The sequence below is a fragment of the Chitinivorax tropicus genome, assembly GCF_014202905.1.
Lineage (GTDB): Bacteria > Pseudomonadota > Gammaproteobacteria > Burkholderiales > SCOH01 > Chitinivorax > Chitinivorax tropicus.
The window spans coordinates 1-57,671 of record NZ_JACHHY010000022.1 but is presented as its reverse complement, the minus strand read 5'-3'; the positions used below and the strand labels follow the sequence as shown (position 1 = coordinate 57,671).

General features: G+C 54.7%; 52 protein-coding genes and 1 pseudogene (1 of these 53 running past the window's edge). 15 read left to right on the top strand and 38 right to left on the bottom strand.

All coding sequences use genetic code 11. The features are described 5' to 3' along the window. The 6 genes from cysW to cysC form a co-directional block, all read right to left on the bottom strand. Positions 1 to 654, bottom strand: the 5' portion of a protein-coding gene (gene cysW, locus HNQ59_RS15950; RefSeq protein ID WP_184041391.1) for a sulfate ABC transporter permease subunit CysW. Its footprint begins 219 nt before the window's first position; 654 of the gene's 873 nt are visible here — the first part of the coding sequence; its start codon is at positions 652 to 654; its stop codon lies beyond the left edge, outside the window. Then, positions 654 to 1,487, bottom strand: a complete 834-nt coding sequence (gene cysT, locus HNQ59_RS15945) for a sulfate ABC transporter permease subunit CysT (protein WP_184041390.1) — start codon at positions 1,485 to 1,487, stop codon at positions 654 to 656. The genes cysW and cysT overlap by 1 nt, the downstream gene beginning before the upstream one ends. A 48-nt stretch (positions 1,488 to 1,535) precedes the next feature. Next, positions 1,536 to 2,537, bottom strand: a complete 1,002-nt coding sequence (locus HNQ59_RS15940; RefSeq protein WP_184041389.1) for a sulfate ABC transporter substrate-binding protein — start codon at positions 2,535 to 2,537, stop codon at positions 1,536 to 1,538. A gap of 116 nt (positions 2,538 to 2,653) precedes the next feature. Then, positions 2,654 to 3,217: an RBBP9/YdeN family alpha/beta hydrolase gene (locus HNQ59_RS15935; RefSeq protein ID WP_184041388.1), complete on the bottom strand. Its 564-nt coding sequence runs from the start codon at positions 3,215 to 3,217 to the stop codon at positions 2,654 to 2,656. A 37-nt stretch (positions 3,218 to 3,254) separates the two neighbouring features. After that, entirely contained in the window at positions 3,255 to 4,028 is a 774-nt protein-coding gene (locus tag HNQ59_RS15930; protein ID WP_184041387.1) for an EAL domain-containing protein, read from the bottom strand. A 146-nt stretch (positions 4,029 to 4,174) separates the two neighbouring features. Next, the gene (gene cysC, locus HNQ59_RS15925; RefSeq protein WP_343074302.1) at positions 4,175 to 4,774 is read right to left on the bottom strand and encodes an adenylyl-sulfate kinase; all 600 of its coding nucleotides are present in this window, start codon (positions 4,772 to 4,774) and stop codon (positions 4,175 to 4,177) included. Between the two features lie 287 nt (positions 4,775 to 5,061). Here cysC and rapA point away from each other — a divergent pair, with 287 nt between their 5' ends. Further along, positions 5,062 to 7,917, top strand: coding sequence for an RNA polymerase-associated protein RapA (rapA, locus tag HNQ59_RS15920; protein WP_246491039.1), 2,856 nt, complete (start codon positions 5,062 to 5,064; stop codon positions 7,915 to 7,917). A 341-nt stretch (positions 7,918 to 8,258) separates the two neighbouring features. Here the strand turns inward: rapA and lipA are convergent, their stop codons facing one another. From lipA to HNQ59_RS15885, 7 genes are all read right to left on the bottom strand, one after another. Beyond that, entirely contained in the window at positions 8,259 to 9,230 is a 972-nt protein-coding gene (gene lipA / locus HNQ59_RS15915) for a lipoyl synthase (protein WP_184041386.1), read from the bottom strand. Continuing rightward, the gene (lipB, locus tag HNQ59_RS15910) at positions 9,227 to 9,853 is read right to left on the bottom strand and encodes a lipoyl(octanoyl) transferase LipB (RefSeq protein ID WP_184041385.1); all 627 of its coding nucleotides are present in this window, start codon (positions 9,851 to 9,853) and stop codon (positions 9,227 to 9,229) included. Before lipB ends, lipA begins: the two co-directional genes overlap by 4 nt. Next, positions 9,850 to 10,332 carry a GNAT family N-acetyltransferase gene (locus HNQ59_RS15905; protein ID WP_184041384.1) on the bottom strand — a complete coding sequence of 161 codons (483 nt, stop codon included), beginning with the start codon at positions 10,330 to 10,332 and terminating at the stop codon, positions 9,850 to 9,852. The genes lipB and HNQ59_RS15905 overlap by 4 nt, the downstream gene beginning before the upstream one ends. Positions 10,333 to 10,337: 5 nt before the next feature. Beyond that, complete coding sequence (locus HNQ59_RS15900) at positions 10,338 to 10,607, bottom strand: HP0495 family protein (protein WP_184041383.1); 270 nt, start codon at positions 10,605 to 10,607, stop codon at positions 10,338 to 10,340. Beyond that, positions 10,604 to 11,464 (bottom strand): D-amino acid aminotransferase, encoded by an 861-nt coding sequence (locus tag HNQ59_RS15895; protein WP_184041382.1) that lies wholly within the window; start codon positions 11,462 to 11,464, stop codon positions 10,604 to 10,606. Before HNQ59_RS15895 ends, HNQ59_RS15900 begins: the two co-directional genes overlap by 4 nt. Positions 11,465 to 11,489: 25 nt before the next feature. Next, positions 11,490 to 11,999, bottom strand: a complete 510-nt coding sequence (locus HNQ59_RS15890) for an RDD family protein (protein WP_184041381.1) — start codon at positions 11,997 to 11,999, stop codon at positions 11,490 to 11,492. A 277-nt stretch (positions 12,000 to 12,276) separates the two neighbouring features. After that, positions 12,277 to 13,422, bottom strand: a complete 1,146-nt coding sequence (locus HNQ59_RS15885; RefSeq protein WP_184041380.1) for a D-alanyl-D-alanine carboxypeptidase family protein — start codon at positions 13,420 to 13,422, stop codon at positions 12,277 to 12,279. Positions 13,423 to 14,137: 715 nt separating this feature from the next. Between HNQ59_RS15885 and HNQ59_RS19870 the strand changes: the two genes are divergently transcribed. Beyond that, on the top strand, positions 14,138 to 16,081 hold the full coding sequence (locus tag HNQ59_RS19870) for a methyl-accepting chemotaxis protein (RefSeq protein WP_184041379.1): 1,944 nt from the start codon (positions 14,138 to 14,140) through the stop codon (positions 16,079 to 16,081). A gap of 205 nt (positions 16,082 to 16,286) precedes the next feature. On the opposite strand, the gene HNQ59_RS15875 is transcribed toward HNQ59_RS19870, so the two are convergent. Further along, positions 16,287 to 16,754 (bottom strand): glycine zipper domain-containing protein, encoded by a 468-nt coding sequence (locus HNQ59_RS15875; protein WP_246491038.1) that lies wholly within the window; start codon positions 16,752 to 16,754, stop codon positions 16,287 to 16,289. A 237-nt stretch (positions 16,755 to 16,991) separates the two neighbouring features. Here HNQ59_RS15875 and trmB point away from each other — a divergent pair, with 237 nt between their 5' ends. Next, positions 16,992 to 17,681 carry a tRNA (guanine(46)-N(7))-methyltransferase TrmB gene (gene trmB, locus HNQ59_RS15870; protein WP_184041378.1) on the top strand — a complete coding sequence of 230 codons (690 nt, stop codon included), beginning with the start codon at positions 16,992 to 16,994 and terminating at the stop codon, positions 17,679 to 17,681. 57 nt (positions 17,682 to 17,738) lie between these two features. On the opposite strand, the gene HNQ59_RS15865 is transcribed toward trmB, so the two are convergent. The 4 genes from HNQ59_RS15865 to HNQ59_RS15850 all read right to left on the bottom strand — a co-directional run bounded on the left by HNQ59_RS15865 (position 17,739) and on the right by HNQ59_RS15850 (position 20,016). After that, positions 17,739 to 18,008, bottom strand: a complete 270-nt coding sequence (locus HNQ59_RS15865; RefSeq protein ID WP_184041377.1) for a hypothetical protein — start codon at positions 18,006 to 18,008, stop codon at positions 17,739 to 17,741. Further along, positions 18,008 to 18,286 (bottom strand): hypothetical protein, encoded by a 279-nt coding sequence (locus tag HNQ59_RS15860; RefSeq protein WP_184041376.1) that lies wholly within the window; start codon positions 18,284 to 18,286, stop codon positions 18,008 to 18,010. The genes HNQ59_RS15865 and HNQ59_RS15860 overlap by 1 nt, the downstream gene beginning before the upstream one ends. A gap of 144 nt (positions 18,287 to 18,430) precedes the next feature. Continuing rightward, a complete protein-coding gene (locus tag HNQ59_RS15855) occupies positions 18,431 to 19,219 on the bottom strand; it encodes an acyl-CoA thioesterase (protein WP_184041375.1) in 789 nt (262 codons plus the stop codon). After that, positions 19,216 to 20,016 carry a sulfite exporter TauE/SafE family protein gene (locus HNQ59_RS15850; RefSeq protein ID WP_184041374.1) on the bottom strand — a complete coding sequence of 267 codons (801 nt, stop codon included), beginning with the start codon at positions 20,014 to 20,016 and terminating at the stop codon, positions 19,216 to 19,218. The genes HNQ59_RS15855 and HNQ59_RS15850 overlap by 4 nt, the downstream gene beginning before the upstream one ends. A gap of 710 nt (positions 20,017 to 20,726) precedes the next feature. Between HNQ59_RS15850 and HNQ59_RS15845 the strand changes: the two genes are divergently transcribed. From HNQ59_RS15845 to HNQ59_RS15825, 5 genes are all read left to right on the top strand, one after another. After that, positions 20,727 to 21,845: a Re/Si-specific NAD(P)(+) transhydrogenase subunit alpha gene (locus HNQ59_RS15845; protein ID WP_184041373.1), complete on the top strand. Its 1,119-nt coding sequence runs from the start codon at positions 20,727 to 20,729 to the stop codon at positions 21,843 to 21,845. 14 nt (positions 21,846 to 21,859) lie between these two features. Next, the gene (locus HNQ59_RS15840; protein WP_184041372.1) at positions 21,860 to 22,231 is read left to right on the top strand and encodes a proton-translocating transhydrogenase family protein; all 372 of its coding nucleotides are present in this window, start codon (positions 21,860 to 21,862) and stop codon (positions 22,229 to 22,231) included. Between the two features lie 12 nt (positions 22,232 to 22,243). After that, positions 22,244 to 23,623, top strand: coding sequence for an NAD(P)(+) transhydrogenase (Re/Si-specific) subunit beta (locus HNQ59_RS15835; protein ID WP_184041371.1), 1,380 nt, complete (start codon positions 22,244 to 22,246; stop codon positions 23,621 to 23,623). Positions 23,624 to 23,859: 236 nt separating this feature from the next. Further along, positions 23,860 to 24,633, top strand: a complete 774-nt coding sequence (locus HNQ59_RS15830; RefSeq protein WP_184041370.1) for a substrate-binding periplasmic protein — start codon at positions 23,860 to 23,862, stop codon at positions 24,631 to 24,633. A gap of 310 nt (positions 24,634 to 24,943) precedes the next feature. Further along, complete coding sequence (locus HNQ59_RS15825; RefSeq protein ID WP_184041369.1) at positions 24,944 to 25,456, top strand: O-acetyl-ADP-ribose deacetylase; 513 nt, start codon at positions 24,944 to 24,946, stop codon at positions 25,454 to 25,456. A 22-nt stretch (positions 25,457 to 25,478) separates the two neighbouring features. Here HNQ59_RS15825 and HNQ59_RS15820 read toward each other — a convergent pair whose 3' ends face one another. From HNQ59_RS15820 to HNQ59_RS15790, 7 genes are all read right to left on the bottom strand, one after another. After that, complete coding sequence (locus HNQ59_RS15820; RefSeq protein ID WP_184041368.1) at positions 25,479 to 26,531, bottom strand: RNA ligase (ATP); 1,053 nt, start codon at positions 26,529 to 26,531, stop codon at positions 25,479 to 25,481. A 268-nt stretch (positions 26,532 to 26,799) separates the two neighbouring features. Further along, the gene (locus HNQ59_RS15815) at positions 26,800 to 26,952 is read right to left on the bottom strand and encodes a hypothetical protein (RefSeq protein ID WP_184041367.1); all 153 of its coding nucleotides are present in this window, start codon (positions 26,950 to 26,952) and stop codon (positions 26,800 to 26,802) included. A gap of 111 nt (positions 26,953 to 27,063) precedes the next feature. After that, complete coding sequence (locus HNQ59_RS15810; RefSeq protein WP_184041366.1) at positions 27,064 to 28,305, bottom strand: TIGR03862 family flavoprotein; 1,242 nt, start codon at positions 28,303 to 28,305, stop codon at positions 27,064 to 27,066. 472 nt (positions 28,306 to 28,777) lie between these two features. Continuing rightward, entirely contained in the window at positions 28,778 to 29,827 is a 1,050-nt protein-coding gene (locus tag HNQ59_RS15805) for a hypothetical protein (protein WP_184041365.1), read from the bottom strand. Between the two features lie 497 nt (positions 29,828 to 30,324). Next, positions 30,325 to 31,842 (bottom strand): DUF4178 domain-containing protein, encoded by a 1,518-nt coding sequence (locus tag HNQ59_RS15800; RefSeq protein WP_184041364.1) that lies wholly within the window; start codon positions 31,840 to 31,842, stop codon positions 30,325 to 30,327. A 111-nt stretch (positions 31,843 to 31,953) separates the two neighbouring features. Next, on the bottom strand, positions 31,954 to 32,994 hold the full coding sequence (locus HNQ59_RS15795) for an SPFH domain-containing protein (protein ID WP_184041363.1): 1,041 nt from the start codon (positions 32,992 to 32,994) through the stop codon (positions 31,954 to 31,956). 453 nt (positions 32,995 to 33,447) lie between these two features. After that, entirely contained in the window at positions 33,448 to 33,834 is a 387-nt protein-coding gene (locus tag HNQ59_RS15790) for a DUF350 domain-containing protein (protein WP_184041362.1), read from the bottom strand. A 99-nt stretch (positions 33,835 to 33,933) separates the two neighbouring features. On the opposite strand from HNQ59_RS15790, the gene HNQ59_RS15785 reads away from it, so the two are divergent. After that, positions 33,934 to 35,445: a polyamine aminopropyltransferase gene (locus tag HNQ59_RS15785; RefSeq protein WP_184041361.1), complete on the top strand. Its 1,512-nt coding sequence runs from the start codon at positions 33,934 to 33,936 to the stop codon at positions 35,443 to 35,445. A 68-nt stretch (positions 35,446 to 35,513) separates the two neighbouring features. Here HNQ59_RS15785 and HNQ59_RS15780 read toward each other — a convergent pair whose 3' ends face one another. Then, positions 35,514 to 35,777, bottom strand: coding sequence for an accessory factor UbiK family protein (locus tag HNQ59_RS15780; protein WP_184041360.1), 264 nt, complete (start codon positions 35,775 to 35,777; stop codon positions 35,514 to 35,516). Positions 35,778 to 36,076: 299 nt separating this feature from the next. On the opposite strand from HNQ59_RS15780, the gene glnK reads away from it, so the two are divergent. The 3 genes from glnK (at position 36,077) to parE (ending at position 40,076) form a co-directional block, all read left to right on the top strand. Continuing rightward, complete coding sequence (gene glnK / locus HNQ59_RS15775; RefSeq protein WP_184041359.1) at positions 36,077 to 36,415, top strand: P-II family nitrogen regulator; 339 nt, start codon at positions 36,077 to 36,079, stop codon at positions 36,413 to 36,415. A gap of 15 nt (positions 36,416 to 36,430) precedes the next feature. Further along, the gene (gene amt, locus HNQ59_RS15770; protein WP_246491037.1) at positions 36,431 to 37,945 is read left to right on the top strand and encodes an ammonium transporter; all 1,515 of its coding nucleotides are present in this window, start codon (positions 36,431 to 36,433) and stop codon (positions 37,943 to 37,945) included. A gap of 160 nt (positions 37,946 to 38,105) precedes the next feature. Continuing rightward, the gene (parE, locus tag HNQ59_RS15765) at positions 38,106 to 40,076 is read left to right on the top strand and encodes a DNA topoisomerase IV subunit B (protein ID WP_184041358.1); all 1,971 of its coding nucleotides are present in this window, start codon (positions 38,106 to 38,108) and stop codon (positions 40,074 to 40,076) included. Positions 40,077 to 40,167: 91 nt separating this feature from the next. On the opposite strand, the gene HNQ59_RS15760 is transcribed toward parE, so the two are convergent. Continuing rightward, a complete protein-coding gene (locus HNQ59_RS15760) occupies positions 40,168 to 40,620 on the bottom strand; it encodes a DUF4442 domain-containing protein (protein WP_184041357.1) in 453 nt (150 codons plus the stop codon). A gap of 316 nt (positions 40,621 to 40,936) precedes the next feature. On the opposite strand from HNQ59_RS15760, the gene HNQ59_RS15755 reads away from it, so the two are divergent. Then, positions 40,937 to 41,251 carry a hypothetical protein gene (locus HNQ59_RS15755; RefSeq protein ID WP_184041411.1) on the top strand — a complete coding sequence of 105 codons (315 nt, stop codon included), beginning with the start codon at positions 40,937 to 40,939 and terminating at the stop codon, positions 41,249 to 41,251. A gap of 113 nt (positions 41,252 to 41,364) precedes the next feature. Here the strand turns inward: HNQ59_RS15755 and HNQ59_RS15750 are convergent, their stop codons facing one another. The 8 genes from HNQ59_RS15750 to HNQ59_RS15715 form a co-directional block, all read right to left on the bottom strand. Beyond that, positions 41,365 to 42,888, bottom strand: coding sequence for a methyl-accepting chemotaxis protein (locus HNQ59_RS15750; protein ID WP_184041356.1), 1,524 nt, complete (start codon positions 42,886 to 42,888; stop codon positions 41,365 to 41,367). A 193-nt stretch (positions 42,889 to 43,081) separates the two neighbouring features. Next, a complete protein-coding gene (locus tag HNQ59_RS15745; protein ID WP_184041355.1) occupies positions 43,082 to 43,906 on the bottom strand; it encodes an undecaprenyl-diphosphate phosphatase in 825 nt (274 codons plus the stop codon). A gap of 76 nt (positions 43,907 to 43,982) precedes the next feature. After that, positions 43,983 to 44,585 (bottom strand): LysE family transporter, encoded by a 603-nt coding sequence (locus tag HNQ59_RS15740; RefSeq protein ID WP_184041354.1) that lies wholly within the window; start codon positions 44,583 to 44,585, stop codon positions 43,983 to 43,985. A gap of 53 nt (positions 44,586 to 44,638) precedes the next feature. Continuing rightward, positions 44,639 to 46,048: a C13 family peptidase gene (locus HNQ59_RS15735; protein ID WP_184041353.1), complete on the bottom strand. Its 1,410-nt coding sequence runs from the start codon at positions 46,046 to 46,048 to the stop codon at positions 44,639 to 44,641. 108 nt (positions 46,049 to 46,156) lie between these two features. Beyond that, complete coding sequence (locus HNQ59_RS15730) at positions 46,157 to 46,828, bottom strand: hypothetical protein (RefSeq protein ID WP_184041352.1); 672 nt, start codon at positions 46,826 to 46,828, stop codon at positions 46,157 to 46,159. A 50-nt stretch (positions 46,829 to 46,878) separates the two neighbouring features. After that, the gene (locus tag HNQ59_RS15725; RefSeq protein WP_184041351.1) at positions 46,879 to 49,095 is read right to left on the bottom strand and encodes a hypothetical protein; all 2,217 of its coding nucleotides are present in this window, start codon (positions 49,093 to 49,095) and stop codon (positions 46,879 to 46,881) included. 12 nt (positions 49,096 to 49,107) lie between these two features. Continuing rightward, the gene (locus HNQ59_RS15720; protein WP_184041350.1) at positions 49,108 to 49,290 is read right to left on the bottom strand and encodes a hypothetical protein; all 183 of its coding nucleotides are present in this window, start codon (positions 49,288 to 49,290) and stop codon (positions 49,108 to 49,110) included. Between the two features lie 364 nt (positions 49,291 to 49,654). Then, entirely contained in the window at positions 49,655 to 49,855 is a 201-nt protein-coding gene (locus HNQ59_RS15715; protein ID WP_184041349.1) for a hypothetical protein, read from the bottom strand. Between the two features lie 388 nt (positions 49,856 to 50,243). Between HNQ59_RS15715 and HNQ59_RS15710 the strand changes: the two genes are divergently transcribed. Together HNQ59_RS15710 and HNQ59_RS15705 are read left to right on the top strand one after the other, a co-directional pair. Next, the gene (locus tag HNQ59_RS15710; protein WP_184041348.1) at positions 50,244 to 51,719 is read left to right on the top strand and encodes a KAP family P-loop NTPase fold protein; all 1,476 of its coding nucleotides are present in this window, start codon (positions 50,244 to 50,246) and stop codon (positions 51,717 to 51,719) included. After that, a complete protein-coding gene (locus HNQ59_RS15705; RefSeq protein ID WP_184041347.1) occupies positions 51,716 to 54,376 on the top strand; it encodes an NACHT domain-containing protein in 2,661 nt (886 codons plus the stop codon). Before HNQ59_RS15710 ends, HNQ59_RS15705 begins: the two co-directional genes overlap by 4 nt. A 179-nt stretch (positions 54,377 to 54,555) precedes the next feature. On the opposite strand, the gene HNQ59_RS15700 is transcribed toward HNQ59_RS15705, so the two are convergent. The 3 genes and pseudogenes from HNQ59_RS15700 to HNQ59_RS15690 all read right to left on the bottom strand — a co-directional run. After that, entirely contained in the window at positions 54,556 to 55,467 is a 912-nt protein-coding gene (locus HNQ59_RS15700) for a DMT family transporter (protein WP_184041346.1), read from the bottom strand. A 320-nt stretch (positions 55,468 to 55,787) separates the two neighbouring features. Next, positions 55,788 to 57,008: a 5-aminolevulinate synthase gene (gene hemA, locus HNQ59_RS15695; protein WP_184041345.1), complete on the bottom strand. Its 1,221-nt coding sequence runs from the start codon at positions 57,006 to 57,008 to the stop codon at positions 55,788 to 55,790. Positions 57,009 to 57,504: 496 nt separating this feature from the next. Then, a pseudogene (locus HNQ59_RS15690) lies at positions 57,505 to 57,671 on the bottom strand (IS630 family transposase); the annotation flags it as partial.

Below are 57,671 nucleotides of genomic sequence, written 5' to 3'. Positions count from 1 at the left end.
GAACTCGCCCATGGCTCGTGCATTGCACAAGATCACACCGTACAACAGGCCCCATTTGATGTTCGGCAACGTAACCCGCCAAAAGGTCTGGAAACCCGAAGCACCCAAGACCATTGCGGCTTGTTCCTCCTCTGAGCCCTGTGCCTGCATCAGCGGAATCAGCTCACGCGCGACGAAAGGGAAGGTGACGAACACGGTTGCCAACACGATGCCAGGCACGGCGAAAATGATCTTCAGATCGTGCTGCTGCAACCAAGGGCCCAACCAGCCTTGCGCGCCGAACAGCAGCACATAGATCAGGCCTGCCACCACCGGTGAGACTGAAAAGGGCAGGTCGATCAGGGTGGTCAGCAGGCTTTTGCCTTTGAATTCAAACTTGGCGATGGCCCAGGCCGCTGCAATGCCGAACACCAGATTCAGCGGTACTGCGATCAAGGCGGTCACCAAGGTCAGCTTCACTGCGGATAAGGCATCTGGGTCTTGTAACGCGGCGATATAGGCACCCCAGCCTTTACGCAGGGCTTCGACAAACACGGCTGCCAGCGGCATCACCAGAAAGATGGCCAGGAACACCATGGCCAGCCCGATCAGCAGCCACTGCACCCAGCGGGCTTCGGTGGTCACCACGGAACGATGTGCGGTATTCGTCTGCATCAGCGGCGTCCTCCGGTGCGGCGGGTGCTCCACCATTGCATGAGATTGATCAACAGCAATAACGCAAAACTGAGCACCAGCATCACCACTGCCACGGCAGTTGCGCCGGTGTAGTCATATTGCTCAAGCTTGGAGATGATGATCAGCGGCGTGATTTCAGACACCATGGGAATATTGCCTGCAATAAAGATCACCGAACCGTATTCACCGATGGCCCGGGCAAATGCCAGGGTGAAACCCGTCAACAGTGCTGGCCAGATGGTCGGCATGATGACGCGGCGAAATACCTGCCAGCGGCTGGCACCGAGGCTGCTGGCGGCTTCTTCCAGCTCTGTCTCCAGATCCTGCAATACAGGTTGCACGGTTCTGACCACAAATGGCAGGCCGATGAAGGTCAGCGCAACCACGATGCCGAGGGGAGTGAATGCCACCTTAAGACCCAGGGGCTCCAGATATTGCCCCACCCAGCCGTTCGGTGCATAGATCGTGGTCAGCGCAATCCCTGCAACAGCTGTGGGTAGGGCAAAGGGCAGATCGACCAGAGCATCCACCAGTCTTTTGCCTGGGAAGCGATACCTGACCAAGACCCATGCCACCAGCAAGCCGAATGTCAGATTGATGGCAGCCCCGATCAGCGATGCGCCGAAAGTCAATCGGTAGGCTGCCAGTACACGAGGTGCGGTGACCGTCTCCCAGAATTGCGGCCAGGTCAGGGTGGCGGTTTTGAGGATCAATGCTGACAACGGAATCAGCACGATCAGACATAGCCAGAAGATGGCGTAGCCCAGCCCGATGCCAAACCCTGGCAGCACACTATGTTGCTTGAATTGCATGGTGGTTCCAGACAGAAATGGAGTAGGGCGCTACACCGCCCCACTTGGTTACTTTTTCAGATAGATCTGGTCGAACACACCACCATCGTCAAAGTGTTGCTTCTGTGCCTTCTTCCAGCCGCCGAATGTATCGTCTACGGTAAAGAGGCTGATCTTGGGGAACTGTGCTGCATACTTCTTGAGTACATCAGGGTTGCGTGGGCGCAGGTAGTTCTGGGCGGCGATTTCCTGCGCCTCCGGGCTCCACAGATAGGTCAGATATGCCTCTGCTGCCTTGCGCGTGCCTTTCTTCTCGACCACTTTGTCCACCACCGCGACAGGTGGTTCGACCAGGATGGAAACCGTTGGATAGACTACTTCGAAATTCCCCCGGCCAAATTCACGGGCAATCATCTCGGCTTCGTTTTCAAAAGTGACCAGTACATCACCAATCTGCCGCTGCATGAATGTAGTGGTGGCCGCCCGACCACCCGAATCCAACACCGGTACGTTCTTGAACAGCCCGCCGACAAAATCACGTGCCTTTTGCTCGGTGCCACCTGGCTGCTTCAGCGCATAGCCCCAGGCCGACAGATAGGTGTAGCGGCCATTGCCGGATAGCTTCGGATTGGGGATCACCACTTGGGTTCCTGCCTTGGCCAGATCACTCCAATCCTTGATCTGCTTCGGATTGCCTTTGCGGACAATGAATACAGAGGCCGAGGTGAAAGGCACGCTATTATTGGGCAGACGGCTGGCCCAATTGTCTGGCAGCAGTTTGCCCTTTTCCGCGAGGATGTCGATATCGGTCGCCATGTTCATGGTGATGACGTCGGCAGCCAGCCCATCGATCACCGCTCGCGCCTGCTTGGTCGAGCCGCCATGCGACATCTGGATCTGCAGCTCTTCGCCTTGCTTGGCCTTATGGCTTTTCAGAAAGGCAGGGTTCAGATCTTTGTAGAAGTCGCGCATCACATCATAAGAAACATTCAGCAGGGGCTCGCCCGCGTTGGCCATGGCCGCCACCCCCAAAGACAATGTACACAACAGTCGTGACGCCAAGCGCAACATCTTCAATCTCCCAGTCTGTTTCATCAATGAAGGCAGAGTCTAACAAAGCGCCTTATATTCAATAAATAATGGTTTACGCATTGTTTATATCAAATATGAATATGAAAGTGGGCCGCTCATCCTGCTGCTATCCTTGCCTGTGCCTCATGCACCAGCTCATTCAATAGCACCAAGCCATCTTCCCATTCCCCCAGGCCTGAGTCGCCATTGATGTGACCCGCCCCCGGTAAAGTGATCAGCTTTGCCCCCCAGTCACTTGCAAAGGCTTGGCTGCGAGATAAGGTGCAATATGGGTCATCATCACTCGCCACCACAAGTGATGTGAATGGCAGGGGCACCCGGGGAATGGGCGCAAAATTCCGGATCACCGGCGGTGCATTGTCACGCTCGACATCGGCTGGCGCGACCAGCAGCGCACCCACGATTTGGCCTGCACCCTGTGCGGCGGCCAGATGCACCGCAGTGATACAGCCCAGGCTATGTGCCGCCAACACAACCGGCCCATCAATGGCAGCCAGCTGGGCCGCCAGCGTGGCAACCCAATCCGCCTGGATCGGTACAGACCAGCTCTGTTGCCGCACTCTTGCAACCTGCGGCAGGCGTTGCTCCCAGCGGGTTTGCCAGTGCAACGGCCCTGAATCATATAGCCCCGGTACGATCAAAATGGTTGCCGCTACCATCTTCCATCCTCTTTCGCTGAATTACATGCTTGAAGTATCAATATGTTGCAACCGCCTTCACGGCTTGTCCGGTTGCGAAATCCACCCGGGCTTCATGAGCGGCGGCCAATTGCTGGTGGCTGTCCACATGCCACACCAAAGTGGCCATGCCTGATAAAGAGGCCTGCTTGCGCCAAGCACCCAGCTCATGGGGAACCGTGCCCGCAAATGTCAGTGTTACCAGCTCGGGGCGGTTGGCTGGTGCAAAATATGCCAGCCTGCTCAAGGCCGGTAGATCTGAACTGGCCGCAACCTGATAGCCCCGCTGCCGATAATTTGCAATGGACTTGGCGAGCAAGGTGGCATCGCTTTGTGTGCCGCTTGGTAGATGGATCACGATATGGGAGGCAGATACTTCGAATTGTTGCAACACCTGCTCAAAAAAACGCCCATGATCATCTTTGACAATGCCCAGCAAGCGAGGATGTACATCCAGAAACAATGCGCCGTCCAGGCGTTGTAGTAAGGCATTGGCCACATGCAGGGTTCGCACCAGTCGATCCAGATTGACCAAGCCGCTGTTATCAAATGCCAGTGCAAACAGTCTGGATGGATCGACCCATTGCCCATCTGGCAGTGTGGATTGCAATATGGCCCGCCAGCCAACAATTTCATGGTCAATCAAGGACACCACAGGATAAAACACACTCGTCAGCCGGTATTTGAAAAACCGTCCTACCACTCGCCCTTCTTCCAACCGGAAGGGTGGGAATTGCAGGAAGTGCTGGGTATAGAGCTGTTCGAGGTGGCGGATGATCTGTTCAGGGGGCATGTATTTACCTCAGCAGATGCGGCCAAGCATCATCATGATATGGGAGGAAATACATTACCAGTCACTGAAAATAACTAAAAATTATTTATAATGATTTTTATATTCCAAAAATTAATATGCAGCCTGCCCACCAGTCACTGACTTGATCAGCCCACATCAGGAAGCAGCAGGAAGTCGATGAGTACCTGCACGGCTTGCATGATTGGTAAATCACCACAATCCACTGTGAGATCAGGTGCCGCTGGCGGTTCATAAGGGCTGTCAATACCGGTGAAATGTGCAATCTCTCCCCCACGTGCCCGGGCATAGAGGCCTTTGACATCGCGTTGCTCGCAGACGCTGAGCGGCGTATTGATGTAGATCTCGTGAAATCGGCAGGGATGGATCAATGCTTTGGCCAACTGCCGATCGCGTGCGAAGGGTGAGATCGTCGCAACCACCACCACCAATCCGGCGTTCGCCATCAAGCGCGCCACCTCGGCAATCCGCCGGATGTTTTCCGTGCGATCTGCCGCAGAAAACCCCAGGTCACGATTCAGCCGGGCGCGGATCAGGTCCCCATCCAGCACGGTGGAGGAAATCCGTCGTTCCGCCAGGGTGCGTGTCAACGCATTTGCCACCGATGTTTTACCCGCGCCGGACAGCCCCGTCAGCCACAATACCCGCCCCTGCGCATCCGGGCGTGCCTGACTCAGCCATGGATCATTCAATGGATGATTGTTTTCCTGTGTTTGATGATTCTCCACTCATTTCCCCTTGGTGGCTGGTCCGACACCTGGCACATCGTACCGGCGCTGATTGGCAAGTGGCTATCGACTAACGTCCTCCTGCACAATGTATTGTTACCCTGCCCAAACAATGCCGTGTAAAATACGCCACTATTTTTCCCATCGTGTTCCAGTCATCAATCTGGCTTTCCACTTGGTATCGTCTGATCATGCAAGCAGCTGAACAGACTTGATTTTTGGCCATGTGGGCCCATTTTGATGAATAGAGCGCTCAGATTGAGTACCATCGCAAGATTCTTTTCCTCATGCCCAACATGCAAACCTTCGTCCCCGGTCAACGCTGGATCAGCGACACCGAAACCGAGCTGGGTCTCGGTGTTGTCATTGAATGTGATTTCCGTCTGGTCAGAATCGGCTTTCCTGCCTCAGACGAAACGCGCGTCTATGCCCGTAACAATGCCCCGCTGACCCGCGTCCGTTTCAATGCGGGCGACACCGTCAGCACCCGCTTTGGCTGGAAGATCAGCATCCAGGATGTCTCTGAGGTGGCGGGGTTGCTGACCTATGTCGGCACCCGGGCCGGTAAGCCAGTGGAGCTGCCCGAAGGTGATCTGGATCATTATCTGCAATTCAGCCAGCCGCAGCAGCGATTGTTCAACGGACAGCTGGATCGCGAGAAGTGGTTTCACCTACGCTATGAAACACTGAAGCACCTGCACGAGCTGGAGCAATCACCGTTGACGGGGCTGCGTGGCCCACGCACCAGCCTGATCCCTCACCAACTGTATATCGCCCGTGAAGTGGCCAATCGTGCCGCGCCGCGTGTGCTGCTGGCGGACGAAGTCGGCCTGGGCAAGACCATTGAAGCAGGGCTGATCCTCTCGCAACAATTGCTGACCGAGCGGGTAAGCCGCGTGCTGATTGCCGTGCCAGAAGCCCTGCAGCACCAATGGCTGGTGGAAATGCTACGCCGTTTCAACCTGCATGTATCGTTGTTTGATGAAGAGCGTTGCATCGAGTTCGACGAAACCGATGACAACCCCTTTGCGGCGGAAAACCTGGTGCTGGTTTCCATCAACCTGCTGGCGAAAAAGCCCAAGCGTCTGGAGCAAGCCTTGGCAGCGGGCTGGGATATGTTGATCGTCGATGAGGCGCATCACCTGATATGGGAAGAGCATCATGTCAGCAAAGAATATGCAGCCATCGAGAAACTGGCCCATGAAACACCATCGGTATTGTTGCTGACCGCCACGCCGGAGCAGCTGGGGCAAGCCAGCCACTTTGCCCGTTTGCGGCTGCTGGACCCAGACCGTTTTTATGACTTCTCCGCCTTTCTGGAGGAAGAAGCCAATTTTGTACCACTGGCCGAGGCCGCTCAAGCCATCCTCGATCATGAGCTGTTGCCCGCAGAGTGGCACAGTCAGTTGGCTGACTTTGTCGATGAAGACCAGCTGCCGCTGATCGATAAATTGGCTGACCCGATGTTGCCTGATGAAGAGCGCGCCCAGGCCCGGGACACCGTATTGCGCAACCTCATCGACCGTCATGGTACGGGTCGGTTGCTGTTCCGCAACACCCGTGCCACCGTGACTGGCTTTCCGGGCCGTGCAGTGCATACCTACCCGATGACGCTGCCGATCAAATACGAGCTGGGTTTTGTCGAGCTGGAAGAAATCAACCCGTTGCTCTACCCGGAAATGCTGGCTGATGAGGATTGGCTGAAATTCGACCCCCGAGTGAATTGGCTGGTCAAGCTACTCAAGGACACATTACGTGGGCAGAAGGTGTTGATCATCTGTCATCGCGCACTGACGGCAATTGACCTGGAAGAAAAGCTGCGACTGGAAGGCTTGCGTACCTCGGTCTTCCATGAAGGCATGAGCCTGACCAATCGTGACCGTGCGTCGGCCTATTTTGCCGACCCGGTTGAGGGTGCACAGGCCTTGATCTGCTCGGAAATCGGCTCTGAGGGCCGTAATTTCCAATTCGCACATCATCTGGTGCTGTTCGACATCCCCCTATCGCCCGATCTGTTGGAGCAACGGATTGGCCGTCTGGATCGGATCGGTCAGACCGAAACCATCAATCTGCACGTCCCCTATTTTGAGCACACAGCACAGCACGCACTGCTACGGTGGATGCACGAAGGGATCGACGCGCTGCGCACCACCTGCCCGGCTGGCCATACCCTATACGAAGTGGTAGAGGAGAAGCTGCTGGCAGCTCTGTTCGAACCTACTCGCACGGATGCCATCGACAAATTGATCGAGCAAAGCCAGAAGCTGAATCAGCACCTAACCTCAGAGCTGGAACAAGGGCGTGATCGCCTGCTGGAGCTGAATTCCTGCCGCCAGCCCGATGCCGATCAACTGTGTGAGCGGATTCAGGAAGAGGAAGACATGAGCCATCTCGATGCGTTCATGGAGACCTTCTTCGGCGCGATCGGGGTGGATGTGGAAGAACACTCACGACATGTATTGAAGCTGGAACCCGGCGAAAACATGTTGATCCCCCACCTGCCGACACTGGAAGACGAAGGCACACTGGTGACCTTTGATCGGGACACCGCGTTGTCACGCGAAGATGTCCAATTCTTGACCTGGGAACACCCCATGGTCAGGGCCGCACTGGATTGGATGCGGGAGAGCCAGCACGGCAATGCCGTCGTCAGCGTGATCCAGTCGCCCAAGATCAAAGCCGGTACGGTCTTGGTCGAAACCCTGCATACCGTGCAATGTGCCGCACCCAAGCACCTGCGGGCAGGCCGTTTCCTGCCGCCAATGCTGCTGCGCCATGTCACCGACTCGACAGGGCGTGAGATGGAGCTGGATATCCGACTGCGTGGCTGCGAACGTGTTGGCGTTGAACGTAAGGTGATCAACGAAATCCTGCGCCTGCAACAAGCACAGATCCGTCAGATTCTGGAAATGGGCGAACGCAAAGCAGAAGCAGAGCTGCCAAAGCTGATCAAGCAGGCCACAGCCTTGCTGAATCATGCCCAGGAGGGTGAAATCGCCCGGATGAAAGCGCTCAGAGCAGTCAACCCAAGCGTACCTCAGATCGAAATCGATTATCTACAACAAGAGAAGCAACAGCTACAGACCGCCATTGATAACGCACAATTGCGGCTGGAAGCCATCCGCGTCATCATCGCAGCCTGATGGATGGCCTCAGACCCAAGCTGGCGGCCTGCGTAAGCAGGTCGCCCCAGAGGGTAGGGCGCACAATCCATCATTTCCAGCATCTGCACAGGCTGACAAATCACCCAATCAGGGCATGATGGCGTGCCGAACGACCTGTTTGTCGGTCAGCAGGCATACATTTCGCGGCAAACGCCTGAATGGAAAAAATCCATATATATCAAAGGATTGCAGGCTTTGCCGTCAGATTTGCCTGCTCTTCAAGTGCGACCATCGCCGGGCAATTCCTTGATCCTGGAATTGCCCTTTGCATTCACCGCTCCACCCCGTTTGGCGGTGTAGGGTGTACAAATTGACGTTGTTCAGTCGCCTTTAGCGTTGGAAGTGTCACCCACGCCAGCTTGATGTGCCTGCTGGTCAGCATGGTAGCTACTGCGGACCATCGCACCGACTGCCGCATGTTTGAAGCCCATGGCATAGGCTTGCTCTTCGAACCATTTGAACCGATCAGGGTGCATATACCGTAAAACCGGCAGGTGACCGTTTGATGGTTGCAGATACTGTCCCAAGGTGAGCATATCGATGTCGTGCGCACGCATGTCCCGCATCACCTGCAGAATTTCGTCGTCCTCTTCTCCTAAACCAACCATGATGCCGGATTTGGTTGGGATACCAGGGTAGCGGGCCTTGAATTCCTGCAACAGTTTCAGCGAGTGCGCGTAGTCTGAGCCGGGGCGGGCTGCTTTATATAGGCGCGGCACGGTTTCCAGGTTGTGGTTCATGACGTCTGGCAGGCCGTTGCCGAAAATGTCGAGGGCAGTGTCAAGACGCCCACGGAAGTCGGGCACAAGCACTTCGATGGTTGTCTTCGGGCTGAGTTCTCGTGTTTTGCTGATGCAATCGACAAAGTGTTGTGCGCCACCATCACGTAGGTCGTCACGATCAACTGAGGTGATCACGACGTAATTGAGCTTCAGCGCGGCAATGGTCTGGGCCAAGTGCAGCGGTTCGTCTTGGTCCAATGGCTGTGGGCGACCGTGGCCCACGTCACAGAATGGGCAACGCCGGGTACAGATGTCGCCCATGATCATGAATGTTGCGGTGCCCTTGCCGAAGCATTCACCGATGTTCGGGCAGCTGGCCTCTTCACACACCGTGTGGAGTTTTTGATCACGCAGGATCTGTTTGATTTCATGAAAGCGCGTGCTGGATGGTGACCGGACGCGAATCCAGTCCGGCTTGGGCAGTCGCTGCTCAAGTGGGACGATTTTGATGGGGATGCGCGCTGTTTTGTCGGCGCCCTTCAGTTTTACTTTTTCAGTCTGGTCGGTCATCGCGGTTCCTGTGCGTTCAGCACGATATTACGTTCGAGATGGCGCGCCAACTGTTGGGCCACCTCATCAATGGGGAGTGAAATCCCCAAGTCTTTCAATTGGGAGATCGGCATGTTGGCATAGCCGCATGGATTAATCCAGTTGAAGGGAGTCAGATCCATGTCTACATTCAGCGCCAGGCCGTGGTAGCAACAACCGTTTTTGATCCGTAATCCCAAAGAGGCAATTTTTGCCCCCGCCACATAGACGCCCGGCGCATCTTCGCGGCCATAGGCGCTGATACCTTGGTCGGCGAGCAGGTCGATGATCGATTGCTCCATCCGCCTTACCAGCTCGCGTACGCCATAGCCCAGCCTGCGGACATCCAACAGTAGATAACCGACCAGCTGGCCTGGCCCGTGATAGGTGATTTGCCCGCCTCGTTCGGTGCGGATCACGGGAATGTCTGTGGTTTGAAGCAAGTGTTCAGGTTTGCCCGCCAAGCCCAGTGTGTAGGTTGGCGGATGCTGTAACAGCCATAGCTCGTCTTCCGTATCGGGTTGACGGCTCAGGGTCAGGGTTTCCATGGCGGCCACTGTCGGCTCATATGGAGCCAACCCCAGGTGCTTGACTAGCCAGGTCATTGATTCGACTCTTTTTCAAATTTGCTGAGATCAAGGCTCAACAAAGGTAATTTACGATCCACGCCCAATACGGGGCGATCCACCCAACCCAGCAGTGTTGCACCCAGATGCTCATAAAAGCCACGTGCATAGGGGTCTGATTCAATCAGAACGTGCGTCAGCCCACGCGCTTGCACGCTTTGAGCTGCCGCGCGAATCAGCAACCGTCCCCAACCTTTGCCCATATAGGCCGGCAGAATCCAGCAATCGACCAAGTTGGCTTGTCCATGGGCAAAACAGATGCCAACCAAGCCGATGACCTGATCACCCAGTTGCAACGCGTGGTAGCAGTCTTGCGTGATCTGCGCGGCGCTGATGGTCAGCTGGGGGCGCCAGACATGCAGCCATTGCTGTGGGTAGCCCCAATGTGCTTTCGCAGCCTGTGCCACTTCGCTGAACGTTGTTGCGTCAGCGGGGGTGGCTGGCCTGATGAACGGCAAAGTACTCAGAACACCACCTTGACAGCCGGGTGGCCGGTAAAGGCCAGATAAAGGGTATCGAGCTGCTGTTTTGATACGGCGTTAATGGTAACGGTCACAGACAGATAGTTGCCATTCTTGCTAACCCTCATCTCAAGATCTGATGCGGTGAAATCAGGGGCATGCTGCAAAGTGATATCGTGGATGATCTGAGCAAAATCTTCGGTGCGCACACCCATGACCTTGATTGGAAACCGACAGGGAAACTCAATCAGGGTTTCCTGTTGCTGACTCATGTGTCGCCTCCTTGCCTTAAAACAGAGTCTTTGTAGGTCTGATAATACGCATCCATTTGCGCATTCATCGGCCCTGGCCGACCAGTGCCGACCGGGAAACCATCCAATGTGGTGATGGCCAATACTTCCTTGGTGGATGAGGTCATCCATAATTCGTCCGCAGTGCGGATTTCTGCCTCGCTGACAGGGCGGATCTCATGTGGTACGCCATGTTGCTTGGCCAGCTCCAACACCAGGTCATAGGTGATGCCAGATAGCATCAGATGTGACTTGGGCGGTGCCAGAAGCAAGCCATCCTTGACGACGAAAATATTGCTGGCAGCGCCCTCAGTCAGCATGCCATCCCGCAGCAATACGGATTCCGCACAGCCCGCAGCAAGGGCTTCGTTACGCAACAAGACATTGGCCAGTAAGGCAATGGCTTTGATATCGCAGCGCAGCCAGCGGATATCTGCTTTGGTGATGGCGCTGACGCCTTTTGCCTTGGTCTCGGCGCTTGGCGTCGTCAGTGGCATGGGATAGATGAAGACGCTGGGCTGAGCACTGGTGGGGAATGGGAAGTCCCGATTGGGCCCTGCACCGCGCGTCACTTGTAAATACACGGACTGGTCATCGAACGAATGTCGGGAGATGGCCTCCAGCACCAATTCCCGCCATGTCTCACGCGGGTGCGGGTTGGTCAGCCTCACAGAGGCCAAGCTTGCTTCCAGGCGGCCCAGGTGCTCATCCAGACGGAAAGGGTGGCGCGAATAGACTGGAATGACCTCGTAGATACCATCCCCAAACAAAAAACCGCGATCCAACACTGCGATTTGTGCAGTCTCGACAGACTGCCATTGCCCATTGAGATAAATCATAGGGGGTTGCCCTTGTGAGCGGTTGTCAGATCGTGATGACCTTGGTGTCGGCAATGCGGTCATGCAGTGTCTGACGTGATTTGCTGAAAATGAATACCGAATCGACCAAGCTGACCAGGCTACCCGCAAACGGGATCAACCCTAATAACTGGATCGGCAATATGCGCAGCAGAATGATGCGCGATAACGGAATCCGCTCGCCATTGGTGCGCACGATGCGGGTTCCGACGAATTTTTTACCTAGGCTTTGCCCGTCGCGATGCAAAAAATAACCGTTGATGCCGATGTAGACCACAAAGCCCAGTGCGCCGAACATCAGCATGGTGGCAAAAGGCAGGCTCTCGGCATCAGCGGGTGTCACGCCAACCATGGCAAATATGGCACCCCAGACCACGATCATCATGATCACACCGTCAATCAGTGCGCCAGCGAATCGTTTGCTGAGTGAGGCGAGCTGCTGTTCCACCGCAGGCGTACCGTGCTGGACTTGCGCCGTGGGCGCGGCATAGGGATTGAACGGCTCTGGAGCAGGCATGGTGGATACCTTTGCAGGAGTAGGATATAGACCGCTATTTTAGCGGTAAAAATTGGTATTTACTTATATGCTGTGCAGACAAATACATTCAGCTGTTGGCATGGAACACTGCGAAAGCAGCCCCCTTGCGGGTTCTGACCACTACCGACCATCATGCCAACCAGCGTCACGGCAAATGCCGCCGTACCAGCATCACCGAAGGAATGTCCTGTCGCATCTGCCCATGAAAAACAAATGCCCCGTGCCTGCGTCGCACGGGGCAGTGTGGCAGATTGGGTTACTTGAACATCAGCCGAAGGCTGTCCCAAGTCCGACCGACAAATCCTGCTTGTGGTACGTTGCTCAATGCCACAACAGGATATTCCCCGATGGTTTTGCCATCGAGTGTCAGCGAGATCTTGCCGACACGTTGCCCAGCTGATAACGGCGCAACCAGCGGTTGCTGGGTGGTGATGGTCGCTTTGATACGGCTTGCCGCGCCCTTGGGCAGTGACATATACAGGTCACCTCGGAAGCCCACGCCGACCTTTTCTGTTTCACCCTTCCACACTTGAATCTGTTGTAGAGGCTGATTGGCGGCATACAGCTTGGGTGTTTCGTAGAATTGCAGCCCCCAATTCAACAGTTTGGCTGACTCGGTGGCCCGGACATTTTCGTTGGCCGCACCCAGCACCACCGAAATCACCCGACGACCATCCCGTTTGGCGGACGCAATCAGGCAAAAGCCCGCGCTGTCGGTGTGCCCTGTCTTCATGCCATCGACGTTTGGATCACGCCACAACAACAGATTGCGGTTCGGCTGCTTGATCTTGTTGTAGGTGTATTCCTTCTGGGAATAGATCGGATAGAACTCTGGGAAGTCATGAATGATGGCTCGGGCCAGGATACCCAGATCACGTGCCGTGGTGTAATGCTCTGGATGGGGCAGGCCGGTCGAATTCATGAAATGGGTATTGGCCATGCCAAGCCGTTGCGCTTCTTTGTTCATCAGCTGCGCAAATACGTCCTCACTGCCAGCAATGGCTTCAGAAAGCGCAATGCAGGCATCATTCCCGGATTGGATGATCATGCCGTGGATCAATTCATTCACGGTCACGGGGATTTTCGGGTCGATGAACATCACCGACCCCTCTTTCTTGTATGCCGCATTGGAAACCGGCACGACTTGATCGAGCTTGAGCGAGCCTTGCTTGATCGCTTTGAAGGTCAGATAGGCGGTCATCAGCTTGGTCAGGCTCGCAGGCTCGATCCGCTTGGTCTCATCTAGGGATGCCAAGGTCTGCCCACTATAATAATCAGTCAGCAGGTAGGCTTTGGCGGCGATTTCGGGAACCGGCGGAATCAACAAGGTATTCGCACTGGCAATATTGGCAGCGCCCGCCAGGCAGGCAAATGCCAGGACTACTTTCTGGAATGCGTTCATGGACAACGTTTGAATGTAAGTGCCGAAGCAGAAAAAAAGAATTATAGCGGAAGCAACCGATAACCTGTTGCACGCTTCATTCCACGTAAAACCATCAAGCCAACATTGTGTTGACCTGACGGGAAGCCGTCAAACCAGGCCTTGCCAATGGGCAACCAAACCATCCCAATCATTCGAAATGCCGATCCAATCAATGAAGTGCTTGCTGCATGGCCGTGTAGCCGGACTGGGTGCGGGGGCCGCACTGCATTCCAGTTCCTATGCATGGCGCTCAGCTGGCTGACCACTGCCGGTTCATTTGAAATCGTTTCCGTGGTCATGTATGTGCAAAGCCCCCTGCGACAATGACGTGAACCCGCATTCAGTAAGGAAGCCACCGCTCTGGGCCTTCAGGTATGACTGGACTTTGCTGGCAGAGTTTCATGGCTTGGTTTGATCTGCTTGGGTTCACCATGCTATACCAAATTGCCAAAGGAGAAAGTTCACTGCATTGAGTGCACCTGGCCCAGGCGCGATGGATTGAAGAGTGTGGTGGGTTTCCATGCCTTTGTGCGGGATGGTGAAAGATGCGCATTGCACTGGCGGCCACTCATTGCTCACCGGCTCCATAGGTCGTCCAGCGGCGATGGCTCGCCATACAGTTGATTGCCGTTGCTTGGAATCGAACAGCTTGAAGTTGAAATGGCAGCACGCCAGATCATGCAAGGAGACCAATGTGCGCTTTCTGCAAACGTGGTTGAGCAAACAACCATTATCCCGAACCTTTACACTGGTTGGCTCATTCATTCTGTTCTCGACATCGTATATCACTGTTTCGCTGTATCACGCAGCGCAAACCAATATCGACTTTTCGCTGACTGAGCGGGTCGGCACCGCCTACATTGTGACCTTGCCAAAGCTGATATTGGATCTGGCCAACGCCCAGTTGCCTGAGCATTCCTCTGCAAAGGCAGAGGCCACGCAGGGTATCAACCAACTTCAGCAGCTGGATCGACAGCTGGGTGGTGGATTGAAGACCACCACCCAGTTCAATGCCTTGCAAGCCAGCTGGCCAGGCAAGGCAGCTGAGGGCGAGCCGGTCAATCAGGCAGTGGCACTGATGGGGACGGCTTGCGATCAGTCCAATCTCACCCTAGACCCGGATATCGATTCCTACTACCTGATGGACAATGTGTGCAGCAGGCTGCCTGCCTTGATCGCGCAATCTGCAGAGCAAGTCAAACTGGCTGGTATGGCCATTGCTGCGAAAAACCTGACGCCCGCTGTGCGCATCCGCCTGATCGAGCTTAAACCCTTGATTGCAAATTCGTTGGACACACTCAGCACCAACCTGGGAAAGGTGCTGGTCTATAACAAAGCACTGAGCAGCCGCTTCGCCGGGCGATTGGAGAAGATCAGCGCTCAGCAGAGCGCGCAGAATGAAGCCATCCAGGCTGGCGTGCTCGGCGAGCTGGTCAATGCGGACCCGAAACAACTACAGAGTGGCTTGGTCGTGCTGCAAGAGCAGACCTTGCAGCTGGCCACCTTGACCCACCAGGCGCTGGATTCGCTGCTGGAGGAGCGTATCAATCGGCTGAAGTGGGAACGTAATTTCAATGTGGGTGTTGGCATGCTGGCCAGCCTCTTCACCTTGATTCTGTTCTACACCCTATATCGGGCTTTGCTCGGCCAGCTGGGCGGCGAGCCAGCCTATGCGGTTGCCATCGTCAGTGACATTACTGCGGGTAAGCTGCACACCCCGATCCATGTGCAACCTCACGACCAGACCAGTCTTTTGGCCAGCATGCAGTGCATGCAACATCGGCTGGTGGAGGTGGTCAACCAAACGTTGTCGGCCAGCGACCATTTATCTGACTCTGCAGATCAGCTGCTTACTGCAACCCAGCAGATTGCCACTACATCGCAAAACCAGCGTGAATCTGCCGCCACCGTCTCACAGGCAACGCAGCAGCTGGCAACGCGCAGCGCGGAAAGTGCGGCGTTCTCGGGCCAGGTGCGCACCCTCAGCCAAGAGGTGGTGGAGGCGTCCCTGACCGGAGATCAAGTGATCAATAGCACGGTGACCACCATGCAGGCCGTGGCTGGTCAGGTCAATCAGGTCAACCAGGCCATCATGGCCTTGAGTGGGCAGGCGCAGCAGATCAATGGCATGGTCAGCATCATTCGCGAAGTGGCAGATCAGACCAATCTGTTGGCGCTCAATGCCGCCATTGAGGCCGCCCGCGCTGGTGAAGCGGGTAGGGGGTTTGCAGTGGTTGCAGATGAAGTGCGTAAATTGGCCGAACGGACCACCCTGGCCACCACCGATATCAAACGGATGGTCGGTGAAATCCAGCAGGGAACCAAACAGGTTTCCGATTGCATGGGACATGGCGTTGAGGAGGTGAACCAGGGTGTGGCCCAGGCAGCCAAGGCTGGAGAGGCGATTGCGGCCATTCGGGCGATTTCGTCCCGGTCTGCGCAAATGATCTCGAACGTGGTGGATACTTTACACGAGCAACATACCGCCAGCGCGACGGTTGCTCAACATATCAACACCATTGCCAGCATGGCGGACGACAATACCACCGTCGTACAGCACACCGTTGTCTCTGCTGATGCGCTGCGAGACTTGGCAGAGCGCTTGAAGCGCACCGTGCATTTTTTCAAGATCGTGTGATCGTCACAAGAAAAAGGCCGGCATGAGCCGGCCCAAAATGGGAGGAAGCAACCGGCGCAAATCCACAACCAGCTTAAGGCTGCCAAACTGTGGACGGAGACAAAAACGCGCCGGGCCCATTCGGCAAATCACATCACTGCGGACTTGTGATGCAATCTACCCAGGCGGACAAACCTGTTTTCAGGAATCCACATGATTGGGTATATCAGTCATCCCAATCATGTCGATGATGTTTCCAGTGACCTCTGCCATGACCATGGCCATGCCTGCAGCCTGGTTGGCTGTAATAGACGCGATCGTCATAGGGGCGGCCACGATCATCGACCAGCCAGACGTTTCGGGTAGGCTCCTGCACGACCACCACACGCTCACGAGGCTGTGGGTAATAGTGGTGGACAGGTCGATCGACATAGATCACTTCACGTTCACGGATCACCTCACGGCGGCGGGTCTCCTGTGAGCCGATTGCCGCACCAGTGGCCCCGCCGATTGCGGCGCCAACGATTGCACCTTGACGGCCATCCACCCGGTCACCGATCGCCGCGCCTATGGCTCCGCCCAAGGTGGCGCCCAGCACCGCCCTGCCATCAAATTGGTCTGCATGCGCACTGGGCGTGCCCAGCGCCATGACCATTCCCAACCCGATCAAGCTGAATTTGATGAACTGCATCATGTCCTCCTCGGCGAAACCAGCCACAAACCTTGCCGTGGCGTTGCTATCTGGGCGGAGTATGGCGCTTGCATACTGAACCCAGGCTGAATCATATCGATGTCATCTGACAGGCCACTGCTTGTGCGGCTATGATCGGCAGAAAGCAGTTGGGCGGTGCCCCTTGGTTGGGCCGGATGAGTGCTATGAAACCCTGCCGACAGAGCCTAAAATGTGAGCGGATTTTCGAGCTCAAAGACGATGCAACAACTTTCCCGCCCTGTTACCAGCAATCAGACTGGCCCGCATGAGAAATTGACTGATCAGGTGCTACGCCACGCGCAGCACCGTTTCCTGAAACCCATCACCGACTTCAATCGGCAGGCCTTCCGCGACAGCCTGGCCGGGTGGGATCATCAGGCCCCGCTCATATTGGATGCGGGCTGCGGAGTAGGTTGGTCAACCATTCAGTTGGCGCGGGCATTTCCAGATCATTGGGTGATCGGGGTTGATCAATCGGCAGATCGGATTGCCCGCCAAAAGACCGAAATGGGGGAGGTGCTGCCAGATAACTTCACCTGTGTCCGTGCGGATCTGGTCGATTTCTGGCGCTTATGGGAGGAAGCGGCCCTGCCCTTGGCCCGCCATTACCTGCTGTATCAGAACCCATGGCCCAAGGCCGAGCACCTGGGCCGCCGCTGGCATGGCCACCCGGTGTGGCCGACCTTGTTGAGCCTGGGCGGCACGCTGGAATGCCGAAGTAACTGGAAGATATATATAGAGGAGCTGTCGCAGGCCACCAATCTGCTGACGGGTTTGCAAGGCCATATCGAGCAATGGTGGCCCGAAAGCTTTCTGACCCCTTTTGAGCGTAAATACCATGTGTCAGGGCAGAGCTTGTGGCGATTCGTTGTCCCATTGGGTGCCCGACAGGACAGATATCGCTGGTGATTTCGCACCATGCAGGCGGATGGGCTGGACTGGAAGTGGCCAGACCAGGCAGACTCGTCAACCTGCCTCTTTGACCAGCTCGAAGCATTCACCGGCGATGGCAAGATCCATGAACATGTCCACCCCTTCCTGGTCGTCGCAATCCACCACCAACAGGTCATCTCCCTGAATCGCGGAGATCGGGAGCTGCACGGCAAACCCGCTATTGAGAACGATCTGTAGCTGTAACCCATCGGCCAGCCTGCCGGATTTGACCTGTCCTCTTACGATGACTGATCGACCGTCCCCTTGAGCCTCAGCAAAGCGACATTCAAAAAGACCCGCCATCACTCAGCCTCGTCGCTCAACTGCTTATTCAACAGGTTGGCGACCAGCTCATGAAGGGGGATCTGTTTGGTGGCGGCCAGTGTCTGCAATTGCTTGACCAGCTCGACAGGCAACTTGACGGCAAAGGGGACCAGGCCCGCTGCTTGATCAAGACGGCGTTGCTCACGGCGATCCACCATGGTGGTCACGCCATTGCCAAATCGATCAGGTACCACCGATTTTGCCAATCGATCATTGATTTTCAGACCACGATGCTTTTCAAGTTCGACACGTTTCATGTTTTTACCAATTCTGAGCAGATTATTAAATTGCGCGCGATTGTACGCGCTTATGGTATCGATCCAAACTATCTGCAAGGCGGATCAGACTTGTATACCACGACATGGTTCCACAGTGCGATACGGTGAGGAACGTAGCGGGTTTTACAGGAAAATCGATACAGTCTGGCGACTCAAGGCCACCGGCAGCCCAGCTGGCGACCATAGCTGTGCTTGAGTGTGGGCATAGCCTTCTCCGATGAAGTCTGTGTGATCATGGAACTGCCACCAGCCCTCCGCCGGTGTCTGGATGGGCCAGTCACACAGGAATTCAACCGTCCAATTCAATGTGCTGAATGGCGCCGGCTTGGGGAACAATGGCAGCGCTGCAACCGGCCATGCGTCAAGCAGCATCAATATATGGGCGGGCCCGAAGCTGTCGCCGGACTCTCGCAGGCGCTGCCAGCCACCGATGTGGCCACTGCCCTTGCCGGAAAAAGGCGCTTCATCCAATGCCCAGCGGAACTGCAGATGTTTGACAAATTCCGGCATCACCCCTGGAATGAATGGCATGTCGGTCAGGCTCTGCGATGACGGCATCTGCGGCGGTTGTGCTGCCGCCTTCTGCAATACAGAATCACGCGCCGCGCCAAAGCCCACCAGCAAAGTGGTAACGACCTCGCCGTTCTGTTCAAGCCAAGCCTGGGCCTGTGTCACATACTTCCCTGAACGATACAGCTCTGTCCTGACGGTGACGGGCCCTGGCACTGCAGGGCCAATGAAAGATGCTGTCAGTGTGCGCGGCTGGCGATCCGCTGGCACGATTTTCAATAGCACTTCCAATAGCAGCGAGGCTGCAATTCCGCCATACACAGTACGGCCTTGCATCCAATCGTCCGGCAGGCAATAGCTGTCGTTATGGCGAATATGCTGGAGAAACTGATCGACGCTCATGGTATGACCTGTTCAAATTGGAATTGACGCACCATATCCCACGCGAACTTGGCAATCAACACCCAGCACAGCACCAGAAAAAGTTTACGTACCAATTGGGTGCCACCTTTCATGGCCACATGGGTGCCGACCTGCGCCCCAGCTATATTGGCGATGGCCATCGGAATGCCGACGGCGAACAACACATTGCCTGAGGGAATGAAATAGGCCAATGCGGCCAGATTGGTAGCGCAATTGACTACCTTGGTCGTTGCAGCGGCACGTAGGAAATCGAAACCGAAGAAACGGACGAATGCAAAGGTCAGGAAACTACCCGTGCCAGGGCCAAAAAAACCATCATAGAATCCAATCACTATACCTGTTGCCACCGCCAACCAACGCTCCATGGTTTTTGAATGCTTGGGCGCATGAACATTCCCAAGATCTTTTTTCTTCATGGTATACAGCGCAATCAGAACCAGCATCACCAGCACCAGCGGCTTGACATATTGCACGGGCAGCCAAGCCACAAGCCTTGCGCCAATGAAAGAAGCCACCAACGCTGCAATGGCCGCAGGCAGTGCCACTGGCCAATGGATGCGTACAGTTCTGGCGTAACGGAACGCCGCCGATGCCGTACCAAAAATCGATGACAGCTTGTTGGTGCCAAACAGTGTGGCAGGCATGTGATGTGGCAATGCGCTGAACAGCGCTGGCGTCTGGATCAACCCGCCGCCGCCCACTGCGGCATCCACCAGGCCGGCAATGAATGCCATGGCCACCAGGAATACCAGCGAAAGCAGATTCAACTCATCCATTGATACCACACCCGTCCAAAGGGAAAAGGCAGGACTTTAGCGCATACCTACCGGATTGCGCCATGTCAGTTTACGATGGCCGCGCTGCGGTTGTTGGTGAAGATCGCTCGTCCTCATCAACGATGGGTCAGTTTGGTGGGCGGGTTGGCCCCTGTCCGGGAACTTCATGAAAACATGCGGAATTACGCGAATCCCGCAATGGATGCTGCGCCGCAGCAATCTCGGGAAACCCCGCATTGACTGGTGGTCAGCCGAATGTGTCAAACTCGCTTGACAAGCTGTTCGCTTCTATCACACACTCCGATCAGGCGTTTCATACGAGCGTTTGATCGGTTGCCAATCAACCATTTGGCAACGCGCTATTCCATCAAGATACAAACCGCACATTCCGGTGTGTAAGCGGCACTGTCCAGCGTCAATCGCACGGCCTTGCCGACTACACCACAAGGGGTGTCGGCTGGCAGATCCCAGTCGCTGACGACGGCCCGCGCTACCACGCAATCCAGCCCCCGTCAGCAATCAGCAGTACCGCATACATCATGCGGCAACACGACAGGTTTACTTTTTAGCTTTCAGGATTCGTGATTTCGCTTGTGCCTTCGAGGTGGCGTACCGAATCAGCAACGCAGCGGGCAATCCGATGGTCTGACTGGCTCCCAGCCAGGCTGTCAGCTGCCCACGAGTCGAGTGACAACAGGTAGACAACAATCATGCAAATAGGAATCCCTGCGGAGACCCTGCCCGGCGAGACACGGGTGGCGGCGACTCCGGAAACCGTCAAGAAGCTGATCGGGCTTGGGCAGACCGTGGTCGTGCAAGCCGGGGCGGGCAAGTTGTCCGCGATTACCGACGAGGCCTACAGCACTGTGGGCGCCAGGATCGTCAATGGTGACGAGGCCTTCGCCAGCGACATCATTTTCAAGGTGCGTGCGCCACAAATCGACGAAATCCCACTGATCAAACCCGGGGCGGCGGTCATCAGCCTGTTCGGGGTGCATCACAACACCACTCTGCCAGACCTGGCCTCGCGGCAGCTCAATTGTTTCGCCATGGAGCTGTTGCCTCGTATCACCCGTGCCCAGTCGATGGATGTGCTGTCCTCTCAGGCCAATATTGCCGGTTACAAGGCGGTGTTGCTGGCCACCCAGTACTACCCCAAATTCATGCCGATGTTGATGACCGCCGCTGGGACGGTCAAACCTGCGCGGGTGTTGATTCTGGGTGTGGGTGTTGCCGGTCTGCAGGCCATTGCCACTGCGAAACGGCTGGGGGCGGTGGTCGAAGCATTTGATGTGCGGCCATCGACCAAAGAGCAAGTGGAATCGCTCGGTGCGAAATTTGTGGAAGTACCGATGAGCGATGAGGAGAAAAAAGCCAATGATGGCGTGTACGCCAAGGAGATGTCCGAGGATTACAAACGTCGGCAAGGCGAGCTGGTGGCCAAGCACGCGGCGGCGGCGGACATCGTCATCACGACCGCATTGATTCCCGGCAAGCCTGCTCCTGAGCTGATCAAGCCAGAGGTCGTCAGCAGTATGAAACCCGGCTCGGTGATTGTGGATCTGGCTGCTGAGGCTGGCGGCAACTGCAAGCTGACGCGTGCTGGTGAGGTGTTCCAGACCGAGAACGGCGTCACGCTGGTCGGCACCACCAATCTGGCGGGCCATGTTGCGCAGGATGCATCATCACTCTACGCCCGCAATCTGCTGACCTTTCTGGGCGAGATGCTCAAGAAAGATGCGACAGCGTTGGATATCAACATGGACAACGAAATCATCGCCAAAACTCGCATCACCGGTGATGGTCAGGTGTTGTTCAAAGCGAATTGAGGGAGGGGACACACATGGATGCACAACAAACCACCACTCAGGCTGCAGAAGTCATCACCCAGGCTGCGCAACAGGCCGCCCATGCCGCCCACACCATGGACCCGTTCACTGCAAGCTTCACCATTTTCGTATTGGCCATCTTTGTCGGCTACCACGTGGTGTGGAACGTCACCCCGGCACTGCACACCCCGTTGATGGCGGTCACCAACGCGGTATCGGGCATCATCGTCGTGGGGGCCATGCTACAGGTGGTGTATATCGGCGGCGAGGCAATCACCCTGACATCGGTGCTGGGTGCAATCGCTGTCTTCCTGGCCAGCATCAATATCTTTGGTGGCTTCATGGTGACCCAGCGCATGCTGGAAATGTTCAAGAAGAAGAAATAAGGGAGCCGCAACATGCAATTTCTGACGCCTTATGCGGACTGGGTCTACCTGGTCGCGGCCATTTTATTCATTCTGGCACTGAAAGGGTTGTCGAGCCCTGTGGGTGCTCGTATGGGGAATACCTACGGCATGATCGGCATGGCCTTGTCCATCTTGATCACTTTTGCCGTGGCCCCTAACCCAAACTTTGCGTTGATTGTGTCAGCCATCATCGCGGGTGCCGTCATCGGGGGCTATCGCGCCAAGACGGTGCAGATGACACAGATGCCGGAAACCGTCGCGCTGATGCACTCTTTGGTGGGTTTGGCTGCGGTGTTGATCGCCATCGCGGCTGTGTTCAATACCAACCAGCACCATGATGGCGTACATCGCTTTGAGTTGTTCATTGGCTGTTTCATTGGCGCAATCACCTTCACAGCCTCGGTGGTGGCCTATCTGAAGCTGTCTGGCAAGGCTGGCTCCAAGCCGCTCAAGGGGGGGTGGGTCAAACCAGTTCAGCTATTGTTGGCATTGGCCATGGCCGGTTTGGGTGGGGCTTATTTCATCACGGAAAATCTACAGGCCTTTCTGGCTATGACTGCCATTGCCCTGGTGCTGGGTTACTTCCTGATTGCACCGATCGGCGGCGGTGATATGCCGGTGGTGGTGTCCATGCTGAACTCCTACTCAGGCTGGGCGGCGGCGGGTATCGGTTTCACGTTGAACAATTCGGTATTGATCATTGCTGGCTCGCTGGTCGGCTCATCGGGTGCCATCCTGTCATACATCATGTGCAAGGCGATGAACCGCTCGTTGATGAATGTCATCTTCGGTGGCATGGGCACTGGCGACAACGCTGCCAGTGGCGGCGACAGCGGAGTCCAGAAGAGTTATAAATCAGGCTCGGCTGAAGACGCATCTTTCCTGATGGGCAATGCCGACAGCGTCATCATCGTACCTGGCTACGGCTTGGCTGTATCTCGTGCGCAGCATGCGCTACAAGAATTTGCCACGCTGCTGGCCGAAAAAGGCGTGAACGTGCGCTACGCCATTCATCCTGTCGCAGGCCGCATGCCAGGCCATATGAACGTGTTGCTGGCCGAGGCGGAAGTACCCTACGACAAAGTGTTGGAGATGGAAGAGATCAACACAGACTTCTCCAATACTGACGTGGTGTTGGTGATTGGCGCCAACGATGTGGTGAACCCAGCAGCACAAAAAGATCCGGCCAGCCCCATCTACGGCATGCCGATTCTGGATGCGCACAAAGCGCGTACCATCATCGTGGTGAAGCGCTCGATGAATGCAGGCTATGCCGGGCTGGACAATGATCTGTTCTATATGGACAAAACCATGATGGTATTCGGTGATGCCAAGAAAGTAGTGGAAGACATGGTGAAAGGGCTGCACTGATCTGGCCTTAGCGCTTCGCCTGCTCCCTTCCAGCGGCCCGCTGCCAAGCGGAGCGGGCCGCTCAATGGTCAAGTATGCACCGCCACGCGATTCCAGTATTACAATGAAAAGCATCCACCTTTGGCACCCAAGCCATCATGCCGTGGGAGCGCCATCACCAAAGCTGCACCACAAGTCGGTCGAGGTCTGGAACGCAACAACCATGTTTTGTGTCCACCCTATCAGGAGCCCACAACATGCTGTCACATCGCCTTATCGGGCTTTGCCTGTCATTGTTAGTCCATGTGAACGCAGCGGCTGAATCGTTTGATGTCGTTCGTGTCGCCAATGGCGAGTGGCCCCCTATTTTGTCGCAGCACCTACCTGGCCATGGCCCGGCTACCAAAATCATCACCGAAGCCTACACCGAGATGGGTGTCAAGGTTGAGTATGGATTCTTTCCATGGCGCCGCTCTTACGAGCTGGCTAAAACAGGGAAATGGGATGTCACTCCATTCTGGACGCGCACACCTGAGCGGGAAAAAGACTTTCTGATCTCAGACAACGTATTTTCTCTGCCGAGTGTCTTCCTGCATCGATTGGGGAACGACTTCCAATGGCAGCAGATCAGTGATCTGGCGCCTTACAAGATTGGCATCACGCGGGGTTATACCTATGGGGCTGAAATGGATCAGGCCATCCGTAGCGGCAAGCTGCATGTCGTGGAAAGCGATAATGACGAGCGGAATATCCGTATGCTCGGCAAAGGTATCATCGACATCTTCCCTATTGCCCTGCCTGTCGGACAGACACTGATGCAAACCGAGCTGAACAGCGAAGAGCGTGCCCTGCTGACGATCCACCCCAAGCCATACAAAGTTGAGCACTATGCACTGATGTTTGGGCGTCAAAATGCTAAGAGTCCTATGCTCCTGAAGCAATTCAACGAAGGGCTGCGGAAACTCAGCGCATCCGGCAGGTTGGGCGAATTGCAACAAGAAATCAACGGGAAGACCAAGGTACATCCCTGATGGAATCCTGAGTGCGGAGTTGCCCTCAATCCACTTCGCGGTTAAACTCCGGGCTGACTACAAAGTCACTACAAAAAAATAGCTCTCTGGGATCGGAAGAAGCCGCGCTTGACGCGGCTTCTTCTTTTTATTCAATTACATGTTCAGATTTGGCATTGTGTTGTGGGCTGGGCGTAGCCCATCCTCGGCAGTCTATGCAAATTCACCGCATCCTGCTGGCTGGATGCATTTAAAAACGGGGCGGGGAAGGTATGCAGATCATTCGGCTCGAGTGACAATGGGTGATCACCACCACTTCACAGACTACATCATGCCTACACGATTACACCTTCATCAAGGTGATATCACCTTGCTCGATGTCGATGCTATCGTCAACGCTGCCAACAGTAGCCTGTTAGGTGGCGGCGGGGTTGATGGAGCCATTCATCGTGCAGCTGGGCCAGCGCTGGTGCAGGCCTGTCGATTGCTGAACGGCTGCAAGACCGGTCAGGCCAAAATCACATCAGGCTTCAATCTTACGGCCCGCTTCGTCATCCACACCGTTGGGCCGGTGTGGCGGGGGGGCCAAAATGATGAGGCTGCCTTGTTGGCTTCTTGTTACAGAGAGAGCCTGCGGCTTGCCATGGAATACGAGCTGAAAACCATTGCCTTCCCTGCGATCAGTTGTGGCGTCTATGGCTACCCAGTCGAGGCGGCCTGCCAGATTGCCGTGGCAACGGTAAGGGACGCTGTATCACGCACTACCAGCTTGGAGTCGGTCTGGTTTGTGGCGTTTGGCCAAAGCATGGCTGATGCTTTGGCACAGGCACTTGATCAGCCATAGGTGTCATATCGACTGGCACCCTTCAACGCTCCTGGTGTTTCAACAAATAGCTGTTGGCAACGGCCTTGAATGAAAACCGCCCATCCAGCCGCTTGAACACCACCCCTTCACGCGCTACCCGCGGGTTCATGGATGGCCCTTCAGCAAAATCCAACACCGACTCGACACACCCTCTGAAACGTCGTAGATCCATGATGCCGATGACCGGCACCATTTCGATCTGTGCACCGGATTGTCGTAATGCGTCAAGCACCATTCCGCGCTGTTCGCGGCCCAGATAGGTTCCCCGATCGATATCAAACACATCGAAAACATAGAAGCGCTGCCCGCACAGATGTTCTGGATTGCCTTGTATACCCTCTCCGACGATCTCACCCTGTAAGGCGATATTGCGGCCCAAAGTGGTCAAGGCGTCGGTCAGCCTCAATGCCTTGGCTACTTGCCACGGTGCGCAGGCTTGGCTCTCGGCCAGCTGCCAGTCACGACCACAAACCCCCAGCTCACCATTGCGATGAAACACGGTCATGTTTGTGCCGTTGAGCTTCACTGATACCTCGAACAATTCATCTGCTTGGGTATGCAACGCTGGGAGCAGATTTTGTACGCGCTCCAGCTCAGTCTTGCGCATCCAGCTCGGAAACGGCCCTACCACCTCGCCAGAAAATGAGGCTGGAGCAGCTGCCTCCCATTTCTCTACACCGAGCAACGTGGAGAAATCCATTTCACGTACCACTTCGACTGACTTACCTGCAATGCGGCTCACTATCTCTGGAAAGCGCCCGATCGGCAGAATCAGCCCTTGGAAGATGTGGCCACACAAATTCATGGTGTGCAGGCGAACACCCTGTTTGTCCCGCCAGGTCATCTGATGCTTAGCCAGGAATGCAAATCGATCATCTGCAACAGGCAGGAAAGCGTCGATCTCAAAATAGACGCCGCTCTCACCTGGCCTGAATTCGCCCTTTTTGACAACAACTTGCCACCCTCCAACCGTTGCGCACTCAATCGTATCCGCGCCAGGGATCGGTCGAATGGCCTCGATTCTTCTGATGGTGACAAGCTTTCTTGCGTTCACTATTTGACTCCCTTATGGATGGTTGTTACCGATTCTTTGCATAAGCCAACTGGATAGCCCATGGCCAACATGGGCTACATTTATCCGACCTATGACGGCATGAAAATAAATATCAGAACATCAATTGCAGAAATTTCAGGTAAAAGATGCCCTGCCAGACATTTAAAATGTCAGCAAATATCAATCCAATTTATGAATTCAGATTTTTGAAAAATAAAAACCCGGGTTGTATGCCCGGGTTTTGGATCGACTGTTGCGTCTGATCAGTTCACCAACGCAATTCAGCGTCAATGATCAACCCGGCTCCATTGGATATGCGCTCACCAACCTGGTCGCGCCCATTGGCCTCTGGCAGGCCATACAGGGGCAAGGCTTGGTGTGCCTGAGCGCCAATCTGAGTGGATAGGTGAGCGAAACTCATGGTGGGGTTCCTGAGAAAATCAGCAATAAATGATGGTGATAATCATGCATCGCCCATAAATAGGCTGTCAACCACTTTAGATGTCAATATGAAAGGGTATTTGTCATATTTTCATTTTCTGTTCAGCTCAATCCAATTGACGGCACCCAGACCCGCAGCACGGCCTGTCGCGAAGCATCCCGTCAATAAATAACCACCGGTCGGTGCTTCCCAATCCAACATTTCACCCGCACAAAATACGCCGGGCAGGCAGCGTAACATCAGCTGCGTGTCCAGCGCCTCAAATGCCACGCCACCGGCGCTGCTGATGGCTTCGTCGATTGGGCGTGCGGCAATCAGGCGAATGGGCAGCGCTTTGATGGCTGTGGCAAGCTGCTCTGGGTCTTGAAAAGCGTCTTTGCTCAGGCACTCCCGCAACAGTCCGACTTTGACGCCCTTCAGGCCCAGCCTGCTCTGCAGATGACTTGACCAGGAGCGCGCACCACGAGGGTGGTGGACGGCTTGCTGGATGCGTGCCATATCCCACCCTGGCATCAGATCGATCTCGATGGTCGCCCCATCGGCTGACAAGATGGTGTCCCGTATTCGACTCGACAATGCATAAATCAGGCTGCCCTCCAGGCCGGTCTGGGTTACTACGCATTCCCCAGGTTTGAAGTGCTGATCACCTGCCAAGCGGATTGCCACGGTCTTGAGCGGCTCGCCAGCAAATTTCGTCTGGAAATGCTCGCCCCAGCCTACGTCAAAGCCGCAGTTGGCTGGCTTTAGCTGTCTGACAGGGACTCCCCGCTGGGCCAGCCAGGGTACCCACGCACCATTTGAGCCCAGTTTCGCCCAGCTGGCACCACCTAGGGCCAACACGGTCACTTCCGCCTCAATATGCAGCTTTTCATCGGGTGTGGTAAAGATCAGACGACCCTCCGCATCCCATCCTTGCCAGCGGTGTCGAACATGCAGCTGCACCCCTTGCTCACGCAATCGGGCCAACCACGCTCGCAGCAATGGTGCTGCCTTCATATCGGTTGGAAAAACACGGCCGGAACTTCCAACGAAAGTTTGGATTCCCAATGCGTGAATCCAGTCTTGTAGCGCATCCGGGCCGAATGCCTGAAGTAAGGGCGTCATCTCCGATACTCGACCTGTGTAGCGCTGTAGAAATGGTGCCATTGGCTCGGAATGGGTGATGTTCATCCCGCCAATACCAGCCAACAGGAATTTCCGGCCAACAGACGGCATGGCATCAAAGACATGAACCGATATACCCGATTCTGCCAGTACCTCTGCCGCCATCAGTCCGGCTGGGCCACCGCCGACCACGACGGCACGTTTTGTAACGATTGAAAAGGAAGACATGAAAGGTGTTTGAGGCTCAAAAAGACAGAAAATCAACCCGTCATCCAGCCAAGTTCTGTTGACATGGGTTCATCACTCGGCGTTTGACATACGCCCAGGGAAAACATGCCCTTGGGTGATCTATGCGTCTGATTCGCAACGACAGCGTAGAACCTAAAGCAGATCAATGGGTGCAAAAGACCGAGCCAGTAGCACTGGATGTTCAGATCAGGATGACTGCAACAATAGGGAATTGTAGCGGATGCCGCCCAGTCACTCGATACCTTCAACTCAACCCATCCGAACACCGGAGGATGAAGTGGTCGACATGATCACATGGCTGTGTCGGTGTATGGATTGATCATCAACCAGCCCTGAATTCGCGACCTGCAGGCGCCATGGGGATGGTCAGGCAGTGGCGGCCTAGGCTGCAGGGCGTCTTTGACGGCTTGAGAAAACAAGGAAGAACTGGTTGCCCAGGCTTGGTTGATGATTAGATCACGGCCACCAACTCAGGTTTGTTGGTGCTGGTGGCCCAGCGATGTGGTTGAGGTGACCAGTCGGTGTCTTCGTCTTTGGTCATGATCAATGCGACAAACCTGCCTAGGTCGATACCCAGGATATCGGCGGCGGCGATCTGTCCAGCGTTATCTCGGTGGGCGGCGGCGACAAAGCGCCTGAATCCATGCCAATCTCTGGCAAGTTGCTCGACAACCGTTTGAGCCAGGTCATAGGCCAGCAGACTGAGCTCGCTGGCCATGAATGCATCGCCCGACCAGAATTGTTGAATGGTCTGGTCGTTCCAGATCTGTCGGTGCTGTTCCCTAAGATCCGCCTTTGGGGCTGATACCCCGGCAAGCCGTCGTTCGCTGCTGACGGCGATGCCTTCGTTCAGCCAGACGGGTAGTGGTAGGTAAGACAGCACACTATGAGCCATTTCATGCACGATGATCGGTTCGATCATCGCCAGATCGGCTTTGGTGGTCACAAAGTGTCCACAGCCATGATAGATATACATTCCGCTGCTGAGTGCGAACTTGCCTTTGTCCGGGTAGTACTGACAGACGTAACGGTAATACTGGTCAGCGTCATCGAACACGACCATCAATACCTTGCCTGGTGAGTCAGGTCTGGCGATGCTTTCCAGCAGGCCGAACAACCGTCGCCGTGTCTGCTCGATGTAGTCCAGTGTGGCTTTGGCAACATTGGGGGCCAGTGACGAGAGCAGCATGGCTTTGCCGCTTTCCTGCAGGTGAAATTGGGGGCCGAGCGCTTGTTTCAGATGCAGTAACCAACCTTGCTGGCAGGTCATCCAGGTGAGCTCCTGGGCGCGCTCACCTTTGATTGTGCCGAGCCATTTGGTGATGGCCTGCCAATCAGCAAACGGGTAGCCCTGCCGGGTGCTGAGTACCGACGACCATGCCAGGGCAGGTTGATCTACGGATGTGATCTGTTCAGGTGCTGTGCGATTGTCCAGCACGCAGGGTGTCGTGGTTGACTGGGATTGAAAGCGCTGTGCGAGCGATCGGATAAAGCGAATCATGCCATGTTGTCCAACAAAACCAAACACCGGTCAGCTGGCGCTGGTGCGATCAGCTAATTGATGTGGTCTTTCCAGGCGGATTACACACCAGCCTGGTGATTGATCACATTTGGAATACCCATTGGTGCATGTATCTCATGCCATGCAATCAATATGTCACTGAACAATCAGCTTGGCTGCATGACAGAATATCATGAATGATGAATATTTCCGTTTCCCCGGCATGTTGGGTTTGGTGATTAGCCTGATGACTCACACTGTTTTGATGGCGATCCAACATGCATCCATTGGAATAAATGGACGATGTGAGTGTAACACGGCTTGGATCAACAAATGGCATATGAGTTACGTATTTTCGAGTTAATATTGCCATTGTCATTGCTTGGTGAGTGGGGCAGCCCTCCGAGTATTGTGATGAGAGGCTTGTTGGGCTTGAATCCATGACAACATAGCCATGTGGTCAACATGGGCCGCCATCATGGTCGATGCAACAGGACTCAGTCACCTCCACCACCGCCACCATCCCCGTCGCCACCACTGCCATAGTCGCCGTCACCATCGTCTTTATTTTTTAGAATCGGCCACCAGAGCGCCAACAGCCCAGACAGGATGATCATGACCCCTGCAAAGCCACTGCCAAACAAGATCGGGATGTTGAGAATCAGCAGCATCCAGGTGAGCGCCTTGGCTGTACCTTTCAAGGGTGAGACTTCGTCATCGTCGTCGCGGTCAATGGCCTTGCTGGGGATTTGTTTGTGGGGCTTCCCCAACCAGCTTGCGATCTGTTCGGCGCTGACCGATTCGGAACGTGACCAGCTGATCTCGTTGCTGGATCGCTCCTGTGTCAGTTTCTGGCCGTTCTGCCGGTAATCGGTGATCCAGGTTTTGTCGCCAACGGATACCCGCCAGTTGAATGCCCCGGCAGCGTATATCACCTCACTACCGTATTCGACATACTTGATGTAACTGATCTGACCTAGCCGTGCGGCGCTGGCAGAAAATTGGTCTGGCCAAGTGTCCAGCACCTCGACTTTGTCCCAGCCATCATCGGTTTCGACCAGCCACATGAAGCCCTTCAATGGGTGGAAGAACAGGTATTCTGTCCACTCCGTGGGGTCTCGGGTCTCGCGACAGCGCATGAAACCAATGGCGTTCCAGCGAATGCCATCGATCGTTGCGATCGAGCCAAGTGCAATGGAGGGGGTGATTTGCGCCAACTCACTGTGCTTTTGCAGCACAATGGCTTTATCGCCCGTGCAATCGACATCGGCATGGCAGGCTGGGCAGGTGACCTGCATGGCCGCCCCGGCACGGTATTTGAGCGGGCTGCCGCAGCTGGGGCACTCCAGCGTCATCATCTTGCCGCTCAGCTTGCCCGCTCTCTGAGTAATCTGGTCTTCAGTCCGTAATAGTTGGCATTGCAGACTGTCTAATGTGACAACGTTGCCCAGATAAGCGGCGGGGGTGCTGTCATCTGAGAAATCCAGTGTGACAAAACGGTCTTTGGTGCGGAAATCGGCAACACGCGCTTGCCAGCCCTCTCCGACGCGGAAAGGCAGCTCGCCCTGCCCGCCAGTGCATTGTGCGGTACGTACGTCGCAGGCGGTAAAGCTGGCTTTATCGAGCGTGATGGTGTTACCCGGTTTGATCTGGTCAAAGGCGGGCATTTTCGCCGGCGCTGCCAGCGGCAGGGTCATGACATATTTGCCAGAGGCATCTGACAACCAGCCAGGGCTGCCATCATCGAACAATACATACCATTCGTTCCAGAAGCCTGCGTCATACCGCAATTGGATGCGACCCACCACGCCAAATGCCTTGCCCTGGTAAATGCCGGTGGTATTGATCTGGATCGGTGAAAAGTCCTCGATCACCGCTGACATCTTACCCATGTCCTTGACGGATTCCGCGTCGCGCATCAAGGTGGATTGGCAATATTCACATACCGCCATGACAGACATGGCGGAACGGAACTGGACTTCGGCGCCACACGCGGGGCAGGCAACTTTATACATGCGTTTGGGTATTCTGCGGTGTCTTGGACACCCGCTGATCAATCAATGAGGCCGACCAGCCACCGAGCTGGCCGGCAATGCAGGCTGATGCTGTCATTGGACGCGAACGACTTATCCAATCAGTTTCTTGAGGATTTCGGCTTTTGCATTGTCGAAATCTGCCTGTGAGATCAGTCCCTTATCCAGCAATCCTTTCAGCTTTTCCAGCCGTGCTTCAGGGGCATCTTCCGTGGGTGCTGCCGGGGCAACGGCTGCGGACGCCACTGGCGCAACAGGGGCTGCTGGTGCGGCGGTGGCTTGCCCCATAGTCTGCGCCATCACCTGGCCGATCTGTACCCCTGCCCCCAAGCCAGCACCGATACCAGCCAGACCTCCTTCGTTTTGGGCGGCCAGTGGAATGGCATTGGCCGTCTGGTATTGGGTGTAGGTCTGCATATTACCGATCATGCCCATCGAGATGCGGGTGTCGATGGCTTTTTGCAGCTCTTCCGGCAGGGAAATGTTCTCGACCGCAAAGTTATCGAGCGCCAAGCCATATTTGGCAAAGGCGTCGGCCAGAGCCTCTTTCATCTTGTCGGCCATCAACAGCTGGTTGGCCGCCATATCGAGGAATGGTACGCCCCCCCCGCCCAGGGTTGAGGTCATGGTGGCTACGACCAGGTTGCGTAACTGCACTTCGAGATCGTCCCGCGTATAGATTTCACGGGTGCCGCTGACCTCTGTGTAAAAGAGCTTGGGGTCAACCAGCTTGTAGGAATACATGCCGAAAGCACGTAGGCGCACCATGCCGAAATCCTGATCACGGATTGTGATCGGCTGTGGCGTGCCCCATTTGCGACCCAGCTGGATGCGGGTGCTGAAGAAGTACAGGTCGCTCTTGAATGGTGATTCGAACAGCTTGTCCCAGTTTTTCAGGTAGGTGAGTACCGGCAGCGTCTGGGTGGTGAGTTTGTACTGACCGGGGCCGAATACATCCGCGACCTTGCCCTCGTTGACGAACACAGCCATCTGCGAGTCACGTACGGTCAGGCTGGCGCCGTTCTGGATTTCCATATCCTGCATTGGGAAGCGATAGGCCAGGACGCCATCGTCTTCTTCTGTCCAATGCAGGATGTCTATGAACTGTTTCTTGATAAATGAGCCAATACCCATGATTACTCCTTCAAACTAGGCGTACCACAACGAGGGGTGTGGTATCCAATTGGTTGCTTAGCTTTTGTCGATCCATTGGCAAATCAACCCGCCAGCAAAGCAAAAAACGGATTGGCCCTGTAGGGTCGAGTGCTGCTGACGTATCCATAAGATCTCGCCAGTAGAACTTGAGGGCATCGGCTGGTCAATACATCGCCAATACCCGGCAGTACATGATGTCAGCGTACCAGCGCCCGGCCATCAAGCTGCAAATGGCAAGGGGGCTGCCGTTTGCGCAACCAATGGCAAGACCGCTCAACCCATTTCATGAATGAGTCTTTCATCGCTGACGTATTCATTCCAAAAGACAATATTACTGTACAGGTTGATCATTCGATCAAATCGGCCAAAGCAGTTATAGATATTGATATCACAGCTTGCCAATGCAACTTGCGTTGCGCCTTCCTGCTTGGCTCAGGACATGCAGCCGGCGTTGATCAACCCGACAGACAGCGAGATCGAGCCCATCAAGGCACCCATGCCAACATTATCCTGCTGCAGTGATTCATTCATATGCGGCAGCATGCGGCTGGTCAGCACATAGGCAACCAATTGTACGATCATACCTGTTGCCGCCCAGGTCAGAAATGCTAACCAACTGGGGTTGTGCATGATGCTGGAAGCAAGTGTCATGGAAAAACCGACCAGCGCACCGCCAAAGCTCAAGGCTGGTGCCAAGTGACCATCACGGATCAGGGACAGCTCATTGAATGGAGTGAATTTGATGTAAATACCGGCAAACAGAGCCAATAGGGCGAAAGCAGATAGGACATGAATCAAGTAATTGTATGCAAGTTCCATCGTGAGCCTTAGTCAGTATTGGTAACAGCGCAGGTTTAGATTGTATTCTAGAGTGCTTCTTCGTATTCGTGAACGATCACCTGCGTCGCCTTGCCAATTATGCTCAATCGCGTTCTTGTTTTGTCCGTTTTCATCGTCGCATCATGCGGATTGGCCTATGAGTTGATCGCGGCTTCACTCAGTAGCTATCTACTGGGGGATTCCGTACTGCAGTTCTCCTCCATCATCGGATGTTACCTGTTTGCGATGGGTGTCGGGTCACATCTTTCGCAATATGTGAAAGATGAAGACACGCTGGCGCGATTCATCGAGATCGAATTGCTGGTGGGGTTGGTCGGGGGCTTGTCCGCAGCAGTGCTGTTCATGATATTTGCTTGGCTGTCTGCGCCGTTTCGTACCGTGTTGTATGCAATGGTGTTTGTGATCGGCATGTTGGTGGGCATGGAGATCCCGCTGGTCATGCGGGTATTGAATGCACGTCAAGCGGGTTTCAAAGAGCTGGTCAGTCGGGTGCTGACATTTGACTATCTTGGCGCATTGGCCGTATCACTGCTGTTCCCGCTGGTGTTGGCGCCCAAGCTTGGGTTGTCGCGAACCGGCCTTGTATTCGGCATGTTGAATGCTGGTGTGGCGCTTTACACGGCTTATATTTTCCGGAGCGAATTGAAAAGCTTCCACGCACAGACCTTCCGTGCAGGCATGGTGCTCGGCATCTTGATATTGGGTTTTGTTGCATCAGATCAGTTGACCCGGTGGTCGGAGAAGGTCATGTTCGGTGATGAGGTGATCCACGCGGAAACCTCGCCCTATCAGCGATTGGTGGTGACCAAGTGGAAAGACGATTTACGTTTGTATATCAACGGTAATCTGCAATTCTCCTCTCGCGATGAGCACCGCTACCACGAAGCATTGGTTCATCCGGTGCTGGAATCATTGCCCGCTGCCAAGAAGGTACTGATCCTGGGCGGGGGGGATGGGTTGGCAGCAAGAGAGGTACTGCGCTACCCAAACATCGAACACATCACCTTGGTGGATCTCGATCCGGCCATGACCAAGCTATTTGCTCAAGCAGGGCCGTTGGTGGCGTTGAATAGAGGCTCGTTGACCGACAAGCGGTTGGCCGTCATCAATGCAGATGCTGGACAGTGGCTGGAAACCAATACCGACCAGTTTGACGCCATCATTGTGGATTTTCCCGACCCCTCCAACTTTGGCTTGGGTAAGCTCTATTCGGTACCGATCTATCGCTTGATGTCGCGCCACCTGGCTGAGCGGGGCCTGATGGTGATCCAGTCCACCTCGCCTTTCTACGCAGCGCGTTCCTATTGGTGCATTGATGCCACCTTGCGTGAGGCGGGTTTCAAGACCTGGCCCTATCACGCCTATGTACCCAGCTTCGGGGAGTGGGGTTTCATCATTGCCGCCAAACATGAAGGATTTGTGCCACCAAGCCGCTATCGGCTACCGATGCGGTTTCTGGATGGTGACAGCACCAAGCTGATGTTCAGCTTTCCACCTGATATGCAACGTATTGAGGTAGAGCCCAATCGGCTCAACAACCAATCATTGGTGCACTATTTTGAGAAGGATTGGGCGCAAGTGATCCGCTGAGTATCGCGGCTATGTAAAAAACGGCGACTGGATGTCGCCGTTTTTGTTGGTTGGGCTACCCGCGCCGCTCAATCAGGCTTGGCGGGCTCTGCCTGAGCCTTGGCAGCTTTTTCCAGCTCCGCCAGGCGGATTTCAAGCTGAGTCAACTTTTCGCGCGTGCGCTTCAGGACATCCTGCTGGATGTCGAATTCCTCGCGGGTGACCAGATCCAGCTTGGAAAAGGCCGTACCCAGCATGGCCTTCATGTTTTTTTCCATGTCTTTGGCTGGGCTGTTTGCCAGGGTTTCGCCGATCTTGGCGCTGATATCTTCAAAAATTTTCTGACGAAGCATGGTTGGGCTCCGGTTGGTTCGCATTGGTGGCAAGTCTAACAAAAAGTGGCCTCACGCGGGCGGTTGATCATCGCTTGGCTTAGTGCCGCACTAAATTGGTGCATGCGATTTGGCATACGCGCACCTGTGGTGCGAGTTGAAGGCCGGCTGTGATTGCTGGATTAGTTAGTCATTGATTATAAAATACTAAATGTGTTGGCACACTATGTGCTATGAATGCTGTGAGTGGCATCTTGCCACCAGGATATTCATAACCCCCGGGCGGTATCCCTGCCCGATCAGTCTGTTTAGGAGCTGACATGAAACTGGTCACAGCAGTCATCAAGCCATTCAAGCTGGATGAGGTGCGCGAGGCACTCTCCGCGATTGGTGTGCAAGGGATCACCGTTACAGAAGTAAAAGGTTTTGGTCGCCAGAAAGGCCATACCGAGCTATATCGGGGTGCTGAGTATGTCGTGGATTTCCTGCCCAAGGTCAAGATAGAGGCGGCGGTTCGCGATGACATTCTCGATCAGGTGATTGAGGCCATCGAAAAATCAGCCAATACCGGCAAGATCGGTGACGGCAAGATCTTTGTATTCGAGCTGGAGCAGGTCATCCGCATCCGGACGGGTGAAACAGGTGCGGACGCACTGTAATCATTGGAGAACACAATGAAAAAACTGCTTGCGACCTTGGCGCTGCTTGGCACCATGCTGGCCGCCCCAGTTTGGGCAGAAGACGCAAAGTCGGCTGACCCCAGCTCTGCTGTGGTGGTTGCCGATACGGCACCAGTACCTGCACCTGTGGTATTGATGAAGGAAACGAATACGGTAACACCTGCTGCTGTGAGTATCGCTACGCCCGCCCCGGTGCTGGTGCCCAATCGGGGCGACAATGCTTGGATGTTCATGGCCACTGCGCTGGTCATTTTGATGTCCATTCCTGGCTTGGCACTGTTTTATGGTGGTTTGGTGCGTGCCAAGAACATGCTGTCGGTGTTGATGCAAGTTTTCTCGGTCTTTTCGCTGATCTCGCTATTGTGGGTTGTCTATGGCTATAGCGTGGCCTTTACCAAATACAACGCATTTCTGGGTGGGCTGAATAAACTATTCCTCAAAGGCGTGACCCCGGACTCCGTGGCGGCGACCTTTTCGAAAGGGGTGGTTGTCTCAGAGCTGATCTATGTGGTGTTTCAGGGTGCGTTTGCGGCCATCACCTGCGGCCTGATCGTCGGCGCGTTTGCTGAGCGGGTAAAGTTTTCAGCGGTGCTGGCATTTTGCGTGATCTGGTTCACCTTCTCCTATCTGCCGATGGCCCATATGGTGTGGTACTGGTCTGGCCCGGATGCGTATACCTCGCAAGCTGCAGCAGAGGCGGCAACGGCAACGGCTGGTTTCCTGTTTCAAAAGGGCGCACTGGACTTCGCCGGTGGTACCGTTGTGCATATCAATGCCGCTGTGGCGGGTCTGATCGGGGCCTATATGGTAGGTAAGCGGGTAGGTTATGGACGTGAAGCCATGACCCCGCACAGCTTGACCATGACCATGATCGGAGCAAGCCTGCTGTGGTTCGGTTGGTTTGGCTTCAATGCAGGCTCCGCTCTGGAGGCAAATGGCGTGGCGGCCTTGGCCTTCGTCAATACCTGGGCGGCAACTGCCGCCGCCGCTGTGGCTTGGTTGTTAGCGGAGTGGTTGCTGAAAGGCAAGCCTTCCATGCTGGGTGCGGCATCTGGTGCGGTGGCGGGTTTGGTGGCCATCACCCCGGCGTGCGGTTTTGTCGGGGTGGGCGGTGCAATTGTCATGGGCCTGCTGGCAGGGGTGATCTGCCTGTGGGGTGTGCATGGCCTGAAACGCCTGCTGGGCGCGGACGATGCACTGGATGTATTCGGCGTGCATGGTGTCGGGGGGATTCTGGGTGCCCTGCTGACAGGTGTTTTTGCTGATCCGGCATTGGGCGGTGCGGGTGTTTGGGATTATGTTGCCAATAAGGTGGCAGATGGTTATTCCATCGTGACACAAGTGCAGATTCAAGCAATTGGAGTGGGGGCGACGCTGATCTGGTCTACTGTGGTATCTGTCATTGCCTATAAGCTGGTGGATATCCTGATCGGGCTGCGTGTACCGGAAGAAGAAGAGAGAGAAGGGCTGGATGTCACCTCGCACGGCGAGAAGGCCTATAACATATGATCAATCAAGCAATTAAATAAAAACATGCTTGAACTGGGGGCGCGATGAGCGCCCTTTTTTTATGCTGTCTTTTCGCAGATATACAGTGGTTTGATGCTTTTGATCGGCGCGTCAGCGTGCTATGCTGCGCCGCGAAAACATCCTTCCCAGACTATCCGCCATGGCAGTTCAGCAATACGACGAATCCTCTGTCAAAGTACTCAAGGGCCTGGAGCCGGTCAAGCATCGGCCCGGTATGTATACCCGCACGGAAAACCCGCTGCACATCATTCAAGAAGTCATCGACAATGCCGCTGATGAAGCCCTGGCTGGCTTTTGCAAAGCCATTGCCGTGCGTGTGCATAGTGATGGCTCGATCTCGGTGCAGGACGATGGCCGAGGGATTCCAGTCGGCCTGCATCCTGAAATGGGGGTGCCCACGGTCGAGGTGGTGTTCACCCAGCTGCATGCGGGCGGTAAATTCAACAAGAAAGATGGCGGTGCCTACAGCTTCTCGGGCGGTTTACATGGCGTAGGGGTCAGTGTCACCAATGCCTTGTCCACCAAGCTGGAGGTGATTGTCCGACGCGAGGGCGCCGAGCACCGTCTGGTCTTTGGCGACGGCTTTGTCAAAGAGCCCTTGGCGCAGTTGCGCGAGGTTGGCAAGAAGAATACCGGCACGTTTGTCAGGGCGTGGCCAGATGCCAAGTATTTCGACTCCCCCACCATTCCGATGGGTGAGCTGGAACATATTCTGCGCTCCAAGGCGGTGCTGTTGCCGGGTATCACCGTCAGTCTCACCATCGAAAAGCGGGATGGGACGGAAGACGCCAAACAGTGGTGCTATCCGGATGGCTTGGCGGGTTATCTGTCCGAGATGCTGGCTGAGCAGGAGCTGGCCGTGCCCTTGTTCAAGGGTGAGAAATACGTGTCGGAGGAGTCGGAATCGTTCGCACAGGGGGAGGGCGCCGCATGGGTGATCACCTGGACAGAAGAAGGTGGCACGGCACGCGAATCCTATGTCAACTTGATCCCGACCCCGTCAGGCGGTACACATGAAACCGGGCTGCGTGATGGGGTATTCAACGCAATCAAGAATTTCGTCGATATGCACAGCTTACTACCCAAAGGGGTCAAGCTGTTGCCGGAAGACGTATTCGCACGGGCCTCATTTGTGCTGTCAGCCAAAGTGCTCGATCCTCAATTCCAGGGCCAGACCAAAGAGCGCTTGAGCAGTCGCGACGCAGTGCGCCTGGTGTCTGCCATGTTGAAAGACCCGTTCGAGCTTTGGCTGAACGAACATATCGAGTACGGTAAAAAGCTCGCTGAGTTGGCCATCCGGCAGGCACAAAGCCGTATGAAGGCCGCTCAGAAGGTCGTCAAGAAAAAGTCGTCTGGCGTGGCTGTGTTACCGGGCAAGCTGACGGATTGCACTTCTGACGACGCATCGCGCACCGAGCTGTTCCTGGTCGAGGGGGACTCCGCTGGCGGTTCGGCCAAGCAAGGGCGCGATAAGGACTTCCAGGCGATCCTGCCTTTGCGCGGCAAGGTGCTGAATACCTGGGAGGTCGATCGTAATGAGTTGTTCGCCAACAACGAGGTCCATGATATCGCGGTAGCCATTGGCGTCGATCCCCACACGCTGGATGAGCAGGTTGATCTGTCCGGTTTGCGCTATGGCAAGATTCTGATCATGTCGGATGCAGACGTGGACGGCTCGCACATCCAGGTGCTGCTGCTGACCTTGTTCTACCGCCATTTCCCGCAGCTGATCAAACATGGCCATGTATATATTGCCCAGCCGCCGCTGTACCGGATCGACGTGCCAGGCCAAGGCAAGAACAAACCACCGCGCAAGTATTACGCATTGGATGCCGGCGAACAGGAAGTGATTCTCGATAAGCTGCGCCTGGAAAAGGTGCGTGAAGGCAGCTGGCAGATCTCCCGTTTCAAGGGCCTGGGCGAGATGAATGCCGAGCAGCTGTTTGAAACCACCATGAGCCCCGACACCCGTCGTACACTCAAGGTCAGTATTGAAGAAATCGCAGCTGACACTCGCCGCATCATGAACATGCTGATGGGCAAGGGTGAGGCGTCCAGCCGCCGTCAATGGCTCGAAAAGCACGGCAATGCCGCTGAAGGGGATATCTGATCAAGCCCCCGCTGGCAACCAGCTTGCCAAGGTTGCCAGCGCTATCACATGGCGGCATGCTCGCTATTCTGCACATGAGCCGCAGCAGTCTTCAAGCTTTGGGTGGCTTGCGCTTGATATAGAGCTGCTTGGAGACGCGCGCAACCAGATTGCCCTGTTCATCATGAATCAGCACCAGTAATTCGGGCAGATATTTGTCGCCGCTGGCCGTTGCCTGTTGAATCGCCTCGATCACCTCGTCGGTCACCAAAAACAGCGCGGTCACCTTGCCTTTGCCGGGCGAGACAAAGTCGATGTGTGCTGATTTGTCCCACACGTAGTAATCCCGCCCCAGAATCTGCATCAACATCAGCATGTAGAACGGATCGGCCATGGCGAACAGCGAGCCGCCAAAGTGCGTGCCTACATAATTGCGGTTGTACCAACGCATGCGCAGGCTGACCTCAACCCGCCGATAGTCCGGCGCAATATGCTCCACCTTGATACCAGCCCCCAGATAGGGAGGCCACAGGTTGATCAACCATTTCATCTTGCGTGGTGACATGACGGCATCTCAATTCAAACGATCGTTTGCTTGAATGGTTGCGTAAAGCCAAATAGGTGTCAAGCCATGCACTGTGCCGATAGCTGCCCCTACCGCGATATGCTTGTAAGCCGGCATCGGCATGGGTAGTCGGGCATGCTGATGAAGCTTGAATGTATAGTTGATTTTGAATTGATTGAAACGTTACCGATATTTTATCCATTTTTAATTCAGTTTTCGTTCATCTCGCTGGCGTTAATGTGTGAGCCATGCCGGGAGCAAAACAAAACCCGGATGAAACAGTAAATACTGAACCTAAACTGAATGGAGTTTTAAAATGAATAAACTGATCGCTACTCTGATTGCTTCTGCTGTTGCTGCTGTTTCCTTCAGTGCTGTTGCAGCAACCCCTGCCACCGAAACAAAGGCGCCTGAGGCCAAGCCTGCTGTTGAAGCCAAGGCAGACGCCAAGCAAGCTGAAGCCAAGCATGAGGCGAAGCCGGAAGCCAAACCCGCTGTTGAGAAGAAGGCTGAGAAGCATACCGAGAAGCATGCTACCAAGCATGTAAAGAAGGCAGAGAAGAAAGAAGCCACTGAAAAAGTGAATGAAACAAAGCCTGAAGTGAAGAAAGTCGAAGAAAAGAAATCTTAATTCTGGTGAATTGAGATGAATGTTAAAAGGGCAGAATAATCTGCCCTTTTATTTTATTTAAATTGTATAAAAATTAATTCAATAATCAGATTTGAATTGGTGGTTAATTGGCTTCAAATGCGGAATCGCGCCACCAGCGCTTGCAGGCCTTCCGCCAGCTTGGCCTGTTCGTGGCTTGCTGCCGCAGTCTCTACTGCAGCGGTTGAGCTGTCGTGAATGGTGTTTTGCATATTGGTCACCCTGCCCTCCACCTCGTGCACCAATGTCTTCTGCTCGTTGGTCATGGAATAAATCGAATCGTTCACTTCCCTGACCTCTGCAATGGCATCCACGATCGTTTCCATGGCTCCTTCCGCACGCTTGGTCTGTTCCGATCCGGCATCAGCCAATTCACGAGAGCTGCTCATGACCTGGACTGCGTTGCGCGACCCATCCAACAACCGCTTGATGACTTCCTGTATCTCGCCGGTTGATACGGCAGTTCGATTGGCCAGCTTGCGTACCTCATCGGCCACCACTGCAAAACCGCGTCCTTGCTCGCCCGCTCTGGCTGCCTCGATGGCTGCATTGAGCGCCAGCAGGTTGGTCTGGCCTGCTATTTCTTCAATCACCTGCAATACCGTCTTGATACGTTGCGCTTCGGTATCCAATTGCATGATCACGTTGGCTGCGCTGACCACATCCTGCGACAGCTGGTTGATCACGTAACCGGTTTCTCGAATGATGTTCTTGCCTTGTTCAGCTTGGGACACCGTGGAGGTAACCATCTGCTGGGCGGTACCGGTGCTGTCAGCAACCAGCTCAAGCTGATGCAGTACGTTCCGGATATGCTGCAGCATGTTTTCTGCTTCTGACACCTGACGGGACGCATTTGCCGAAGCCTGCTCACTGGTGCGGCTGGTTTGGTCGGCGGCTGCGGCTAGCCGGAGTGCGCTATCCGATACATCATTGACGACCATGCGGATGCGTTCGACAAAGACGTTGAACCAATGCGACAACTCACCAAACTCATCTTTGCGTGATTCATCCAGGCGCCGCGTCAGATCGGCGTCCCCGCTGGCAATGTTCTTCAGTGCATCGCGGGCTTGTTTGAGTGGTCGTAGCACTACCCGATTCACAGCCCAGGACAATGCAACGATCAGTAGCACATCCAGCACGATGATCTGCACGATCGTTGCAATCATGTTTTGCTGAAGAATCGTGTCCATCTCGCTGGTGGAAATCAGCACCTTGACCTTACCGACCTTCTGGTTTTTCCCTTCTTCAGAGAAGGTCAGATCAACCTCGGCTGTCCTGCCTTCGAATTGAGGGGCCGTGGTGGTCTGTTGCACTTTGTCGTCTGCGCCTTTGAACACACCTGCCACGATACCTTGATCAGCCGAGACCAGCAGGCCGACAATGGCTTTGGAATGCATCTCGGCAGCGATGGTCTTCCCGATCTGTGCCTTGTCGAAATTCCACAACATAGAGGGCAGGCTACCCTGCAGGCGCAAGCTGACGCCTGATACCTCAGCTTCCAATCGGCTTTCCAGCTGTGTTTTGGTCTTCCACGAACCATAGATGCCCGAAATGGCGAGCAGGACGGTGGCGACAATGATCAGAACGACCGTCAGACGAGTCCCGACGTTCCAAGACATGCGACTCTCCCCAGAAACGGAATGAACAGGTAAGGCGCAAAAGCAGGTGCCTTTGCGGTTTATTCAGGTTCCAGCTTAGTTGACAGGCGTGAGATTTGCCAGAAACGGAAGGACGGAGAAGCGGTGGGGTGGCCCTGCCTGGCGAGTGGGAGATCACGCCGGACAGGGCTGATTGGATGAAAGAGGATGCGCGTCAGTTCGCCCAGCTGACAATTCCGAAGTAATGCGTCAACAGGATCACTACGCCAAAGGCAATGCGATACCAAGCAAACACCTCGAAGGTATGATTCGAGATGAAACGCAGCAGGGCGCGCACGGCAAAGAATGCCGACAGGAAAGAGGCGACCGATCCGACGACAAAGACGGGCAGGTCTGACAGCGCAAACAGATTCCAGTGTTTGTAGACATCATAGACCGTGGCGGCAAACATCGTTGGAATCGCCAGAAAGAACGAGAACTCCGCTGCTGTGCGGCGTGAGAGACCAAACAACATGCCCCCGATGATGGTGGCCCCTGAACGCGAGGTGCCAGGAATCATGGCGAAGCACTGGGCCACGCCCACCTTGAACGCATCCAAGGCGCTCATGTCATCGATGGATTGCACCCGCGCATGCCTTGGCGCTCGCCGCTCAGCCCACAGGATGATGAATCCGCCGACAATGAAAGCGGTTGCCACGCAGATTGCGTTGAACAGATACATTTTGATGGCTTTGACAAACAGGAAACCCAACACGGCAGCGGGCAGAAAGGCGACCAGCACATTCACCACGAATCGTTGGGATTGTGGGTCGTGAGTCAGCCCTTTGGAGACATTGATCAATTTGACGCGGTATTCCCAACACACAGCCAAGATGGCGGCGAGCTGGATGACGACCTCGAAGACTTTTCCTTTTTCATCGTTGAAGTTCAGTAATGATCCAGCCAAGATCAGGTGGCCAGTGCTGGAGATGGGCAGAAATTCGGTCAAGCCTTCGACCACCCCGAGAATCAGGGCCTTGAGTAGTATGAGAAGATCCATGGGTAATGTTTAGCGCACTAAGAGAAGAAAATCGGGGGGTGAACGGAAGTAGAGCGTCTGACCGCCTTGAGCAGTGTTAATTCCCAACAGCCAGACGGATACCGAAAGCGACAAAAACTGTGCCCACCATCCGATTCAACAGTTTGGTGAATTTGGGCGCAGAAGACAGATGTTGGCCAATTTTGGCAGCACTACAGATCAGAATGGTCTGATAGAGGCAATTCATCGACAAAAATGCACCACCCAGGATCAGGAACGCCATTGCGCCTGCGTCGGCGGTGACAAACTGCGGGAAAAAAGCCATAAAGAAGACGATGGCTTTGGGATTGGATAAAGTGACCATCAGCCCTCGCTTGAATGCGTCGCCATCCGTCGGCGGCAGGGCGATGACTCCACCTTCCCTGGCACGCCATGCTTCGATGCCCAGCCAGACCAGATAGGCACCACCTGCGTATTTCACCACCTGGAACGCCATCGGGTAGTTGTTCAACAGGGCAGATACGCCCAGCGCAGCCAAGGCCATGAGGGTTGCATCACCTGCACTGGTGCCAGCCAGTGCCATGAATCCGCTACGACGGGAGCGGATGGACCAGCCGAGAATGTTCAATGTGCCAGGGCCAGGCGAAATGATCAGCAAAATAGAGGCCACGATAAAGGCCCACATGTCTACGATTCCCATGTTCTCTCCCTGGTAAAACGCCCATTTTAGCCTGATCCATCAGGTGGTCGTCATTATTTGTTTGGCATGACGCCGCTATCGGCTTGACGTCCCGCCAGCGCCCCCATCCAATGTTCGCTAAAAGCGCGCCCGATCGAAATCTGTGGGTTGGATGGATCATACCCCTCTTGTTTTTCACGTTGCAGAATCGCCGCCTGAGCCATTTGAAAGGCGTGTTGCCAGTCATCTGTCTTGCGCAGTGCTTCGTTGAACATGGCCTGCCCAAAATAGGTGAATTGCTCACGGTCTTCACAACCGAATGAGGGATGCTGGGCGTCGGCGGCGGTGACAATCAAGGTGGTGTCATTGGCCAGTGGTGGAATGAAGCCACCTGAATAGCACGCAGACACGGCGATTGCCCGCCAACGGATGCCTGCCCGATCCAATGCCTCTTTCAGCCAGTCGGGCGTGACGGGGGGCAAGTCCAGCGGATCGAAGCTCAACTGAAACTCGTGTTGCTTGCTGCCATGTGATGTCAGGTAGAGAACCAGCATGTCCTCATGTCGATCCATCTGGTGGGCGATATGCTGGATGGCCGTGTCGATACTGGATCGTGTAGCCAATGGCAATGTCCCGGCGGTGTCCTGGCTGTTGACCAGCGTGATTGACCGGCCACGGGTGCCAAACCGGCTATCGAACAACTGTTGGATCGCCTGTACCTCGTGCTTGAACACCCGCTGGGATGCATCGCCCGCCACGGCCAGTAAATAGGTATCGACGACCCCCTCTCGGCTAGGTTCGACCGCTGATAGCTGTGCCGTCAGCCTGGCTTGCTCGTTGTAAAGGAATGATTCATCCAGCAAGCGGGGCGGGGCAGGCTCGGGCCAGCTCTGGGCGCCAGTTTGTGCCTCGGCTGGCGTGGGGAGCCAAAGTGGGTCGTCATAGAATGTGGAGGCGACAAACTGCAGTGGTATCAGCGCCGCGCCAATCAGCAAGGTGCTGCGGAGTGAGATGGCCAGTGTCCGTTTGAGCGCCAGCAGAATCGTCATCAAATACCACAGCATCAGCCCCATCATCACGCCGCTGATGAGGGATGAATTAGCCAGGTCAGGGCTGTGTAACCGCAGCCCAGCCCATTTCACCAATGGCCAGCAGAGCACAGAAAGCCAGATGTCCGCCGATAACACCAGGACAGGCCACCATAGTAATAGCCGACGATTGCGAAAAAACCAGGCCAACACCATGCCCAGCGCCAAGTCCTTCATGGTCAGCGAAAGGAAATTGGGTAAGGTGACCCAATTGATATCACCCTCACCGCCAAATTCGGCTTGGCAGAGCAGGATTTCAAGCACGGCCCCGGTCAGTATCAATAGGGTCAGCTGCTCCGGGCGGCTGCGGAAGTCACGCACGGCCACGGGTTGCAACATCAACAGCCGCAGCCCGGCCCACAGATTACGGGAAAAAGATCGCCACAGGGCTTTCATTACAAATGTGCTCAATAGGGACTGTGGGGATTATATCGGGCCTGTGGTGTTTTTCTATTTCAAAGCGTACCTTGGTCAGTGCTTGCCGTTGCACCGGGTTGGTGATGACTATTCCGTTTCAGCCAAGGCAGAGGCTGGGCTGGTGCTAATCTGGAAGCTGCCTGGGGTCTGCCAATCCAATACGATGGTGTACTGCTGTCCGGCCAAGGCAGAGGGTGGTTGTGGCAACAGATGGGGAGTAAAGAACTGCGCCAACCAACGTGCGTCAGCAGGGTCGGTGCAGTCGAGCTGTTCGGCAGCACCAGCCTGCAACACGACGCGGCAGCTCAGCCTGGGCAGCTGGCCCTGAAAGGCGAATTGCAGGGTGGCGATCCGCGATGCGAGTTGATGGCCTAATTGATCGATCCACTGCTGCTCAATGAAGGGATGTCTCGACGGCGGTGCTGATGTGGTCGGCTGGTGGGGCCAAGCCAAGGGCTGGTTGGCTGTGGGCGGGTCGATGTCCACTTCAGCTGAAGCAAGCGCTCTGGCGGGCAGGGGGGCGTTGGCTGTCAATGCCGGTGGGGTGGCCTGGGGCAGAGAGGGTGTGGCGGTGCGCTGGTCGTGAAATACCTCGACTTGATTGTGCATTGTCTTGGGCGCAGCGATTTCAGGTCTGGCCAGTGTGACCCATAAGCTGAAATGCGGGCGTCGCAGCTGCGGCTTGGGGGCCTGCCAGAGGCTGAACAGCAAGGCGTGGAGCAACAGAGCCAGCGCAACAGGCAGCACCCACCTTCTCATGTCGGACGAACTGTAACGACATGGCAGAGGGGCCGCCTGACCTGACATCATTACTGTGCCTTGATGACCCCGCCCACAACCGAGGCCCCGCCAGCTACCGAAGGCTCATCACCGATGGCAGGCGTGACGAAGCGTGCACTGGTCGGAAGCACCATGCTGGCACCTGGCAAACTCAGCGTGCTGCACTGGCCCAGGTCGATCTTCTTCAGGCGCTGCTCGGTTTCCAGTGCTTTGACCAGATAGGTCTTCAGGCTATTGGGCGCGGCGTCTGCCACCTCGGTTCCGGTGGCGATCGAGAACAGCGGCACAAAGCGTTTGCTTGGCCCGCAGGCGGCTTTCAGATTGGTTTCCGGGTCAAGGCAATCGCCGGGTATCCCGTGCAGATCGCCAAATCCGCCATACTCCAATTGAAATTTGGTTTCATTGAAGCCCAACGCGGCATTGGTATAAGCCAATGTAACCAGTTTCGGTGGGTCGAATTTGAGCACATTCCCCTGTGCGTCCTTCAACAAGGCCAGTTGATTCCAGTTATCGACTCCGGTCTGCCACGAGTAGAAGACATCCAATGCTTGCCAGGCTTTCCACGAGCAGGTTTCCGCAGGGTTCCAATCACAGGCCAGTTTGGCAAGATTGCCAGGCGAGGGCTCAAACAATGCCCCGCTTCGCACATCGCGCGTACCATCGACCGCCGCTGTCAACACCACAGGTGTCGTACCCTCCTTCAAAACCATGGCTGTGCTGTCAAAGCTGTAATCATGGCGCCCCGAGTTGAAGGCTTTATAGGGCTGTTGCCCAGCCTGCCCGAATTTGCTGGGGTCGGGGCAGCGCTCGTAGCATGCCAGCGTGGCAGGGACGGCATCACCTGGCGCAACTGGGGTCTGTACCATGATGGTTGCTTCTGAATCGTTGCTCAAAGATTTGACCCTGGCACCGCCAGGTTTGCTCGGGTCGGGCTCCTTGATGGCGATACGGATCGAGCCGCCAAGGGCCTGGGACCAGGCATTCAGGTCAAACTCGTTTTGTAGATCGCTGCTGGTCAGCGCGACAGGTGGATCGATCTCAGTCCACTGGGGCGGGCCGCTATGCTGCTGGGCTGGCATGGATTTAACCTTGAAGAATTTGCCTTGGCTTTTTTCCCACTTGATCTGATAACGGGTGGTGCCACCGACAGTTTGCCAATCCAGCAGTACACCAGCCATATCGGCCAGTGTCAGGGTCTTGCGCACATGCTGCTGTAAACGCCCGCCAGCCTTCAGCAAGGTGTACGCAGTGGTGGTGCTGTTGTTGCCAAAAGACTGTTTGAACACCGTGTCGCCATGATTCAGCACGACGCTTTCTGGGAAATGCAGCCCCCAGTATCCCACCCAGCCCTGATAGCTCTTGCTGCCTTGCGTGACGCGAATGGGAAACCCGGACGACACCTCCAGCCTGGCACCGGTCACACTGTCATATAGTGCATAGCGCCAGGACGTGTCTTCGGTCTGGTCGCGGCTGAAACAGGCATTGCCGGAGTCCGATGAGCGCAGGAACAAGCTGCTATTGAATGCGAACGCAAAACCCTTGTCTTTTTCCAATGTCTTGCCTGATCCGGCTCCTCCATCCGCAGTGCGTTGAATCACTGCAGCGTCCGTTCTTGGCTGGCCATTCTGGCGATCCAGCTCCTCCTGAAAGAAAGACAGCTGTGGGGCACCCGTGCCATCTTTGGCAACCTCGATGTAGCCTTTCATCTGTGGCTGCGCCGTCTGCACCTGCCCGTTGATCAAGGGATAGCCAATGAAATCCAGCTTGAACAGGCCATAAGGATTGGTGCTCGTGGCCGATTCGGTGGCCGTCATCGAAACCAGGATTTTCATCCCCGGCTTATCTGCCCTGCCGATGTCGGTCACCCAGAACTTGGCAAGCTGGGGTGCGGTGCTGTTGGCACGGGTAACGTCTACGATCCAGTCCATGTAATGTGGCGAATTGTCAGCTGTGCTTTCGCCGTTCGTGCTGTTGCTGGCATCGTCTCGATTGGCATTGCACAACTTCTGATCGACCAATGCCTTGTAAGGCCCCTTGTTCACAAAGCTTGGGTACTTGGTCTGGTTGAAATAACAGAGAATCTGATTGGCCATGGAAAACGTCTCGGCTGAGCGCTCATGGACATAGCGGCGGGCTTCATCTTTATTGAAATCCGAATCGGCAGGAACCGCCGCCACAAGCACGCCGGATGTGGCAAACAGACTGGACACCAAAGCGGGTACGACTTGGATAGGATCGTGGCGCATGGCTTCCCCCTGTCATTTCGCATCGACAACACTGACTTGCTCGGCTACTTTCAGCCCGGCTACTGTCGTGTCGGCAGGGGGCGTCGGCGTGGTAGCAGTCGAATCGCTGCCACCACCGCCACAGCTGGTGATGGCGTGCAGCAAAATGGCACCGGCAAGTAATGGGAACACCCGGCGATATGCGCTGTGCTTCATGTGTACTCCTTTTCAGCCTAGCAATACCAACACAAAATGAAGATGCAGGATTCGTTTTAGCGGCTGAAAAGCGACAGAGCCAATAGCAATCACAATCCATTCAATACAACTGAATAGCTGTGATCTATCAGTTGATTAAGACAAGTGAACGGATGATCGGCTTCTCCGCAAAGCCATCGATGGCAGCGGTTTCTTCTACGATTGAAAAGGGGCGGCAAGGGGAGGGCGATGTGCCGGAGAGTCGTTCCCAATCTGCCTGATCAGTCAGGTGGCAGCCATTACGACTTGAATGCGGGCCTGGCGGGGAATGGGCACGCTGCACCCAGTATGGTTTGGCACCGCATTCAATGATTGCTGGAGTGGATCAGCAAACGACCTTGGCCAGTTGTGGCTTCAACTGAAATGCCGGGAGGTGGTGGATAGGCTCATCGATATGAGACTCCCACTTTGCCAGAATCACATCCACCTTGGCGGCAAGCGCCCACTCGTTGGATTGGCGATAAGCCAAGGAAAGGCGACGAAGCTCGGTAACGACATCGTCAAAAGACTGGTCTTGGTTATGCATGATTTCCCCCTCAAACAATAATCAACAAACGCTACATCCGCCATCTGGGTGATGGATTGATCAGGGTGTCAGCACAAGGCTTGTCAAAAAAGAGATCGAAACGTTTACGGCGGCGCCACTATACCACTGATTGAAACATTTGTGCGGTGCGAAATGCAATATACGCAGTCGGCATATGACATTTGTAAGTCTGGCTTGATGTTGATCAATATATGGCATGCCATTTATCTCGTCTTGATTGGAATTTTTTATTTTTTCCATGTATAACAATATCTTAATTGTGTATTTATGATCTGTATCTGATCGGTGTGATTTTCAATAACGGTAAATTGCAGGAGCATATAAGTAAATCATGAAATAACCAGCTCGTATTTAAGTGGAGCAGAATATGTCGATTCCCGCGCTGAATGATGAACCCACACTTGATGACAAACTAGATCGGAAACCGCTGGTCAAAGCCATTGCAGAACAGATTGCCCATTGCACACCACCCATGGTGCTGGGCGTGCATGGCGACTGGGGAGCGGGCAAGACCAGTATGCTGAAACAGATCCGACGTTATCTGACGGGCGAGCACGATACAGGCAAAGACCAGCGTAATGACACAGAAAAAGTTGCCATCTACGACGAACACATTGTGACGGTCTGGTTCGAGGCTTGGCGCTATCAACACGAACCAGTGCCGGTAGTGGCCTTGCTGCAAGCGATGCGCAGGGCGTTGAGCACGCCTGACAAAATGGGTGCGCAAATCAAAAAAATCGGTGAGATCGCGTTTCGTGGTGTGTTGAATCAGATACATGACGCAGCAAAGACCATCAAGCTGGAAGGGCTGGTACCCAATGCGGAGAAAATCCAGGCATTAGGCGTGGCTTGGGAGAAAGAACACTTGGCAGAGCGCCTGCCCCCTGATCTGGTGCGGGACATGTTGTCCGATGCGCTGAGCAAGTTGCTACCAAAAAAGTCAAATAAACTACCATCGCCGCGACTGGTGGTTTTCATCGACGACCTTGACCGCTGCTCGCCAGAATCGGCCTTTCGACTGTTGGAGGGGCTGAAAATCTATCTGTCGTTGCCCAACTGTGTGTTTGTGCTGGGCATGAATCAGCAGGTGATTGCCGCCAACCTGGATAAATCACTACAACACGACACAGGTGTGACCGACAGCGCCCGCATCCGTGGCGAAGCCTACCTGGAAAAGCTTTGCACCAACATCTGGCGCCTGCCCTTGCCGCGCAATCGGGAGCAAGATCTGCTGGCCTGGGTGTGGGATCAGCAGAATAGGGGAAGTGATAAAACCAATGAAATCTTGGAGAATCTACACATCCGGTTGAAGAAGGCACTGGGTCGGGACGCCAAGACACAGGATCAGAACGCCAATGACCAGAAAAAGCTCGGGGACATTCCTTTTCTGCCGCCCAACCCGCGCCGACTGAAGGCGCTGGCCAACCTGATGCGGCGCATGGCTGTCGAGTATGAGCTGGCGAATCCCAGACGTGACAATAGTGATAAGCTATTGCCCAGATTGGATGAAGATACTGCACTGCATTTGCTGGTGGTTGCGTATGTTTACCAGTTCCATGGTGGAATATATGAGCGCTGGCATTACCAGCCGGATCTCTGGAGTGCCGTTCTGCAAAAGTGGGTGACTGGCCAGCTGGGCGTTGCAGAGAATCAGGCGATGCCTGAATGGCTGAAACCCTTGAAAATATTCATGTCAGAGAGCGTTGAAGTGGCGTCCCGGCTGCCTTATATGGAAGCGCACCCCAATCCTAGCTCGGTAGAGATTTTTTGGATTGCTCCATTGTTGAATCGTTATGATTTTCTGCCTAGTACCTTCAACGCATTTCTGAACATTGCCCCATGATGACTTCATTACTGCCTGCTGCTCACCACCTGCCCCTCCGCCGATACCTGGGCGAGGTGCAAAGGCAATACGGCCTGATCCGTTTTATCGCCATGCCCACCCTGCAAGACCGGGGCAATACCGCCATCGATCAGCTGTTTGTCAAGCCGCAGTTGTCGAAATCCTGGGTCTCACCCGATTTACCACTCGACGACTGGCCAGACTGTGACAGCATGCTCGATTGCCTGGCGCGCGAGCCACGGCTGGTGCTGCTGGGCGACCCTGGCAGTGGCAAATCGACCCTGCTCAGCTGGCTGGCCTGGCGCATTGCCGCCAGCATGGTGGCACGCCTGCCAGATGGCATCGATGGCACCATTCCTTTGGTATTTGTGCTGCGCGAGCTGCCGCTGGACACCCTCTTGTCAAAGACAGAAGCGGAAACCGCCGCGCCTGGCGAGGCCTTTCAACGCCTTCTGGCGGCGCTGCTGGCCACGCCCCTGGGCCTGCTGCTGAATACGGACGAGGCCCGGCCCTTGTTCGACACCTATCTGGCCGCTGGCAAAGTGGTGTTGATGCTGGATGGCTTCGACGAGCTGAGCCTGGATGGGCGCCAACGGGTGCGGGCTGCCGTGTGGGATGGCTGGCGGGCGCACCCTGATACGCGCTGGCTGATCACCTCGCGGATCGTCGGTTACGACGAATGCCGGCTGGATGGTGACCTCCCCACTGCCGAGGCCATGCACGGGCTTGCTCCGGCAGTGCCCGATGAGCTGCTGCGTGATGAGCTGGCCAAGCTGCACGAAGGCCGGACGCGGCGCTATGACGAGCTGGATCAGAGCCTGTGGGGGGGCAGGAAACACGCAGGGGGGGCGGGCACGGTGCAATCGGTGCCGCACTACCATGTCGTTCCCTTCGACGATGTCCGCATCCGTGCCTTCGCATACAACTGGTATGCGCTGCGCGACCACCCAGATAAGGCCAACAAAGACGCGGGCGATTTCATTCAGCAGATCGTCAAAGACAAGGCCACCTGGCGCCTGGCCCGCAGCCCGCAGCTGCTGACCATGATGGCGCTGGTGTTCCGCGTCAGGGCCCGCCTGCCGGAGGGCCGGGCGCTGCTGTACAACGACATTGCCCAGGCCTATCTGGAAGACATCGACCAATACCGAGGGCTGGCAAAGGACCAATATCCTCTGGAGCAGAAAAAGCGCTGGCTGGCCCGCATTGCCTTTGAAATGCAGTGCCGACGGCCCGCCACGACAGCCACCCCTGATCAGACTGGCATAGATCGGCACCTGCTGGCCAGCCGCGACGAGGTACTGGGCTGGATCGAACAAGCCATGCAGTCCTCGGCCTATCAGGCAGACCGTGCCTTTGCTGAAGATTACCTGCGCTTCGTGGTGCAACGCAGCGGCCTGCTATTGCCCAGGGGCGAGGATCAATTCGCCTTTCTGCACCTGACATTTCAGGAGTATTTCGCAGCGGTATTCATCCGCGAGCAGGTGCAACACCCCCACTTCTTCGCCAGCCGGCGTCAGGCCGGTGAGGTGACGACCAAATCGTTACAGGGCTGGGCCAGCCAGCAGCTGTGGCGCGAGGTGCTGGTGTTTCTGTTTGAGCTGTTTTCGCAAGAGGCGAGCTGGGCGAATGCGCTGCTGATCGAGTTGTTTGGCGAGCAGTTCAAGGTCATTCAAACCTATCTGGATAAACGCAGCAAGCAGAAATCACCTGGCTGGCCGAAAAATGCAAGGGACATGCACCAAATGGCTTGGCTGCTGGAGCGGCTGGTGATCAACCCGCATTCCGGCTTGGCGCACACGGCCAAGGCACAGGCTGTTGAATTGCTGGTAGACCTGTTTATGAGAGATATGAATTTTCCGTACAACAATGAAATTTGTATTGGTCATTTAATGGTAGATGCCGATTGGCATGCGCACACCCTTGCCGTATTACGGGTGCGCCGACCAACTGAGCTATATCTAGCGAGCGTGCGATTACAGCATGTTGACTGGCTTGCGCAGGAGTTTGGCCAACTTAAATTACTGGCTCTGATAAATTGCGATCTACATAAATTTCCAGATTTATCCAATTTGCCAGAATTACTTTCTTTGGATATTTCATTCAATGAAATCAGTGATTTATGTTGGGTGAAACCTTATTCTGAACTTAGAGCACTATATTTAGATGGCTGTGGTTTGAGGAATATAGAGTTCATTAGAAATTTTAATCGATTGAATAAAATCGCTATTCGTAGTAATGATATTGAAGATTTCTCGGTAATAAATAGTTGTTCATCTCTGAGAGGTCTGGCAATAGATGGAGCTGAAGATATGCGCTGGTTGTCAGGCAATAGTGGTATCACCCAGCTATTGGTTTGTGGAGCGGCAATAGATATGCGTTCCATCGCTTCGCTAAGCAATCTGAAACAGATCTGGCTGCATCAGATGGATGATGACGTCGCATTATCCATTGCGCCCCTGGCTGCTTTGGCCAAATTGGAATCCATTTATGTTCATCCTGCCCAGCTTCAGGACGAAGCCGCATTTGCAGCGGCTTTGGCATTGCAAGGCCGCAGATGCGAATGGGGCGAGCGGAGGTTACCCAGCCTGATTATTTATCCCAACCCCACGCCCAGCACCCCCGCCACGCCCCGGAAACGCCGCACCCAACAGCCCTGAGCAACAACTCTGCTCAATCAACCGCCCCCCCACAACCAGCCCGGCTTAGCCGGGCTGGTTCATTTCATACGCCAGCCAGCACGGTTTGCCTGATGCCCCGCGTGAAGTGGATGCGGGAAATGACGGGGCGCCATGGTTGCCCGCGATTTGGCCTTGTGCTGATCATGCCAATGGTGATCTCACCTGCTCAATTGATCTGGCTGGGTAGCCATTTTCCGGCTACCTGAGCTGCCGCCAGACAGGGCGACCAGTGCGCCGGTGCAGGTCAGAATGCAGCTGAATACCAGATGGGCTGTCAGGGTGCTTTCACCAATCAAAACAGATGCCACACCGCCAATGACAGGGAAAAAGGCAACCATATAGCCGCTTTGCGCGGCACCCAGGCGCGCCACCAACTGGAGATAAAATAGCCAGGCGGCGCAGGTTGCAATCACGGTCAAATACAGCAGCGCACCAATATAGGAAGGGGTGTGGGCGAATGTAGGTGTCAGGCCCTGGCTGTATGCATAGAGCGCCACCAATGCCGAGGCAAAGCACAGGCCAAGTGCATTGGCCTGGACTGGGTTGACCTCGTTTTTTGCATTTCGTGCTGAATAGACGTCCCCCATCGATGTAAGCAGGGTGCCGGACACCGCATAGAACATACCTGGTAATGCCGATGCAGAAGCGCCTTGCGATAACATCGGGTAGATCAGCACGCCCACCCCCGCCACGCCAATCAACCCACCAATCAACAACGCTTTATGTAAGCGCTGTTTCAAAAATATACGTAGAAAAATCGGCGTGCTGATGGTCTTCATGGAAAAGATCAGCGTAACGAGCGGCGCTGAGATCAGCTTGGTGGCATGGTAGAGCGCCAGATAGCTCGCCGCGAAATTGAAAAAGCCGAAAGCCAGTACCGACGAGATATCGTGCCGCTTCAGTCTGCTTTTCGGCTGCATCCAGGCGATCAGACAACAGAATAGGACAGCGCCGATCGCCAGCCGGTAGACCAATGACCATTCAACTGGCACCGCGTGGCCTTGTAGACGAATGGCAATGAAATTCAGGCCCCACGCCAGCAGGCAAAAGACATACATGAAAACGGTCATGGCAGATGGGTTCGGTTGAATCATTCAGGGGGAGTTGCGTGGCCTTGGGTGAGATGCAAGGGAGTGTTGTAGATCAGGTGTCGAAATATTCTAAATTCCACATCAATGCAGACATTGGTTTCCAAATTAACACAATTAGACTTCTATAGCTGTACAAAATAGAAGATCTGATTTTGCGCATTTAATGATTTGCTGGGGCTGGTAGGGCAAGTAGTCGCCGGCATATGGATTGTATCGTTCAACCTGAAGGTTGCCTCCCTTGACGAGTGCGAACTGAATGGAAATTGGCACCTCTAGGTGCCAATTTCCGTGGCTAACTGTCAGGATGCCAATGTCGGTCGAATGTTGAGCTGGTCGAATACGGTACACAGCGACTCACAGAGATGTGCAATATGTGCATCAGTATGGTTGGGGGTGACATTGATCCGGAATCGCTCGGTCCCAACCGGCACCGTTGGTGAATTGATCGGTTGAAGATAGACACGATGTTTGTGTAATAGCTCTGCGGCAGCAGTTTTACATTTGTTGGCATCACCGACCAATACAGGCAGTACATGTGTTGTGCTGCTGGGCATGATCTGAATACCACGTACTTCGAGCATGTGCCGCAGTTGTTCAGTTTTGGCGTGTAGCAAACACCTCTCCTCTTCGCTCTCCTTCAGGTGGCGGACTGATGCCAAGCAAGCGGCAACGATGGAAGGTGGCAAGGATGTGGTAAATATGAAGCCGGATGCGAGAGAGCGAATGACGTCAATCATTGAAGCTGTTCCTGTGATGTATCCGCCGATCACACCAATTGCTTTAGCCATTGTGCCTTGAATGATATCAATCTGGTCAGCCAGCCCTAGTGCCGCTGCTATGCCCGCCCCTCTTGGTCCATACATGCCGATCGCATGTACCTCATCCAGAAAAGTCAAAGCATTGTACTTTTTTGCAAGATCAATGATCTCGGCAATTGGACCAACATCACCATCCATTGAATAAATAGATTCAAATACAATAATTTTCGGACGGTCAAATGGATACTGTTTTAGCAAACTTTCTAAATGATATACATCATTGTGCCTGAATATTTGTCGCTCTGTGGGAACACTACGAATTCCATTGATTATAGAGGCGTGATTTTTCTCATCTGAAAAGACGATACAGTTTTCGAAGACCCTTAAAAGGCACTGCAATGTGGCATCATTTGAGCTATAGCCAGTTGGAAAAACCAGCCCTGCTTCTTTGTGATGCCATTCTGCTAATTCTGATTCCAATTCAGCGTACTGGAAGTGGCTGCCGCCAATATTTCGCGACCCACCTGATCCAGCGCCAAAGTCACGGATTGCACTCAGCATGGACTGAATTACCCCTGGATGCTGCGACATGCCCAGATAGTCATTACTACACCAAACGACAACGGGCGACTCATCTGATGAATTCCCGTCTAGGTACGCCAGGGGGTATCTACCTTGAATACGATTGATAGTGACAAATTCGCGGTATGCTTTACTTTTTTTGAGATCTGATAGTTTCTGCAGTAATATTTCTGAGTACATATTAGCTTTATTGAAAGTGAGTTTGATTAATCATGATTTAGATCATGCTCTTTAAAAAAGAAGTCAGGTGATGGGAGTGGTTTTTCCAAATCTATCGGAAAATTTATGCTTATTAATTGCCATTGGATTTTGGTTGTAATTATTAAGTGAAAAATATTCTACAGTGTTGATATGTGATGAGCAATGGTTTATATGCTTAATTTGTTTAATTAATAAAATGCGTATGTATATATTAATAAATATTTAATTGATTGGGTAAGCAATAATTACTTTGCTAAAGGCGGGTGGGTGGGGCGAAATCGTAATCCTAAGGTATTGAATTTGTGGTGCTTTGTATTTGAGCAAAACGTGTGATGCAGAATGGTTGCGCAGTCAGGGTGAAGATTGGACATTGGATTGGCCTGTCCCTTTATTTAAGCAAGTGGGGTGCGGTGAGACCGGCCTGCGGACCTGCGTAGTCAATTAGCACAAGTTATTGATCCGGCCCTTTGATGTTTTAACCCGCCGCATACTTGACTACCGGGTCCTGAAAATAGGCTCGGACGCGCTCCGGGGATTGCTCCAGCTACGTCATGTGTTCATTGGCTGCTTCGCGCAATTTTACTTTGGTACGTATCAGTGCACGCTTGCCCATGGCATGTTTTAGATCGGCGTTTAACCGCT

Coding starts and splice junctions, on each gene's coding strand:
- cysT (WP_184041390.1), bottom strand. CDS start 1,487: ATGCAATTCAAGCAACATAGTGTGCTGCCAGGGTTTGGCATCGGGCTG.
- HNQ59_RS15940 (WP_184041389.1), bottom strand. CDS start 2,537: ATGTTGCGCTTGGCGTCACGACTGTTGTGTACATTGTCTTTGGGGGTG.
- HNQ59_RS15935 (WP_184041388.1), bottom strand. CDS start 3,217: ATGGTAGCGGCAACCATTTTGATCGTACCGGGGCTATATGATTCAGGG.
- HNQ59_RS15930 (WP_184041387.1), bottom strand. CDS start 4,028: ATGCCCCCTGAACAGATCATCCGCCACCTCGAACAGCTCTATACCCAG.
- rapA (WP_246491039.1), top strand. CDS start 5,062: ATGCCCAACATGCAAACCTTCGTCCCCGGTCAACGCTGGATCAGCGAC.
- lipA (WP_184041386.1), bottom strand. CDS start 9,230: ATGACCGACCAGACTGAAAAAGTAAAACTGAAGGGCGCCGACAAAACA.
- lipB (WP_184041385.1), bottom strand. CDS start 9,853: ATGACCTGGCTAGTCAAGCACCTGGGGTTGGCTCCATATGAGCCGACA.
- HNQ59_RS15900 (WP_184041383.1), bottom strand. CDS start 10,607: ATGAGTCAGCAACAGGAAACCCTGATTGAGTTTCCCTGTCGGTTTCCA.
- HNQ59_RS15895 (WP_184041382.1), bottom strand. CDS start 11,464: ATGATTTATCTCAATGGGCAATGGCAGTCTGTCGAGACTGCACAAATC.
- HNQ59_RS15890 (WP_184041381.1), bottom strand. CDS start 11,999: ATGCCTGCTCCAGAGCCGTTCAATCCCTATGCCGCGCCCACGGCGCAA.
- HNQ59_RS15885 (WP_184041380.1), bottom strand. CDS start 13,422: ATGAACGCATTCCAGAAAGTAGTCCTGGCATTTGCCTGCCTGGCGGGC.
- HNQ59_RS15875 (WP_246491038.1), bottom strand. CDS start 16,754: ATGATGCAGTTCATCAAATTCAGCTTGATCGGGTTGGGAATGGTCATG.
- trmB (WP_184041378.1), top strand. CDS start 16,992: ATGCAACAACTTTCCCGCCCTGTTACCAGCAATCAGACTGGCCCGCAT.
- HNQ59_RS15865 (WP_184041377.1), bottom strand. CDS start 18,008: ATGGCGGGTCTTTTTGAATGTCGCTTTGCTGAGGCTCAAGGGGACGGT.
- HNQ59_RS15860 (WP_184041376.1), bottom strand. CDS start 18,286: ATGAAACGTGTCGAACTTGAAAAGCATCGTGGTCTGAAAATCAATGAT.
- HNQ59_RS15855 (WP_184041375.1), bottom strand. CDS start 19,219: ATGAGCGTCGATCAGTTTCTCCAGCATATTCGCCATAACGACAGCTAT.
- HNQ59_RS15850 (WP_184041374.1), bottom strand. CDS start 20,016: ATGGATGAGTTGAATCTGCTTTCGCTGGTATTCCTGGTGGCCATGGCA.
- HNQ59_RS15845 (WP_184041373.1), top strand. CDS start 20,727: ATGCAAATAGGAATCCCTGCGGAGACCCTGCCCGGCGAGACACGGGTG.
- HNQ59_RS15840 (WP_184041372.1), top strand. CDS start 21,860: ATGGATGCACAACAAACCACCACTCAGGCTGCAGAAGTCATCACCCAG.
- HNQ59_RS15835 (WP_184041371.1), top strand. CDS start 22,244: ATGCAATTTCTGACGCCTTATGCGGACTGGGTCTACCTGGTCGCGGCC.
- HNQ59_RS15830 (WP_184041370.1), top strand. CDS start 23,860: ATGCTGTCACATCGCCTTATCGGGCTTTGCCTGTCATTGTTAGTCCAT.
- HNQ59_RS15825 (WP_184041369.1), top strand. CDS start 24,944: ATGCCTACACGATTACACCTTCATCAAGGTGATATCACCTTGCTCGAT.
- HNQ59_RS15815 (WP_184041367.1), bottom strand. CDS start 26,952: ATGAGTTTCGCTCACCTATCCACTCAGATTGGCGCTCAGGCACACCAA.
- HNQ59_RS15810 (WP_184041366.1), bottom strand. CDS start 28,305: ATGTCTTCCTTTTCAATCGTTACAAAACGTGCCGTCGTGGTCGGCGGT.
- HNQ59_RS15805 (WP_184041365.1), bottom strand. CDS start 29,827: ATGATTCGCTTTATCCGATCGCTCGCACAGCGCTTTCAATCCCAGTCA.
- HNQ59_RS15800 (WP_184041364.1), bottom strand. CDS start 31,842: ATGTATAAAGTTGCCTGCCCCGCGTGTGGCGCCGAAGTCCAGTTCCGT.
- HNQ59_RS15795 (WP_184041363.1), bottom strand. CDS start 32,994: ATGGGTATTGGCTCATTTATCAAGAAACAGTTCATAGACATCCTGCAT.
- HNQ59_RS15790 (WP_184041362.1), bottom strand. CDS start 33,834: ATGGAACTTGCATACAATTACTTGATTCATGTCCTATCTGCTTTCGCC.
- HNQ59_RS15785 (WP_184041361.1), top strand. CDS start 33,934: ATGCTCAATCGCGTTCTTGTTTTGTCCGTTTTCATCGTCGCATCATGC.
- HNQ59_RS15780 (WP_184041360.1), bottom strand. CDS start 35,777: ATGCTTCGTCAGAAAATTTTTGAAGATATCAGCGCCAAGATCGGCGAA.
- glnK (WP_184041359.1), top strand. CDS start 36,077: ATGAAACTGGTCACAGCAGTCATCAAGCCATTCAAGCTGGATGAGGTG.
- amt (WP_246491037.1), top strand. CDS start 36,431: ATGAAAAAACTGCTTGCGACCTTGGCGCTGCTTGGCACCATGCTGGCC.
- parE (WP_184041358.1), top strand. CDS start 38,106: ATGGCAGTTCAGCAATACGACGAATCCTCTGTCAAAGTACTCAAGGGC.
- HNQ59_RS15760 (WP_184041357.1), bottom strand. CDS start 40,620: ATGTCACCACGCAAGATGAAATGGTTGATCAACCTGTGGCCTCCCTAT.
- HNQ59_RS15755 (WP_184041411.1), top strand. CDS start 40,937: ATGAATAAACTGATCGCTACTCTGATTGCTTCTGCTGTTGCTGCTGTT.
- HNQ59_RS15750 (WP_184041356.1), bottom strand. CDS start 42,888: ATGTCTTGGAACGTCGGGACTCGTCTGACGGTCGTTCTGATCATTGTC.
- HNQ59_RS15745 (WP_184041355.1), bottom strand. CDS start 43,906: ATGGATCTTCTCATACTACTCAAGGCCCTGATTCTCGGGGTGGTCGAA.
- HNQ59_RS15740 (WP_184041354.1), bottom strand. CDS start 44,585: ATGGGAATCGTAGACATGTGGGCCTTTATCGTGGCCTCTATTTTGCTG.
- HNQ59_RS15735 (WP_184041353.1), bottom strand. CDS start 46,048: ATGAAAGCCCTGTGGCGATCTTTTTCCCGTAATCTGTGGGCCGGGCTG.
- HNQ59_RS15730 (WP_184041352.1), bottom strand. CDS start 46,828: ATGAGAAGGTGGGTGCTGCCTGTTGCGCTGGCTCTGTTGCTCCACGCC.
- HNQ59_RS15725 (WP_184041351.1), bottom strand. CDS start 49,095: ATGCGCCACGATCCTATCCAAGTCGTACCCGCTTTGGTGTCCAGTCTG.
- HNQ59_RS15720 (WP_184041350.1), bottom strand. CDS start 49,290: ATGAAGCACAGCGCATATCGCCGGGTGTTCCCATTACTTGCCGGTGCC.
- HNQ59_RS15715 (WP_184041349.1), bottom strand. CDS start 49,855: ATGCATAACCAAGACCAGTCTTTTGACGATGTCGTTACCGAGCTTCGT.
- HNQ59_RS15710 (WP_184041348.1), top strand. CDS start 50,244: ATGTCGATTCCCGCGCTGAATGATGAACCCACACTTGATGACAAACTA.
- HNQ59_RS15705 (WP_184041347.1), top strand. CDS start 51,716: ATGATGACTTCATTACTGCCTGCTGCTCACCACCTGCCCCTCCGCCGA.
- HNQ59_RS15700 (WP_184041346.1), bottom strand. CDS start 55,467: ATGACCGTTTTCATGTATGTCTTTTGCCTGCTGGCGTGGGGCCTGAAT.
- hemA (WP_184041345.1), bottom strand. CDS start 57,008: ATGTACTCAGAAATATTACTGCAGAAACTATCAGATCTCAAAAAAAGT.